The organism is Streptococcus sp. HMSC034B03, from assembly GCF_001838575.1.
GTDB lineage: Bacteria > Bacillota > Bacilli > Lactobacillales > Streptococcaceae > Streptococcus > Streptococcus anginosus.
The window spans coordinates 229,909-287,579 of the sequence record NZ_KV837632.1; the positions used below are offsets into that span (position 1 = coordinate 229,909).

Annotated in this window: 53 protein-coding genes and 3 tRNA genes (2 of these 56 only partly in view); 42 read left to right on the forward strand and 14 right to left on the reverse strand. The window is 39.2% G+C overall.

The window, feature by feature from the left end; all coding sequences use genetic code 11:
• Positions 1–363, forward strand: partial view of a cell surface ecto-5'-nucleotidase Nt5e gene (nt5e, locus tag HMPREF2634_RS05920; RefSeq protein WP_021001714.1) — the 3' end only. Its footprint begins 1,791 nt before the window's first position; 363 of the gene's 2,154 nt are visible here — the last part of the coding sequence; its start codon lies off the left edge, out of view; its stop codon occupies positions 361–363.
• Between the two features lie 37 nt (positions 364–400).
• Here the strand turns inward: nt5e and plsY are convergent, their stop codons facing one another.
• The gene (gene plsY, locus HMPREF2634_RS05925) at positions 401–1,048 is read right to left on the reverse strand and encodes a glycerol-3-phosphate 1-O-acyltransferase PlsY (RefSeq protein ID WP_021001713.1); all 648 of its coding nucleotides are present in this window, start codon (positions 1,046–1,048) and stop codon (positions 401–403) included.
• 182 nt (positions 1,049–1,230) lie between these two features.
• Between plsY and parE the strand changes: the two genes are divergently transcribed.
• The 12 genes from parE to HMPREF2634_RS05985 all read left to right on the forward strand — a co-directional run bounded on the left by parE (position 1,231) and on the right by HMPREF2634_RS05985 (position 12,183).
• Positions 1,231–3,174 carry a DNA topoisomerase IV subunit B gene (gene parE, locus HMPREF2634_RS05930; protein WP_070836393.1) on the forward strand — a complete coding sequence of 648 codons (1,944 nt, stop codon included), beginning with the start codon at positions 1,231–1,233 and terminating at the stop codon, positions 3,172–3,174.
• Positions 3,175–3,192: 18 nt separating this feature from the next.
• Positions 3,193–4,017, forward strand: a complete 825-nt coding sequence (locus tag HMPREF2634_RS05935) for a hypothetical protein (RefSeq protein WP_037596983.1) — start codon at positions 3,193–3,195, stop codon at positions 4,015–4,017.
• Positions 4,018–4,212: 195 nt separating this feature from the next.
• Positions 4,213–4,947, forward strand: a complete 735-nt coding sequence (locus HMPREF2634_RS05940) for a DUF6261 family protein (protein WP_070836395.1) — start codon at positions 4,213–4,215, stop codon at positions 4,945–4,947.
• Positions 4,948–4,966: 19 nt separating this feature from the next.
• Positions 4,967–5,788 carry an aminoglycoside 6-adenylyltransferase gene (locus HMPREF2634_RS05945; RefSeq protein ID WP_070836397.1) on the forward strand — a complete coding sequence of 274 codons (822 nt, stop codon included), beginning with the start codon at positions 4,967–4,969 and terminating at the stop codon, positions 5,786–5,788.
• A gap of 212 nt (positions 5,789–6,000) precedes the next feature.
• Complete coding sequence (gene parC / locus HMPREF2634_RS05950; RefSeq protein WP_070836401.1) at positions 6,001–8,457, forward strand: DNA topoisomerase IV subunit A; 2,457 nt, start codon at positions 6,001–6,003, stop codon at positions 8,455–8,457.
• 121 nt (positions 8,458–8,578) lie between these two features.
• Complete coding sequence (locus HMPREF2634_RS05955) at positions 8,579–9,616, forward strand: branched-chain amino acid aminotransferase (RefSeq protein ID WP_256381277.1); 1,038 nt, start codon at positions 8,579–8,581, stop codon at positions 9,614–9,616.
• 104 nt (positions 9,617–9,720) lie between these two features.
• Complete coding sequence (locus tag HMPREF2634_RS05960; RefSeq protein ID WP_003024423.1) at positions 9,721–9,951, forward strand: DUF2969 domain-containing protein; 231 nt, start codon at positions 9,721–9,723, stop codon at positions 9,949–9,951.
• Between the two features lie 52 nt (positions 9,952–10,003).
• Positions 10,004–10,084 (forward strand) — tRNA-Tyr (locus tag HMPREF2634_RS05965).
• A gap of 41 nt (positions 10,085–10,125) precedes the next feature.
• Positions 10,126–10,197: transfer RNA gene (locus tag HMPREF2634_RS05970), tRNA-Gln, on the forward strand.
• Positions 10,198–10,358: 161 nt separating this feature from the next.
• Positions 10,359–11,558, forward strand: coding sequence for a 30S ribosomal protein S1 (rpsA, locus tag HMPREF2634_RS05975; protein WP_003024424.1), 1,200 nt, complete (start codon positions 10,359–10,361; stop codon positions 11,556–11,558).
• Between the two features lie 82 nt (positions 11,559–11,640).
• Positions 11,641–11,712, forward strand: a tRNA-Arg gene (locus HMPREF2634_RS05980).
• Between the two features lie 66 nt (positions 11,713–11,778).
• On the forward strand, positions 11,779–12,183 hold the full coding sequence (locus tag HMPREF2634_RS05985) for an NUDIX hydrolase (protein WP_021001707.1): 405 nt from the start codon (positions 11,779–11,781) through the stop codon (positions 12,181–12,183).
• Positions 12,184–12,314: 131 nt separating this feature from the next.
• Here the strand turns inward: HMPREF2634_RS05985 and HMPREF2634_RS05990 are convergent, their stop codons facing one another.
• A complete protein-coding gene (locus HMPREF2634_RS05990; protein WP_003024429.1) occupies positions 12,315–13,298 on the reverse strand; it encodes an L-lactate dehydrogenase in 984 nt (327 codons plus the stop codon).
• 199 nt (positions 13,299–13,497) lie between these two features.
• On the opposite strand from HMPREF2634_RS05990, the gene gyrA reads away from it, so the two are divergent.
• On the forward strand, positions 13,498–15,945 hold the full coding sequence (gene gyrA / locus HMPREF2634_RS05995) for a DNA gyrase subunit A (RefSeq protein ID WP_021001706.1): 2,448 nt from the start codon (positions 13,498–13,500) through the stop codon (positions 15,943–15,945).
• Between the two features lie 20 nt (positions 15,946–15,965).
• Positions 15,966–16,709 (forward strand): class A sortase, encoded by a 744-nt coding sequence (locus tag HMPREF2634_RS06000; RefSeq protein WP_021001705.1) that lies wholly within the window; start codon positions 15,966–15,968, stop codon positions 16,707–16,709.
• A gap of 202 nt (positions 16,710–16,911) precedes the next feature.
• On the opposite strand, the gene HMPREF2634_RS06005 is transcribed toward HMPREF2634_RS06000, so the two are convergent.
• Positions 16,912–18,228 (reverse strand): FAD-containing oxidoreductase, encoded by a 1,317-nt coding sequence (locus tag HMPREF2634_RS06005; protein ID WP_021001704.1) that lies wholly within the window; start codon positions 18,226–18,228, stop codon positions 16,912–16,914.
• 360 nt (positions 18,229–18,588) lie between these two features.
• On the opposite strand from HMPREF2634_RS06005, the gene HMPREF2634_RS06010 reads away from it, so the two are divergent.
• From HMPREF2634_RS06010 to ucpA, 26 genes are all read left to right on the forward strand, one after another.
• On the forward strand, positions 18,589–19,797 hold the full coding sequence (locus HMPREF2634_RS06010) for an acyl-CoA dehydrogenase FadE (protein ID WP_003029666.1): 1,209 nt from the start codon (positions 18,589–18,591) through the stop codon (positions 19,795–19,797).
• Between the two features lie 96 nt (positions 19,798–19,893).
• Positions 19,894–20,742, forward strand: a complete 849-nt coding sequence (locus tag HMPREF2634_RS06015; RefSeq protein WP_022525129.1) for a 3-hydroxybutyryl-CoA dehydrogenase — start codon at positions 19,894–19,896, stop codon at positions 20,740–20,742.
• Between the two features lie 15 nt (positions 20,743–20,757).
• Positions 20,758–21,936, forward strand: a complete 1,179-nt coding sequence (locus tag HMPREF2634_RS06020) for an acetyl-CoA C-acetyltransferase (protein ID WP_021001702.1) — start codon at positions 20,758–20,760, stop codon at positions 21,934–21,936.
• A 300-nt stretch (positions 21,937–22,236) separates the two neighbouring features.
• Entirely contained in the window at positions 22,237–23,016 is a 780-nt protein-coding gene (locus HMPREF2634_RS06025; RefSeq protein ID WP_003024442.1) for an enoyl-CoA hydratase/isomerase family protein, read from the forward strand.
• 18 nt (positions 23,017–23,034) lie between these two features.
• Positions 23,035–23,757, forward strand: coding sequence for a CoA transferase subunit A (locus tag HMPREF2634_RS06030; protein WP_003024444.1), 723 nt, complete (start codon positions 23,035–23,037; stop codon positions 23,755–23,757).
• A 1-nt stretch (position 23,758) separates the two neighbouring features.
• A complete protein-coding gene (locus tag HMPREF2634_RS06035) occupies positions 23,759–24,412 on the forward strand; it encodes a 3-oxoacid CoA-transferase subunit B (RefSeq protein WP_021001701.1) in 654 nt (217 codons plus the stop codon).
• A 188-nt stretch (positions 24,413–24,600) separates the two neighbouring features.
• Complete coding sequence (locus HMPREF2634_RS06040; protein ID WP_003024449.1) at positions 24,601–25,515, forward strand: LysR family transcriptional regulator; 915 nt, start codon at positions 24,601–24,603, stop codon at positions 25,513–25,515.
• A gap of 15 nt (positions 25,516–25,530) precedes the next feature.
• Positions 25,531–26,643, forward strand: a complete 1,113-nt coding sequence (locus HMPREF2634_RS06045) for an acyl-CoA dehydrogenase family protein (protein ID WP_003024452.1) — start codon at positions 25,531–25,533, stop codon at positions 26,641–26,643.
• Positions 26,644–26,646: 3 nt separating this feature from the next.
• Positions 26,647–27,564 (forward strand): MBL fold metallo-hydrolase, encoded by a 918-nt coding sequence (locus HMPREF2634_RS06050; RefSeq protein ID WP_003024454.1) that lies wholly within the window; start codon positions 26,647–26,649, stop codon positions 27,562–27,564.
• A 119-nt stretch (positions 27,565–27,683) separates the two neighbouring features.
• Positions 27,684–28,535 (forward strand): ribosome biogenesis GTPase YlqF, encoded by an 852-nt coding sequence (gene ylqF, locus HMPREF2634_RS06055; RefSeq protein ID WP_003024457.1) that lies wholly within the window; start codon positions 27,684–27,686, stop codon positions 28,533–28,535.
• Complete coding sequence (locus HMPREF2634_RS06060) at positions 28,522–29,304, forward strand: ribonuclease HII (RefSeq protein WP_003024460.1); 783 nt, start codon at positions 28,522–28,524, stop codon at positions 29,302–29,304. The genes ylqF and HMPREF2634_RS06060 overlap by 14 nt, the downstream gene beginning before the upstream one ends.
• Positions 29,301–30,128 (forward strand): PRD domain-containing protein, encoded by an 828-nt coding sequence (locus HMPREF2634_RS06065; RefSeq protein WP_021001700.1) that lies wholly within the window; start codon positions 29,301–29,303, stop codon positions 30,126–30,128. The genes HMPREF2634_RS06060 and HMPREF2634_RS06065 overlap by 4 nt, the downstream gene beginning before the upstream one ends.
• Positions 30,118–30,675: a sugar O-acetyltransferase gene (locus HMPREF2634_RS06070; RefSeq protein ID WP_057489666.1), complete on the forward strand. Its 558-nt coding sequence runs from the start codon at positions 30,118–30,120 to the stop codon at positions 30,673–30,675. The genes HMPREF2634_RS06065 and HMPREF2634_RS06070 overlap by 11 nt, the downstream gene beginning before the upstream one ends.
• Before the next feature lie 83 nt (positions 30,676–30,758).
• Positions 30,759–31,601, forward strand: a complete 843-nt coding sequence (gene dprA / locus HMPREF2634_RS06075; protein WP_057489665.1) for a DNA-processing protein DprA — start codon at positions 30,759–30,761, stop codon at positions 31,599–31,601.
• An 85-nt stretch (positions 31,602–31,686) separates the two neighbouring features.
• Positions 31,687–33,780 carry a type I DNA topoisomerase gene (gene topA / locus HMPREF2634_RS06080; RefSeq protein ID WP_142350299.1) on the forward strand — a complete coding sequence of 698 codons (2,094 nt, stop codon included), beginning with the start codon at positions 31,687–31,689 and terminating at the stop codon, positions 33,778–33,780.
• Between the two features lie 63 nt (positions 33,781–33,843).
• Positions 33,844–34,341, forward strand: a complete 498-nt coding sequence (locus tag HMPREF2634_RS06085; protein ID WP_021001696.1) for a hypothetical protein — start codon at positions 33,844–33,846, stop codon at positions 34,339–34,341.
• A 173-nt stretch (positions 34,342–34,514) separates the two neighbouring features.
• Positions 34,515–35,849 (forward strand): methylenetetrahydrofolate--tRNA-(uracil(54)-C(5))-methyltransferase (FADH(2)-oxidizing) TrmFO, encoded by a 1,335-nt coding sequence (gene trmFO, locus HMPREF2634_RS06090; protein WP_021001695.1) that lies wholly within the window; start codon positions 34,515–34,517, stop codon positions 35,847–35,849.
• A 131-nt stretch (positions 35,850–35,980) separates the two neighbouring features.
• Entirely contained in the window at positions 35,981–36,805 is an 825-nt protein-coding gene (locus HMPREF2634_RS06095) for an alpha/beta hydrolase (protein WP_070836403.1), read from the forward strand.
• A 34-nt stretch (positions 36,806–36,839) separates the two neighbouring features.
• Positions 36,840–37,580, forward strand: coding sequence for an esterase family protein (locus HMPREF2634_RS06100; protein WP_021001693.1), 741 nt, complete (start codon positions 36,840–36,842; stop codon positions 37,578–37,580).
• 19 nt (positions 37,581–37,599) lie between these two features.
• Positions 37,600–38,760 (forward strand): ATP-grasp domain-containing protein, encoded by a 1,161-nt coding sequence (locus HMPREF2634_RS06105; protein ID WP_021001692.1) that lies wholly within the window; start codon positions 37,600–37,602, stop codon positions 38,758–38,760.
• A gap of 161 nt (positions 38,761–38,921) precedes the next feature.
• A complete protein-coding gene (locus tag HMPREF2634_RS06110) occupies positions 38,922–39,890 on the forward strand; it encodes a thiamine pyrophosphate-dependent dehydrogenase E1 component subunit alpha (RefSeq protein WP_021001691.1) in 969 nt (322 codons plus the stop codon).
• Between the two features lie 13 nt (positions 39,891–39,903).
• Complete coding sequence (locus HMPREF2634_RS06115) at positions 39,904–40,896, forward strand: alpha-ketoacid dehydrogenase subunit beta (protein ID WP_021001690.1); 993 nt, start codon at positions 39,904–39,906, stop codon at positions 40,894–40,896.
• Between the two features lie 165 nt (positions 40,897–41,061).
• Positions 41,062–42,105 (forward strand): dihydrolipoamide acetyltransferase, encoded by a 1,044-nt coding sequence (locus HMPREF2634_RS06120; protein WP_041784009.1) that lies wholly within the window; start codon positions 41,062–41,064, stop codon positions 42,103–42,105.
• Between the two features lie 29 nt (positions 42,106–42,134).
• Complete coding sequence (lpdA, locus tag HMPREF2634_RS06125; protein WP_021001688.1) at positions 42,135–43,838, forward strand: dihydrolipoyl dehydrogenase; 1,704 nt, start codon at positions 42,135–42,137, stop codon at positions 43,836–43,838.
• A 14-nt stretch (positions 43,839–43,852) separates the two neighbouring features.
• A complete protein-coding gene (locus HMPREF2634_RS06130) occupies positions 43,853–44,842 on the forward strand; it encodes a lipoate--protein ligase (RefSeq protein WP_021001687.1) in 990 nt (329 codons plus the stop codon).
• A gap of 351 nt (positions 44,843–45,193) precedes the next feature.
• Complete coding sequence (ucpA, locus tag HMPREF2634_RS06135; protein ID WP_021001686.1) at positions 45,194–45,991, forward strand: SDR family oxidoreductase UcpA; 798 nt, start codon at positions 45,194–45,196, stop codon at positions 45,989–45,991.
• A gap of 61 nt (positions 45,992–46,052) precedes the next feature.
• On the opposite strand, the gene xerS is transcribed toward ucpA, so the two are convergent.
• The 4 genes from xerS to HMPREF2634_RS06160 all read right to left on the reverse strand — a co-directional run bounded on the left by xerS (position 46,053) and on the right by HMPREF2634_RS06160 (position 50,258).
• Complete coding sequence (gene xerS, locus HMPREF2634_RS06140) at positions 46,053–47,123, reverse strand: tyrosine recombinase XerS (protein ID WP_021001685.1); 1,071 nt, start codon at positions 47,121–47,123, stop codon at positions 46,053–46,055.
• 365 nt (positions 47,124–47,488) lie between these two features.
• On the reverse strand, positions 47,489–49,039 hold the full coding sequence (gene ffh / locus HMPREF2634_RS06150; RefSeq protein ID WP_021001684.1) for a signal recognition particle protein: 1,551 nt from the start codon (positions 49,037–49,039) through the stop codon (positions 47,489–47,491).
• Between the two features lie 72 nt (positions 49,040–49,111).
• On the reverse strand, positions 49,112–49,444 hold the full coding sequence (locus HMPREF2634_RS06155) for a putative DNA-binding protein (protein WP_003034487.1): 333 nt from the start codon (positions 49,442–49,444) through the stop codon (positions 49,112–49,114).
• Between the two features lie 115 nt (positions 49,445–49,559).
• On the reverse strand, positions 49,560–50,258 hold the full coding sequence (locus HMPREF2634_RS06160; protein WP_021001683.1) for a GntR family transcriptional regulator: 699 nt from the start codon (positions 50,256–50,258) through the stop codon (positions 49,560–49,562).
• 141 nt (positions 50,259–50,399) lie between these two features.
• Between HMPREF2634_RS06160 and guaA the strand changes: the two genes are divergently transcribed.
• The gene (gene guaA / locus HMPREF2634_RS06165; protein WP_021001682.1) at positions 50,400–51,959 is read left to right on the forward strand and encodes a glutamine-hydrolyzing GMP synthase; all 1,560 of its coding nucleotides are present in this window, start codon (positions 50,400–50,402) and stop codon (positions 51,957–51,959) included.
• 56 nt (positions 51,960–52,015) lie between these two features.
• Here the strand turns inward: guaA and HMPREF2634_RS06170 are convergent, their stop codons facing one another.
• The 7 genes from HMPREF2634_RS06170 to prfA form a co-directional block, all read right to left on the reverse strand.
• Positions 52,016–52,861 carry an alpha/beta hydrolase gene (locus HMPREF2634_RS06170; protein WP_021001681.1) on the reverse strand — a complete coding sequence of 282 codons (846 nt, stop codon included), beginning with the start codon at positions 52,859–52,861 and terminating at the stop codon, positions 52,016–52,018.
• A gap of 113 nt (positions 52,862–52,974) precedes the next feature.
• Positions 52,975–53,577 carry a lysozyme family protein gene (locus tag HMPREF2634_RS06175; protein WP_021001680.1) on the reverse strand — a complete coding sequence of 201 codons (603 nt, stop codon included), beginning with the start codon at positions 53,575–53,577 and terminating at the stop codon, positions 52,975–52,977.
• Complete coding sequence (locus tag HMPREF2634_RS06180; RefSeq protein ID WP_021001679.1) at positions 53,577–54,551, reverse strand: nucleoid-associated protein; 975 nt, start codon at positions 54,549–54,551, stop codon at positions 53,577–53,579. Before HMPREF2634_RS06180 ends, HMPREF2634_RS06175 begins: the two co-directional genes overlap by 1 nt.
• A 1-nt stretch (position 54,552) precedes the next feature.
• The gene (glyA, locus tag HMPREF2634_RS06185; RefSeq protein WP_021001678.1) at positions 54,553–55,809 is read right to left on the reverse strand and encodes a serine hydroxymethyltransferase; all 1,257 of its coding nucleotides are present in this window, start codon (positions 55,807–55,809) and stop codon (positions 54,553–54,555) included.
• 49 nt (positions 55,810–55,858) lie between these two features.
• Complete coding sequence (locus HMPREF2634_RS06190; protein WP_003034403.1) at positions 55,859–56,449, reverse strand: L-threonylcarbamoyladenylate synthase; 591 nt, start codon at positions 56,447–56,449, stop codon at positions 55,859–55,861.
• On the reverse strand, positions 56,442–57,272 hold the full coding sequence (prmC, locus tag HMPREF2634_RS06195) for a peptide chain release factor N(5)-glutamine methyltransferase (protein ID WP_021001677.1): 831 nt from the start codon (positions 57,270–57,272) through the stop codon (positions 56,442–56,444). Before prmC ends, HMPREF2634_RS06190 begins: the two co-directional genes overlap by 8 nt.
• Positions 57,272–57,671, reverse strand: partial view of a peptide chain release factor 1 gene (gene prfA / locus HMPREF2634_RS06200; RefSeq protein ID WP_021001676.1) — the 3' portion only. The gene runs 680 nt beyond the window's last position; 400 of the gene's 1,080 nt are visible here — the last part of the coding sequence; its start codon lies off the right edge, out of view; its stop codon occupies positions 57,272–57,274. The genes prmC and prfA overlap by 1 nt, the downstream gene beginning before the upstream one ends.

Sequence of the window (57,671 nt, forward strand, 5' to 3'; positions counted from 1 at the left end):
CCTTCAATGGATGTGGCTTTTGCGGACTATTTAGCAAAAACAGACTTAACAGCTTATGCGGTTGTCAATCCTAATTCACGAACTATCTCAATCTCAACTGCACAATACAAGAAACTTCAGGATCAAGCTGCTAACCAAGTGAAGCCAAATGAAACTGGAGAAAAAGAACTTGTGCCAGCAGTTCAAACAAATACACATCAAAGAACGGCAACGATTCCAGTCAATGTACACAAACAATTTGTGACTTCAGGTCAAAAGAGCTTGCCAGAAACAGGTACAACAGATACCACCTTTATCAGTTTACTTGGCTTTGTCGTTGGACTTTTAGGATTATCCAGATTTAAAAAAGCTCACAAAGAATAAAATAAGAGGAAGCTAAGATTTTTTATCCTAGCTTCTTTTATTTCTGTTTAGGTTGTTGTTTTGTGATATTCAATCCGAAGGGAATGAGGTTTTCTTGTTTCATCCGAATTCGCTGGATATTATCTTTGTGTCGGACGATAATGATGAGCGCTAATGCGAGTACAATTACGGTAAAGAGTACATCATAACGTGGTAAAAGAAAGCCAAATAGTGGGAAAATTAAGACTCCCAGAATAGCGGAGACAGCAGCTGTCACACTTGAAAAGGAAATCATACTAGTCAGATACAAGCAGCTGAAAAAGATGACAGCTAAATAAGTGAAGAAAGTCGGTGAGAAGCCCAGAATGACACCTGCACTGGTTGCCACGGCTTTACCGCCTTTAAATTCAGCAAAAATGGGGAAGGTATGCCCAAGAACGGCTAAAAGTCCAAAAACGAGAGGAGAAATACCGTTGATATGAAGGAAAAATGGCAATAGTGTCGCAAATGTCCCTTTAAAAAAGTCAAAAATAAAGGTGATGATGCCTGCTTTTTTTCCAAGGACACGAAAGGTATTGGTCGTCCCTGTATTTCCGCTGCCGTATTCGCGGAGATTTTTCTTGTAAAATACTTGTCCAATCCAAAGCCCAGCAGGGATTGAACCAATCAAATAAGCCACTATCAATGTAAAAACTATCTTTATCATGTTTTTATTATACCATGAATTTTGATTTTGATAGTTGAACGACCAGAAATATTTTATAAAATTTGTCTAGGCTGAAAAAATAGCGGCGAGAAGCAGAAAGAATACACTATTTTCTAAAAATCTTTGCAAAATTTGCTAAAAACTTGTAAGATAGAAAGGATGAATGATTCAGGAGGTTCCTTGTGGCAAAAAAGGAAATCAATATTAACAATTACAATGATGATGCCATTCAAGTATTAGAAGGATTGGACGCGGTTCGTAAACGTCCTGGTATGTATATCGGATCAACGGATGCAACTGGGCTTCACCATTTGGTCTGGGAAATTGTTGACAATGCAGTCGATGAGGCTCTGTCTGGCTTTGGCGACAAGATTGACGTGACCATTCACAAAGACGGGAGTTTGACTGTAGCAGACCACGGTCGGGGAATGCCGGTCGGTATGCACGCTATGGGAATCCCGACAGTGGAAGTTATCTTTACGGTGCTCCACGCTGGGGGCAAGTTCGGTCAGGGCGGCTACAAGACCTCTGGGGGTCTCCACGGTGTTGGTTCTTCTGTTGTTAATGCGCTGTCTAGCTGGCTGGAAGTTGAAATCACACGTGACGGAACGGTTTATCGGCAACGATTTGAGAAGGGTGGGAAACCTGTTACCAGTCTGGAAAAGATTGGCAAAGCTCCTAAATCAAAAACAGGCACAAAAGTTACCTTTATGCCTGACGACACGATTTTTTCAACGATTGATTTTAAATATAATACAATCGCAGAGCGGCTTAATGAATCAGCCTTTTTGCTCAAAAACGTTCACCTTTCTCTGACAGATGAGCGAACGGGCGAGTCTGTTGATTTTCATTATGAAAATGGGGTGCAGGACTTTGTCAGCTATCTGAATGAAGACAAGGAAACTTTGACACCAGTTCTTTATTTTGAAGGAGAAGAGGGCGGTTTTCAAGTGGAAGTGGCCCTCCAGTACAATGACGGTTATTCAGATAATATCCTTTCTTTTGTCAATAACGTCCGCACCAAGGACGGTGGAACGCATGAGACGGGGCTTAAGTCAGCTATTACCAAGGTCATGAATGACTATGCGAGAAAGACTGGATTGCTGAAAGAAAAGGACAAAAATCTGGAAGGTTCTGACTACCGTGAGGGTTTGGCGGCTGTTCTTTCTATCTTAGTACCAGAAGAACATTTGCAATTTGAAGGACAGACCAAGGACAAGCTGGGCAGTCCGCTTGCTCGTCCTGCGGTGGATTCGATTGTGTCGGACAAGTTGACTTTCTTCCTCTTGGAAAATGGAGAATTGGCATCTAATCTCATCCGCAAGGCGATTAAGGCGAGAGATGCGCGCGAGGCAGCCCGCAAGGCGAGAGATGAAAGCCGAAGTGGCAAGAAAAACAAGAAAGACAAGGGGCTTTTATCTGGAAAGCTAACGCCAGCTCAATCCAAAAACCCAGCCAAAAACGAACTCTATCTGGTCGAAGGAGATTCAGCGGGTGGCTCTGCTAAGCAAGGACGCGACCGCAAGTTTCAGGCAATTCTGCCCCTGCGCGGTAAGGTTATCAATACCGCCAAGGCTAAAATGGCAGACATTCTCAAAAACGAAGAAATCAACACTATGATTTACACCATTGGTGCAGGTGTCGGTTCGGACTTCTCCCTCGAAGATGCCAACTACGACAAGATTATCATCATGACCGATGCAGATACGGACGGCGCCCATATCCAGACGCTCTTGCTGACTTTCTTTTACCGCTACATGCGTCCACTCGTAGAAGCAGGGCATGTCTATATCGCCCTCCCCCCGCTCTATAAAATGTCCAAAGGCAAAGGCAAGAACGAGGTTGTCGAGTACGCTTGGACGGACGGCGAACTAGAAGATTTGCGCAAGAAATTTGGCAAAGGTGCCATGCTGCAACGCTACAAAGGGCTTGGGGAAATGAACGCAGACCAGCTTTGGGAAACCACCATGAACCCTGAAAACCGCACCCTCATTCGCGTCACCATTGACGACTTGGCCCGTGCCGAGCGCCGCGTCAATGTCCTCATGGGCGACAAAGTCCCACCCCGCCGTAAATGGATTGAAGATAATGTTAAGTTTACGCTGGAAGAAACGACGGCGTTTTAAGATAGTATAGGAGATATTATGACACGACAAAATTATTTTGATATTTTGAACCAGATGGAGTTTAATCCACAGAGAGAACTGAAAAATTTAGTGGACTTACTTAAAATGGAGAATAATTTGGGCCGCGGCCATTATACAACGATAAATAGTGTCATTTCTGATAATTTCTTAGATTATCCTAATCGATCAACGTTCACCAGTTATTCACAAATGATAGAAGTTATTATTTCAAACATCTATGATACAACTGAACAACTATTTGTTTTCTCTGAGTTATTAGTCGATATATTTAATAATCTCGAGGGAAAATTTACAGAAAAAGAATGTCAGTTTATTCAAGTTATATTTGATAATATTACAAGATTCTTAGAATTATCAAATCATGAACTGATTACTTTAGAAAATGGTGACAAAATCATCGTTGAAAAGAATGTTTATGCTTCGGAAGTTTCTCAGATTTTATCTGAGACAAATATACAAGATGCAATAAAGGTTTTAGAATATAATCATTTTGCAAATAAGGGAAATATTCAGCGTAAGAAAGAAATACTTATTTCTTTAGCGAACTACCTTGAGCCATTAAGAAAAGAATTGAATAATTCTGAGGAATTAAAGGAGGTGTTCAAGGTTAATAATCAAAAGATTATTGCGTTTGAAAAGCTTTTTGAAATGTATAATAATTTTGGTTTAAGACATAACAATGCTAAACAATATCATCTTGATATGACTAATGATAAACTAGAACAATGGTACGATGATATCTACACTTCATCCTTGTTTGTTATTCTAAGTTTGGATGAAGCTAGAATTTTATCAGAATTAACGTTTTTAAGAGAAGGATAACTCAATCCCACATCTCAAATTACCTTCCCCACCCCTAAAACAAGAAATTTCACATGAAGAATTTCTTGTCTAGGAGTAAAAAACCAAATCACACATGTGTGATTTGAATTTTTAGAACAAAAGACGAACGTTTACATGTGTTCTGAGCGATTTTAAAGCAAAAAACGAAAAAAACACACGAAGAAAGAGGAGTTTATGACAAAAGAATACGGAGTCATTAGTTTAACGGTACGCAATTTGGAGAACAACGAATTTTCCCAGCTCATGACCGAGTCGAAAGAGGCGATTACTGCTTTTAACAAGGCGCACAAGGTTGAAAGTATTTATACGAGCAAGCTGGAAGAGATGAGCCAGCATTTGGCTAAGTTTCAGGAGGGGCTTCATCAGGCGAAAGCCAGTCGCTTGGTGACTAGTTTAGACCAAGCCGACCGCGAGCGAGACGATGCTTTGGGGACGCTGACTGCTTTGGTGCGGGCGTTTTCACGGGTCAAGGAGACTGCGACCAAAGAAGCCTACGACACCTTGGCGGGCCTGCTGAAAAATTACGCAGGTATTGCGACTGCCAACTATGAAAAAGAGACAGAGGGCATCAACCACCTGCTCCAAGAGTTGAAAAAATCAAGCTATCAAACGGCGCTGGCAAAACTGCACTTGGAAGCTCATGTGGAAAGTTTGATGACTGCGCAAAAGCGGTTTGAAGAAGCCTATAAGGAGCGCTTGACCGAGTTGAAAGGCAAAGTGCCTAGCCAAAGCAAGCAACTCCGCATTCAGTTACAAGAAATCTACGATTTCCTGTTGGATTTCACCGCTATCATGACCTATGCCTACCCAGAAAGAAGCCACTATGCAGATCTTCGCGACCACCTCAATACCATTCGCAGCCGTTACAAAAAACGCAAAGCGGTTAAGAGAGCGAAAGAAGTGATCTAACAAAAAGGTAGGGACTTCCATGAGAACTGAAAGTGAAATGTTGGATTTGATTTTGCAAATTGCAAAAGTCATACAAGCGGATGCAGTCGCTCTATCTGGCTCGCGGACAAATCCGAATGCTCCCAAGGATGAGTTTCAAGACTATGATGTGGTTTACATTGTGGATGATTTGGTTGCTATGGTAACCGACCTTGCTTGGTTAGAAGCGTTTGGCAAGCGCATCATCGAGCAACATAATATACTTGACCATCGCCGCCTCTATCTCATGCTCTTTGAAGATGGCAATCGGATAGATCTGACCCTTTGCCCCAAGGAGCATATCAAAGAATGGGTGGATAGCGAAGCAGATTTCACGGTGCTGGATGACCCCCAGGGACTCTTTCAGCCCTATACACCTAGTTCCAAACGTTATTGGACAAAACCAGCGAGTGCAGATGATTTTGCAAAATCGTGCAATGAATTCTGGTGGGTTTCAGCCTATGTTGTCAAGGGGATTCAGCGTCAGCAATTTGTGTATGCGGTGGATCATCTCTATGGTATCTGTCAGAAAGAATTGCTGAAGTTATTGGCTTGGCAAGTGGCAGAAGAAAAGGGAGTGATTGATGTCGGCAAAAACTACAAGTATCTGTTTCAGTATTTGCCCGCTGAGAATGAGGAAGAATTTGCCACTTTGCTTGATTTTTCTGATAAAGAAAGCCTCATCCAGTCTTTACTGTCTACGCAGCAATTTTTTCACAAAGAAGCTCAGGTTTTCTCTCTCAAGACTGGTTTTCCTTATGATAAAGAAGCTGCAGAAAAAATGATTCAGTACACTAAAGAAAAACTGAATCTAAGAAAGTGATAATCCATTTTGCTCATTCATAAGAGATGCCTCTTACATCAGGGAGCATTAAAAAAGAAAATTACAGAAAGGATAGTTTAGTTGTATAGCAACTGAACACGGGACTAAGACTTAGAAAAAAAGATAAATCGATTGGAGTTCATCGAACCCTGCATCGATTTCCTATTTTTCTACAGAAATTTTCGGCAAGCCGAAATGTCCCTTTGTATCTTATGAGTAACATTCAAAACATGTCCTTGGAGGACATCATGGGAGAGCGTTTTGGGCGCTACTCCAAATACATCATTCAAGAGCGGGCTTTGCCTGACATTCGTGACGGACTCAAGCCCGTGCAACGTCGGATTCTTTATTCGATGAATAAAGACGGCAACACCTTTGACAAGGGCTACCGCAAGTCGGCCAAGTCTGTCGGAAATATCATGGGGAATTTCCACCCGCATGGTGATAGCTCCATTTATGACGCCATGGTGCGTATGTCTCAGGACTGGAAGAACCGTGAGATTTTAGTGGAAATGCACGGAAATAACGGTTCTATGGACGGCGATCCGCCAGCCGCTATGCGATACACCGAGGCTCGTTTGTCTGAGATTGCGGGCTACTTGCTCCAAGACATCGAAAAGGACACCGTGCCTTTTGCTTGGAACTTTGATGATACGGAAAAAGAACCAACTGTATTGCCTGCTGCTTTTCCAAACCTTTTGGTGAATGGGGCAACGGGGATTTCTGCTGGGTATGCGACGGACATTCCGCCTCATAATCTGGCTGAAGTCATCGATGCGGTGGTGTATATGATTGATCACCCCAAAGCCAAGGTTGACAAACTCATGGAGTTTCTGCCGGGCCCTGACTTTCCAACGGGAGCTATTGTGCAAGGGCGAGATGAGATTAAGAAAGCCTATGAGACTGGAAAGGGGCGCGTTGTCGTGCGTTCTCGGACGGAGATTGAAAAGCTCAAAGGCTGCAAAGAGCAGATTGTTGTCACCGAGATTCCTTACGAGATTAACAAGGCTGTTCTGGTCAAGAAGATTGATGACGTTCGGGTCAATAATAAGGTAGCTGGCATTGCAGAAGTGCGAGATGAGTCTGACCGTTACGGGCTTCGTATTGCCATTGAGCTGAAAAAGGATGCCAATACCGAGCTGATTTTGAATTATCTCTTTAAATATACGGATTTGCAGGTCAATTACAATTTTAACATGGTGGCGATTGATCATTTTACACCGCGTTTGGTAGGAATTGTACCGATTCTGACTAGTTACATCGCCCACCGAAAAGAGATTATTCTGGCGCGTAGTCGTTTTGACAAAGCGAAAGCAGAGAAGCGCCTGCATATCGTGGAAGGCTTGATTCGAGTAATTTCTATCTTGGATGAAGTGATTGCGCTCATTCGTGCATCGGAAAATAAAGCTGACGCTAAGGAAAACCTCAAGGTCAGCTATGATTTCACCGAGGAGCAGGCAGAGGCTATCGTCACTCTCCAACTTTATCGTTTGACCAATACAGACGTGGCGATTCTAGAGGAAGAGCAGGCGGAATTACGCGAAAAAATTGCCATGTTTTCTGCCATTATCGGCGATGAGCGGACCATGTACAATCTCATGAAGCGTGAACTGCGTGAGGTCAAAAAGAAATTTGGCAATCCTCGTCTTAGTGAATTGCAAGATACGGCGAATGCCATTGAGATTGATACGGCTAGTCTGATTGTGGAAGAAGAAACCTTTGTCAGCGTCACTCGTGGCGGCTACCTCAAACGCACCAGTCCACGTTCTTTCAATTCATCAACGGTTGACGAGGTCGGCAAGCGCGAGGACGACCGTCTGATTTTTGTCAGCTCGGCGAAAACCACTCAGCACCTTTTGATTTTTACCAATCTTGGAAATGTCATCTATCGACCGGTACATGAACTGGCAGACATTCGCTGGAAAGAAATCGGGGAACACCTCAGCCAGACCATTACTAATTTTGAGACCAACGAAGAAGTCATCTACACTGAGTTAGTAGATAATTTTGACGAAGGCACTTATTTTGCGGTAACAAAACTAGGGCAAATCAAGCGTGTAGAGCGAAAAGAATTCAGTCCTTGGCGCACCTATAAGTCCAAGTCTGTCAAGTTTGCTAAATTAAAAAATGAAGACGACCAAATTATCACACTCTCTCCAATCAAGCTAGACGATGTTATGCTAGTGACCCAGAACGGCTATGCCTTGCGGTTCAATATTGAAGAAGTGCCAGTTGTGGGTGCTAAAGCAGCAGGTGTCAAAGCTATCAATCTCAAAAAAGATGATGTCTTAGCAGCGGCTTTTATTGCCAATACTGATTCACTTTATATCTTGACCCAGCGTGGAGCGCTCAAGCGCATGGCAGTTGCAGATATTCCCGTGACGAGTCGAGCTAATCGTGGTTTGCAAGTGTTGCGCGAGCTGAAGTCCAAGCCACATCGTATTTTCCAAGCAGGTCCTGTCTTTGGAGAGCAACCTGCAGAATTAGATCTCTTCAGTTCAGATCATCCAACAGCAGAAGAAGAGCAGATTCTCTCAATCATTTCTAACAAAGGAACGACTTACCAAGTGAATCTAGCAGACCTCAGTTTGTCTGAAAGAACCAGCAACGGTAGCTTTATCTCTGATACTATTTCTGATGAAGAAGTGTTCTCTGCGAATATTAAATAATTGAAAATCAGTCCAAGCGGCTGATTTTTTGTTCAGGTATAAACTGAAATTAAAAAATTTTCAGAATTTTGCAAAAAACTATTGAAAATATCTAAAAATAGTGTAAAATAAAAATCATAAAATTAAAAAGGAGAATGTTATGTCAGTAAATCTTGATTGGGAAAATCTTGGCTTTTCCTATATGAAATTGCCTTATCGTTATCTTGCTTATTATAAAAATGGTCAGTGGGAAAAAGGAGAATTGACCGAAGATGCTACTTTGCATATGTCCGAATCTTCTCCTTGCCTTCATTATGGGCAACAAGCCTTTGAGGGAATGAAAGCCTATCGCACGAAAGACGGCAGTGTACAACTATTTCGTCCAGATCAAAATGCAAAACGTCTGCAACGCACCTCAGACCGTCTCTTGATGCCGCAAGTTCCGACTGATATGTTTGTAGATGCTGTGAAGCAAGTGGTTCGTGCAAATGAAGAATACGTTCCGCCGTACGGAACGGGAGGAACCCTTTATATTCGTCCGCTATTGTTAGGTGTTGGTGACATCATCGGTGTTAAACCAGCAGATGAATACATTTTCACCGTATTTGCCATGCCGGTTGGAAATTACTTTAAAGGAGGCTTGACTCCGACAAACTTTATCGTTTCCGACAAGTACGACCGCGCTGCTCCTTATGGAACAGGCGCTGCTAAAGTCGGCGGTAACTACGCAGCAAGCTTACTTCCAGGGCAAATGGCTCATGAAAAGAAATTTTCTGATGTCATTTATCTAGATCCTGCCACTCATACGAAGATTGAAGAAGTGGGGTCTGCAAACTTTTTTGGAATTACCAAAGACAACGAATTTGTAACACCATATAGCCCATCTATCCTGCCTTCTATCACAAAATATTCTCTTCTATATTTAGCAGAACATCGTTTGGGCTTGAAAGCTATCGAAGGAGATGTACCAATTGATGATTTGGATCGTTTTGCTGAAGCAGGGGCTTGCGGTACAGCAGCGGTCATCTCTCCAATCGGTGGTATTCAGCATGGTGAAGATTTCCATGTCTTTTACAGTGAAACAGAAGTTGGACCTGTGACTCGAAAACTCTATAATGAATTAACCGGTATTCAATTTGGTGATGTTGAAGCACCAGAAGGCTGGATTGTCAAAGTTTAGAAATTTTTTAAAGCTATCTCACCGTTGAGGTAGCTTTAAATTTCGCATATTGCTTGCTAGTTTTTCTATTTTTTTGTAAAATAGAGACTTGAAAGAGGTATATGATGAGTAAAAAAGACAAAAAGATTGAAATCCAATTGGCAGATAGCCAAGTCAAAGTAGGAACTGACCAGTACGAAGGTTATGTTCTATCAATTGGAAAAAAAGTCATTGGTCAAATTGCTGAGTTTAACGGGCAATTTGCTATCATAAAAAATGAAAATGTTGATAGTTTTTATAAAAAACTTGAAAATGCTGTGGAAAAATTGATTGAAACCTATAATTTGAGTAAATAAATGCTTGTATTTTCTTTTCATCAATGGTATAATGAATACTGTTGATTATACAGGAGAGGTAGCGAAGAGGCTAAACGCGGCGGACTGTAAATCCGCTCCTTCGGGTTCGGGGGTTCGAATCCCTCCCTCTCCATGAGCGTACTTAATTTTTAATGGTATGACCACGTTCTTTTTTGGGGTATAGCCAAGCGGTAAGGCAAGGGACTTTGACTCCCTCATGCGTTGGTTCGAATCCAGCTACCCCAGTTCTTAGGTAATATATCAGATAAATGGTAAAATATCTTAGGGTATTTTATTTCTTTATAGGGTGGGAAACGTTAAAGATAGTTCATGTCATTGCGGTGCTTAGGAAAAATATTATAAGTATGTCAAGCAATAAATGCTTGATTGTTGGAGGATTTTTTTAGATGAATGAATTTGAAGATTTGCTAAATAGTGTTAGCCAAGTTGAGCCAGGCGATGTCGTTACTGCTGAAGTATTGACTGTTGATGCGAACCAAGCTAATGTTGCAATCGCTGGAACTGGTGTAGAAGGTGTGTTGACCCTTCGTGAATTGACAAATGATCGTGAAGCTGACATTAACGACCTTGTAAAACCAGGTGAAACACTTGAATTGCTTGTTCTTCGTCAAGTAGTTGGTAAAGATACTGATACAGTTACTTACCTTGTATCTAAAAAACGTTTAGAAGCTCGCAAGGCATGGGACAAGTTGGTTGGACGTGAAGAAGAAGTTGTTACTGTAAAAGGTACTCGTGCAGTTAAAGGCGGTCTTTCAGTAGAATTTGAAGGACTTCGTGGATTTATTCCTGCTTCAATGCTAGATACTCGTTTCGTTCGTAACACTGAACGTTTTGTTGGCCAAGAATTTGAAGCAAAAATTAAAGAAGTGGATCCAAAAGAAAATCGTTTCATTCTTTCACGCCGTGAAGTAGTAGAAGAAAAAGCTGCAGCAGCACGTGCTGAAGTATTTAGCAAATTAGCTGTTGGTGACATCGTGACTGGTAAAGTTGCACGTATCACAAGCTTTGGTGCTTTTATTGACCTTGGTGGTGTTGACGGACTTGTTCACTTAACTGAATTGTCACACGAACGCAACGTTTCACCAAAATCTGTTGTATCAGTTGGCGATGAAATTGAAGTAAAAGTTCTTGATTTGAACGAAGAAGAAGGACGCGTATCACTTTCTCTTAAAGCTACAACACCTGGACCATGGGACGGTGTTGAACAAAAATTAGCTGCTGGTGATGTGATTGAAGGTACAGTTAAACGTTTGACAGATTTCGGTGCTTTTGTTGAAGTATTGCCAGGTATTGACGGACTTGTCCATATTTCACAGATTTCACACAAGCGTGTTGAAAATCCAAAAGATGTGCTTAAAGTTGGTCAAGAAGTAACCGTAAAAGTTCTTGATGTAAATGCTGATGCAGAACGCGTATCACTTTCTATCAAAGCTCTTGAAGAACGTCCGGCTCAAGAAGACAGCCAAAAAGAAAAACGTCAATCACGTCCTCGTCGTCAAAAACGCCAAGAAAAACGTGACTTTGAACTTCCAGAAACTCAAACTGGATTCTCAATGGCTGACTTGTTTGGTGACATTGAATTATAAGCAAAATAAAGGGATTGGAATTATGTTTTCAGTCCTTTTTTACTTGTTATTTTTTCATTTTTTGTGTATACTATAATAGTTGCCACCCTTAGTGTAATGGATATCACGTAAGATTCCGGTTCTTGAGATGGGGGTTCGATTCCCTCAGGGTGGATAATTGTTATCTGCTTATAAATCTTGTTATATGCAAGATTTTTTATTTTTACAAGGGAGATTACCAATGCCTGTGAAATTGATTGCTCATACTCTAATTGAAAAAGATGGAAAATATTTGCTTATTAAACGAAGTAAAATAAAACGTGGTTCTCCAAACATGTATCCCGAATATTGGGATATTCCAGGAGGTAGCGTGGAAGAAGACGAATTGCCAAGAGAAGGAGCTGTGCGTGAAGCAATGGAAGAAGTTAACCAAAAGGTACAATTAAGTTCGATTCTTCATGAGGATAGCTGTTATGATGATACAAAGGGCGTCGTTTTTACGCGTCTAGTGTATAAGGTAAATTTGCTGGAATATAGAGAGATTAAACTTGATTTGGAAGAGCATACAGCGTTTCGCTGGATTCGGGCGCTGTCAGATATGAAGGGTGAGAAGACTGTTCCTTATTTAAAAGATATATTGAAATAAATTGATAAAGTGAGATTATATAAAATAAATGGGTACGATAAAACTGATTTGCACGGCATTATGACTTTATCGTATCCATTTTAGATATGAAAAAACTCCTTGATAAAACAAGGAGTAAGAAAGGAAATTCTTTAGTTTTTAGCTGCTGAAGCAAATTCTTCTTTGGAGAAGGCATCATTGATGATGTCTTTTAATTGTTTAGCAGAAGCTTGCATTTTTTGTTTTTCAGCGTCATTCAACGGGATATTTACTGGACGTACGATACCATGTGCGCCAACAATAGCTGGTTGTCCAATGTAGCAGTCTGTAACGCCAGGATATTGGCCTTCTTGGAATACTGAAAGTGGAAGAACTGAATTTTCGTCATCAAGGATAGCTTTTGTGATACGAGCTAAGGCAACTGCGATACCATAGAAAGTTGCACCTTTTTTATTGATGATTGAGTATGCAGCATCACGGACACCTTCAAACAGGTCAACTAATTCAGCAGCATTGAAGTTTTCTACGTCTTGAAGATAATTTTCAAGGTTGACACCTGCAACGTTGGCATGTGACCAAACAGCGAATTCTGAATCACCATGTTCTCCCATGATGTAAGCATGGACAGAGCGAGCATCTACATCTAATTTTTCAGCAAGTGCTTGACGGAAACGTGCTGAGTCAAGAGAAGTACCTGAACCAATGACACGTTCTTTAGGGAATCCAGAGAATTTCCAAGTTGAGTAAGTCAAAATGTCAACAGGGTTAGCAGCTACGAGGAAGATACCGTTGAATCCTGAAGCAACAATTTTAGTAACAACATCTTTGTTGATACGAAGGTTTTTTTCAACCAATTGAAGACGAGTTTCACCTGGTTTTTGTGGTGCACCAGCAGTCAAAACGACAAGATCTGCATCGTGTGCATCAGCATATTCTGCTGAATAAATTTTCTTAGGTGAAGTGAAAGCCAAGGCATGGCTAAGGTCTTCAGCATCCCCTTCTGTTTTTTCTTTGAAAATATCAACAATACCAAGTTCTTGGGCGATTCCTTGGTTGACAAGAGCAAATGCGTAAGAAGAACCTACAGCACCGTCACCAACAAGGATGACTTTTTTATGTTGTTTAGTAAGAGTCATTTTGCTAAACATCTCCTTTATTTTATTGGGGAACGTTTTCCCTTTACACATCTATTCTATCACTTTTGTAACATTTTGTCACGAATATAATACATATCATCTTATGTAAACGTTTTTACAATAGAAGGTGTTTACTGAAAAAAATCCCAATTTATGTTATAATGATATGGTCATATAAATTGAAGAGAGGCATTTTTTAATGCAGGATAATAATTTAGTAAATGTGAATTTAACGAGCGAAATGAAGACGAGTTTCATCGATTATGCCATGAGTGTCATTGTTGCTCGTGCTCTTCCGGATGTTCGAGACGGTTTAAAGCCTGTTCATCGTAGAATATTGTATGGGATGAATGAGCTGGGGGTTACTCCTGACAAACCACATAAGAAATCTGCTCGTATCACGGGTGATGTTATGGGTAAATATCACCCGCACGGAGATTCCTCTATCTATGAAGCTATGGTGCGGATGGCGCAATGGTGGTCTTACCGCCACATGTTAGTAGATGGTCACGGAAACTTTGGTTCTATGGACGGAGACGGTCCTGCGGCACAACGGTATACAGAAGCTCGGATGAGCAAAATATCGCTTGAAATGTTACGCGATATCAACAAAAATACAGTTGATTTTGCAGATAACTATGATAGCAGTGAGCGTGAGCCATTAGTTTTACCGTCACGTTTTCCTAATTTGCTGGTCAATGGGGCGACAGGTATTGCTGTGGGAATGGCAACAAACATTCCTCCTCACAATCTTAGTGAGACCATTGATGCTGTAAAATTAGTCATGGACAATCCAGATGTAACAACACATGACCTTATGGAAGTGTTGCCTGGTCCAGACTTCCCGACAGGCGCTTTGGTTATGGGGAAATCAGGCATTCATCGCGCTTATGAAACTGGGAAGGGTTCCATTGTTCTACGTGCTCGGACGGAAATCGAAGAAACTAAATCTGGTCGTGAACGAATTGTGGTTACTGAATTTCCGTATATGGTCAATAAAACCAAAGTTCACGAACATATTGTGCGGTTAGTCCAAGAAAAACGTATTGACGGAATTACAGCGGTTCGTGACGAATCTAACCGTGAAGGGGTTCGTTTTATCATTGAAGTGAAGCGGGATGCAAGTGCGCATGTTATCTTGAACAATTTATTCAAATTAACGCAAATGCAGACGAATTTTAGCTTCAATATGCTGGCGATTCAAAATGGAGTGCCAAAGATTCTGTCTTTACGCGAGATTTTGCTTGCTTATATTGAACACCAAAAAGAAGTGGTTACACGCCGGACAGTTTTTGATAAGGAAAAGGCGGAAGCTCGTGCACATATTTTAGCTGGTTTGCTGATTGCACTAGATCACATTGATGAAGTGATTCGCATCATCCGAAACAGCGAGACAGATGCAGAAGCGCAAGCAGAATTGATGGCACGCTATAAATTGTCCGAACGTCAAAGTCAGGCGATTCTGGATATGCGTTTGCGTCGTTTAACGGGATTGGAACGGGATAAGATTCAATCTGAATATGACGACTTGATGAAATTGATAGCTGATTTAGCAGATATTTTGGCAAAACCAGAACGAGTTGTTGCGATTATCAAGGAAGAATTAGAAGAGATTAAACGTAAGTTTTCTGATGAACGTCGTACAGAGCTAATAGTTGGTGAAGTACTGTCTCTGGAAGATGAGGATCTCATTGAGGAAGCAGATGTTTTGATTACACTTTCCAATAAAGGTTACATCAAACGGTTGAACCAAGATGAATTCACTGCGCAAAGACGTGGTGGTCGTGGTATTCAAGGAACAGGTGTAAAAGATGACGATTTTGTCCGTGAACTAGTTTCTACCAGCACACATGATCATTTGCTCTTCTTTACCAATAAAGGTCGCGTTTATCGCTTGAAAGGTTATGAAATTCCTGAATACGGTCGTACAGCGAAAGGTTTGCCGATTGTTAATTTGTTGAAATTGGACGAAGGTGAAACAATTCAAACGATTATCAACGTTCAAGCCGAGCATGACGATGATTCCTACCTTTTCTTTACAACGCGCTATGGTGTTGTGAAGCGGACAAGCGTAACAGAGTTTGCTAATATTCGTCAAAACGGTCTGAAAGCTCTGAATTTAAAAGATGAGGATGAACTCATCAATGTCTTTTTGACAAATGGTCAAGCAGATATCATTATTGGAACAAAAATGGGTTATGCTGTACGTTTTAACGAAAGCCAAGTCCGAAACATGGGACGGGCTGCGACCGGCGTGCGCGGAGTGAATTTGCGTGCGGGTGACCATGTTGTAGGAGCAAGTGTCATTTCAGATGATCAAGAGGTGTTAGTCATCACTGAAAAAGGCTATGGTAAGCGTACTTTAGCTAGTGAATACGCTACGAAAAGTCGTGGTGGAAAAGGAATGAAAACAGCTAATATTACTGAGAAAAATGGTCCATTAGCGGGGCTTATGGCTGTGAATGGTGATGAAGATTTGATGATTATCACAAATACAGGGGTTATTATTCGGACAAATGTTGCTAATATTTCTCAAACAGGACGTGCAACTTTGGGTGTTAAAGTAATGCGACTAGATAAGGGAGCGCAGATTGTTACTTTTACAAGCGTTGCAGCAGAGAATGAAAAAGAAGTGGATGAAGGATAAACTAAATAAAAGGAAATGTTATGTCATCAACAAGAACAAAACATAATAAAAGAAAAAATATTCTGATTAACATTATTGCGACATTGTTAATCATTGTTGCACTTGCACTTATTTTCAACTCTTCTATTCGGAATATGATCATGGTTTGGCATACCAATCGATATCAAGTGAGCAATGTTTCAAAAGATAAAATCACTCAAAATAAAAAAGCCAAAACTAGCTTTAATTTCGATAAAGTTAAATCGCTGTCTACCGAAGATGTGATTAACGCGCAATGGAAAGCACAGCAATTACCAGTTATTGGTGGAATTGCTATTCCTGAACTTTCGATGAATTTGCCGATTTTCAAGGGCTTAGACAATGTGGGTCTTTATTATGGCGCAGGTACGATGAAAGAAACGCAGCAAATGGGGAAAGGGAATTACGCATTGGCTAGCCACCATGTATTTGGGATTACAGGTGCAAGCAATATGCTCTTTTCTCCTTTAGATCGTGCTAAAACCGGAATGAAAATTTATCTGACAGATAAGGAAAAAATTTATACTTACTCCATTACTTCAGTTGAGAATGTAGCACCTGATAGAGTGGATGTGATTAATGACCGCGAAGGTGTCAATGAAGTGACTTTGGTGACTTGTGAAGATGCTGCAGCTACGTCACGAACGATTGTTAAAGGAACGCTAGAAGGAGAGACTTCTTATAAAGACGCACCAAAAGAAATTTTGAATGCATTTAGTAAAACGTATAATCAAATGCAGCTATAATAAAAACGAGGTGGGGACGATAATATCCCAGCCTCGTTTTTATGATGGAAATAAATAGTCACGCGATACTTGAGCAAGCTTTGCAAGAGTGAGAGAACGGGCTAAAAATTTTTAGTTTTCAGTCCTATCCCACTTTTATTTTTTGCTGAATGAAATTAAAATGGTTTATGACAATATTTTTGTCAAAGTGCAGAAGTCGTGATTAAATCGCAAATAAATCATTAAGATTTTCAGCCAAAGTTGGATGAGTAAAGATTTGTTTTGTGAAATAAGTATAAGGAATCTTATTGTCCATAGCTACAGTTAGAATGTTAATGATTTCTTGAGCACCTTGTGAAAAGATAGTGGCACCTAAAATTTCCTTGGTTTCGGTATTAACAACTGCTTTAAACGCTCCTCTAAGATCCGCATTGACATGTCCACGTGGCATGGCTGCAACTGGAATTTCTTTGGTTGCATAAGGCAGGCCTTGTTCTTTAGCTTGAGCTTCTGTCAAACCAATTTGTGCCAGTGGAGGAGTGATGAACATAGTAGTCGGTACATGTTTGCGATTTTCAAGTGTGTAGGAGCCATCACCAGCTAAGTAATTGAAAACGACACGAAAATCATCTAGCGAAACATAAGTAAATTGTAGTCCACCGTTGACATCACCAACAGCAAAAACGCCAGGAACAGTTGTTTGGCAATGCTTATCCACTTGGATAGCACCGCGGTCTGTAACTTGGATATCTGTATTTTCAAGTTTTAATGGTTCGATATTTGGTTTACGACCGGTAGCATAAAGCAAAGCGTCAAAGCGAAATGTTTCGTTTTTAGCAATGACAAGCACCTCTTCACCATCATTTTTCACTTCTTGAGTGTAAATATTTTGAAGAATTTCAATACCGTCTTCCGTCATATATTGTTTAGCCAAAGTGGCAATTGAGGGCTCTACACGTGGCAAAAAAGTATCAGCAGCGTCAAGGACAGTAACCTTACTTCCTAGCTTATTGAAAAGTCCTGCAAATTCAAGACCGATATTTCCACCACCAAGGATACCAAGACGTTTAGGTAATGTAGCAAGATTTTGAATGCCTGTTGAGTCATAAACATTTTTTGTTGTAGTAAGTCCTGGAATTGGTAAAACATTTGAGACAGCGCCCGTATTGATGACGATATTTTCAGCTGTTATCTCTTGCTTTTCGTCGCCTGCTACAATTTCAATTATTTTGTTAGACAGAAAATGAGCTTCTGCATCAATAATATCCACTCCAGCACTACTAATGGTTGCGTAATTTTTCCCATTAAGTCTGCTAGTAACCGCATTTTTCTCAGCCATTACTTCTTCAAATGATAGTTCTTTTTCTGCGGCGACTAATAAAGTTTTGGTTGGAATACAAGCAATATTGATACAAGTTCCACCGTACATAGCTTTGCTACGTTCAATTAAGGCAACCTTTTTGCCTTGGGTTGCTATTTTTGCTGCCAATGTTTTACCAGCTTTACCAAAACCAATAACAATTAAATCGTATGTTAACATGATTTTTCCTCCGTTTTTATAAGCATTGTAACATATTCATTTTGCAAATGCTTGCATTTTGCTCTGGAGGATTGGTAAAGGATTGGGGAAAAGGATTTCTTTGAAATTAGAGAAAATATTTTTAGAAATTCAATCATTTTACAAATAAATTTTTAGATTTTGCAAAAATTTTATTTGTAAAATCTTGTCTTTATCCTTTGAAAAGTCAGTAAAATCAATATGTATAATAGAAACTTATGGGACGATTAATTTTTCTTAAGTAGACACAAGATCATATCTGATATAAAATGTAAGCGTCAACAAATACTGAGCCCTGAAATGAAAGCGCTCTTATAACATTATTATAAAGGAGTCCATACTATGGCAACTAAAGAAGAAATTTTACGTGAATTATATCCTGAAGATCTTTTTCACTATGCAGACGGTTTGACACTAGGAGAAGCAGAAGTCTTACAAGAAACTCGTCGTTTGATTGAAAAACATCTTCGTCCTGTGATCAATGAACATTGGGAAAAACCTGATTTTCCATTTGAACAATTTTACGCAGTTGCCAAAGGCGCTCAAATTATGAACAATCCTAAATTGTTTGAGGGACGTGAAGGCAGCTACAAACCATCAGAACTTTATATCGCATTCCTTTACTTGGAATTGGCTCGCTTTGATACATCAATGGCTACATTCTATACTGTGCATGGTGGACTTTGCTATAACACAATTTTACTCGGTGGTGATGAACGCCAACAAAAGGAATTTCTTCCTAAATTAGCAGCATTTGATTGGCAAGGATGTTTTGCTTTGACAGAACCACTTTCTGGTTCAGACATTGCAGGTGGGCTTGCAACAACTGCTGAACGTGTAGGAGACAAGTGGATTATTAACGGTGAAAAACGTTGGATTGGTGGTTCAGATACAGCTGATGTTATTCCAGTATTTGCTCGTGACGTTGCAGATGGCAAAATTAAATGCTTTATCGTTCGCAAAGGAGCTCCTGGTTACGATGTAGAAGTTATTCAACATAAAATTGCACTTCGTTGTGTTCGAAATGGTCATATCACAATGACAAATGTTGAAGTTCCAGACTCAGACCGTTTGGTAAACATCAATGGTTTTGAAGATGTAGCTCGTATTCTTACATTTACTCGCGCAGATGTTGCTCATATTGCCATGGGTATAACTTGCGGTTCGTTTGTTGCAGCATTGAAATATACTACAAACCGTCAACAATTTAAACGTCCAGTTGCTAAATTCCAAATCATTCAAGAAAAATTGGCTAGAATGCAAGCGAACGCTGTGGCAGCTATTGCTTACTCAGTTCGTCTTGCTGAAATGCAAGAAGCTGGCAATGAATTAATGTTAAATTCTGCCCTTGCTAAAATGCATAATTCACTCGTTATGCGCGAAACTGTTGCCCTTGCTCGTGAAGTAGGCGGAGGGGATGGAATTACTCTTGAAACCGATGTTGCACGTTTCTTTGCAGACGCTGAGGCTGTTTACACTTATGAAGGTTCTCATGAAGTCAACGCTTTGATTGTTGGTCGTGAAATTACTGGCTTAGGTGCATTTGTATAATGACAAAGCAGGAACGGTTGAAGAGTATTCATCATTCAATCGTTCCTATTCTTTCATTTTAAACTTTATAATGTTAATATTAGATAGGAGAGAAAATTGAATATTTCAAAAGTGATGATCATTGGATCAGGTCAGATGGGAAGCGGTATTGCACAAGTCTTTGCCCAATCAGGCTTTACGGTGTATTTGAATGATATTAAAGACGAATTTGTTGAAAGAGGGATTGGAAATATCACCAAGCAATTAACACGTTCTGTAGAGAAAGGGCGTCTGTCAGAAGCTGATAAAAATAGTATTTTGAGTAAGTTGATTCCCTCAACCTCATACGAAGATGCAAAAAATGTTCAGTTAGTTATTGAAGCAGCTACTGAAAACCGAGACATTAAGTTGAGTATTTTTAAACAATTAGATGAATTAACAACACCAGAAACAATTTTAGCGTCCAATACATCATCTTTGTCAATTACTGACATTGCAGCAGCAACAGTGCATCAAGAACGAGTTATTGGTATGCATTTCTTTAATCCTGCTCCTGTCATGAAATTGGTCGAAGTGATCAAAGCACTTCAAACATCAGAAGAAGTAGTCAAAACTGTTCGTGAATTGACTGAAAAAATCGGTAAAACAGCAGTTGATGTTAGAGATTCTTATGGTTTTGTTGTAAATCGAGTGTTGATTCCGATGATAAATGAAGCTATTTTCATTCTTGGAGAAGGAGTAGCATCGGCTGAAGAAATTGATGAAGCGATGAAACTCGGAGCCAACCATCCGATTGGACCATTAGCATTAGCTGATTTGATTGGTTTGGATGTTTGCTTAGCTATTATGGGAGTGTTGAATAATGGATTTGGTGATCCGAAATATCGTCCTGCTCCATTGTTGAAAAAAATGGTTGAAGCTAATAAACTTGGACGTAAGACCAAGGAAGGTTTCTTTAAATACTAAGATGAGGAGCAAGAAATGAAAGAAGCAGTTATTGTATCAGCAGTTCGTACACCATTAGGTTCTTTTGGTGGAAGTTTGAAAAATATTTCAGCTGTTGATTTGGGAAGTTTGGTTATCAAAAGCGCGCTGGAACGAGCAAATTTGAAGGCTGAACAAGTTGATGAAGTGATTATGGGAAATGTTTTAGGGGCAGGACTTGGTCAGAATGTGGCACGTCAAATGAGTGTCAATGCAGGTATCCCTGTATCTTCTCCAGCATTCACAGTCAATAAAGTATGTGGTTCAGGGCTTAAAACTGTTCAGTTGGCTGCACAAGCTATCCTTTGTGGAGATGCTGATATCATCGTAGCGGGTGGTGCAGAAAATATGAGCCAAGCACCATATGTGCTGCAAAATCAACGTTGGGGCTCTCGTATGGGAGACTCTAAAGTTGTTGATACTATGTTGCGCGACGGTCTGACTGACGCCTTTAATGATTTCCACATGGGAATCACAGCTGAAAATGTTGCTGCACAGTATGGTATTTCTCGTGAAGTTCAAGATGCTTTTGCTGTGCAATCTCAACAACGTGCCGTGGCAGCTATTGAAGCTGGACGTTTCAAAGAAGAAATCGTTCCAGTGATTATTCCACAGAGAAAAGGTGAGCCAATTGTTTTTGATACGGATGAATTTCCAAGAAAAGATGCCTCGTTAGAAGGTTTGGCTAAATTGCGTCCTGTCTTTAAAGAAGGTGGAACTGTCACGGCTGGTAATGCTTCTGGTATCAATGACGGAGCAGCAGCAGTTGTTGTCATGAGTTCAGAAAAAGCAAAAGAGCTAGGCATTCCTGTTTTAGCAACCATAAAATCCTATGCAAGTGCAGGATTAGATCCGAAAATCATGGGTTGCGGACCAATTTATGCTTCTCGTAAGGCACTTGAAAAAGGTGGTTTTACAGTTGAAGACCTTGATTTGATTGAATCCAATGAAGCCTTTGCAGCTCAAGCGTGTGCTGTCGGAAAAGAGCTGAATTTTGACCCAGAAAAAGTAAACGTCAATGGCGGAGCCATTGCACTTGGTCATCCAATTGGAGCATCAGGCTGCCGTATTCTGGTTACTTTGTTGCATGAAATGGAAAAACGCGATGCTAAACGTGGTCTTGCAACTCTTTGTATCGGAGGAGGAATGGGCACAGCAGTCATTGTAGAACGTTAAAAATAATTACCTACTAAATTTAATTTACCATTTGATTTTTTTTACTCTGTCAAACAAATTCTATCTAAGACGTTTATCTTAAATGATTCTTAGTAGAATTTGTTTTTTTATTTTGAAAATCAAAAAGTCTTAGTATTTTTTATAACTCTATAAGTTAAACTTATAGAGTTATAAATTAAGATTAAGTAGACGAGAGTAGAAAAATGAGATATCATAGCATTGTAAGCTCTTACATTTTGGGTTCAAGTATTTGTTGACATTATACTTAATAATTCAAATTTTATAAGTAGGAGCATTAAAATGAGTAAAACTGTTTTACTAGAAGTAAAAAACAGCATCGGCTACATTACGATCAATCGTCCTGAAGCATTAAACGCTTTGAGTTCTCAGGTATTAACTGATTTTAATGATGTTCTTGATCAAGTTGAACAAAGTGAAGAAATTCGTGTTGTGATTGTAACAGGGGCAGGAGAAAAGGCATTTGTAGCTGGGGCTGATATTAAAGAAATGGACTTGATGTCGCCAATTCAAGCTTTTGAATATATGACATTTGCAAACAATACCTTTACTCGCCTTTCAGATTTACGTCAACCAACAATTGCAGTGCTCAATGGGTATGCACTTGGCGGAGGAATGGAATTAGCACTTTCGACAGATATCCGTATTGGATTTGAAAAGACAGTTGTTGGCTTTCCAGAAGTTGGCTTGGGCATTATTCCGGGATTCGCTGGTACTCAACGTATGTCTCGTTTGATTGGAACAAGCCGTACGAAAGAATTGATTTTCACTGCTCGTACAGTGAAAGGTCAAGAAGCCTACGAACTGGGAATTCTTAACAAGTTGGTTTCAGCTGAAGAACTGTTAACTTCAGCTGAAGAATTGGCTGCTGCAATTATGAAAAATGCACCGTTAGCAGTAGAGAAAGCTAAACATGTTATTCAGGTTGGTTCTGAACTTCCACTTAAAAATGCTATCAGGCTCGAAACTGAAGCAGAAGCATTATTATTCTCTACAGAGGACAAAGTAGAAGGGATGCGTGCTTTTGTAGAAAAGCGCAAGCCTGTTTTCAATCGTAAGTAAATAAGTGGAGATATTGGTATGCAAATTGTAACATTATCAGAAGCAATTTCTAACATTAAATCTGAAGATATTGTAGGTATCTCAGGTTTTCTTGGAGTGGGTGAGCCATTTGAACTCATTGAAGAATTGGTTCGACAGAATCAACAGAACTTAACAATAGTATCTGTTGTTACCTCACAACCGGGTAAAGAGATTGGCGTTGGTCGCTTGTGTGAAAATCACCAAGTTAAAAAATATATCGCAGCTCATGTGGGAACTTCCGCTGCCGTACAACATGAATATTTTAGTGGCGATATGGAAGTTGAATTCACACCAATGGGAACCGTGGTTGAACGACTTCATGCTGCGGGTGCTGGTTTGGGAGCTGTTTTGACTCCGACTGGCGTTGGGACTATTTTGGAAAAAGATTATGAAAAAGTAGCTCGCAACGGCAGAGAATATCTTGTTTATGACCCTTTGAAAATTGATGTTGCTTTGATTAAGGCTACCAAGTCAGATAAATATGGCAATTTATACATTGATGGGACAACTAAAAATATTTCATTGCAGCTGGCTCTTGCAGCTGATACAGTCATTGTTGAAGCCAATGAAATTGTTGAAGTTGGGGAAATTGATCCTAACGATGTATATATTCCCGGAATTCTTGTAGACTATGTTGTTAAAAGCTTGACTTCTAAAGAACATCATAAAATGATGGGCGACCTCTGGATAGAGACTAAAAAATTAGCAGGGGTAAATTAATATGAAATCAAAAGAAATTATAGCAAGACGTGTAGCTCTTGAATTTAAAGATGGAGATGTCATCAACCTTGGATTTGGTATTCCGAATGCCTCTGCTGATTATATTCCTGAAGGCGTGAATGTTATCCTTCAAGCAGAAAATGGTGCTCTTCGTTTTGGTGAGACACCAACAAAAGAAAACTACAATGCGAATCTGGCCAACTCTGGTGGAGCCCCCATTACTCTTTTACCGGGAGCATCTTTATTTGACCTTCAAACGTCGTTTGCCATTATTCGTGGAGGCCACGTTGATGCTACAGTTTTAGGAGCGTTAGAAGTTAGCCAAGATGGTAGTATTGCAAACTGGATTATCCCCGATAAGTTTGCTCCAGGAATGGGGGGAGCTATGGATCTTCTAGTTGGTGCCAAAAGGGTTATCGCGGCCATTCAACATACTACCGTTGACGGCAAATCAAAACTGCTGAAAGAATGCACACTGCCCTTATCAGCTAAAGGAGTTTTGGATTTGGTCATTACAGAATTAGCAGTATTTGGTTTTCAAGACGGGAAATTCCTTTTGAAAGAATTAGCTCCCGGTGTCTCTTTGGAAGAAGTTCTTGAAAAGACAGAAGGCGAAGTAATCGTATCAGATGACTTAAAAACAATGTCTATCTAGTTAAATTATCAAGCAAATATAGCTACTGTTTGTCATAAAGTGTGTTAGTATATGCTTATAACGAACTTTATCGATGATAAGTTTTTAATCAACCTATTAGCAACTGATCATCTATATTAAAAAGATCAGTTGCTATTTTATTCCTGACAAATTATATTACAAATATTGAAAGATAGGAGACGATGAACATGGATATTATTCAAATGACTTACTTTATCAATATCGTCGAATGTGGATGTAATCTTTCGATTGCTGCTAAAAAAATTCATATTAGTCAATCTGCTTTGAGTCAATTTGTCACAAATTTTGAAGCGACTGAAGGACTGCAGCTTTTTAATCGTAGAAATGGAAGATTAGAAAGTCTGACAGAAGCTGGTGGGAAAATTTATCGTTTTGCTACGGAAATTGTCAATCGTCATGAAGAAATGCAATCCATGATTCATATAGAAGCGCAAAAACAAAAAGGAACCATTAACTTAGGCATTCCTTCTCTGATTTTGCGTGTTTATTTTGCAAGTGCTCTCCCTAAATTTTTAAAGGATAATCCACACATTAATATTCAAGTTGTGGAGGGAGGAAGCAAGGATTTACGTCAAAAATTTCTTGAAGGTGATTTAAATTTTGTTTTATTGATTGAGCCGACTAATTTAGATGCTAAAAAGTACGAGCAATATATAATACAAGCCGATGAATATGCAGCTTATATGGATAAAAATCATCCTTTAGCAGATAAAGAACTTCTTGAATGGAAAGACATCGCCGCTTACGATTTAGCAACATTTAATAAATCATTTACCACTTATGAATTAGTAGCTGAAAAATTAAAAAATAAGAAGATAGAGACAAATTTTACATATTTATCATCAGCATGGGATTTTTTAACAGAGTCTACGTATAAGAATGATATGATTGCTATTTTACCTCGTCCAGTAGAATATTTTGTGGATAAAAATAAGTTTAAAGCTGTTCGTTTTAAAGATCCGGTTCCATTTAATATCTGGTTCTGCAGACCGTATAAAGCAAATTATAATGAAGTTGAAGCATACGTTTATGAAGAACTTTTGAAAGGTTACTATCAGCCTATTTCGAGCTTTGATACCTAATAAAGGAGCAAATTGATGTCAAAAATTAGCACTACAGCAGCTATGATTGATTCATATACGAATACAGCAATCAAAAACTATGTAAAATCACATGATGAATCAACTTATTTTCCAAAGGAAATGTGGGATGAATTGACGAACGAAATGGATATATTTTTGCCCATTTTATCTGAAGAGAATCACACGTTAAGTTCTGATTTCATCACATTTATCCGAAAAATTGCTAATGAATTTGCTGCTCTTTCAGCTATTTTATTAACACAAGGTTGCTATGGAATTTATTCTATTTTGAATTTTGGGACAGCAGAGCAAAAGGAATTATATCTTGAAAAGTTACTAAAAGGTCAGTACATAGGAGGATTAGGATTTTGCGAGTATAAACATCTAAAGGGGCTAGAAGATCTTGAAACGTATGCAACAAAGACTGAGCAGGGATGGTGTCTCTCAGGGAAAAAGGCGATGATTTCCAATAGTAGCGTTGCAGATATACTACTGGTTTTGGCAAAAGTAAAAGAACAAGGTAAGGTGGAGAAGTACGGACTCTTTATTGTTGATCCAAAAGATTCGGATGTGCTAATTGGTGAACAGATTGAAAAACCGGGCTTGATAGGTCTTCCTTTGAGTTCAGTCACGCTGAAAAATGTCTTGCTCCCGGAAAACGCCTTATTGGGAGACGAATTAGCTGGGGATGTCCAATTTGCTAACATCATTAAAAATATGCAACTTGGCTTAAGTGCTATTGCATTAGGTGTTGCTGAGGGGGCTTTCAATAAAGGTATTGAATTTGCAAAGGTGAAGAGAGGATTTGGAAAGCGTTTGATTGATGTGGAAATTCATCAAAATAAATTTGCTGATTTATACAATAAATTATGCTCTGCAGAAGCTTATTTTGATTCTTATCCTAGTCAAATTGAAGAAGATGCGAAATTTGTTTCTCGAATAAAACTGTACACGACGAAAGTTGCTATTGAGATATCCGATGAAATCCTTCGACTAATTGGTCCTTTACAAAAATTCGACAAGGTTAATATCAAACGTTATTTAAAGGATGCAGAAACTATTGAAAACTATGGAAGATCTGGAAATTCTATCAGAAGAGAAATTGCCGAAAGGTGGCTAAAGGAGTAAGAAATGACAGAACTCGCTCTACAAGAGTATCAATTTGGAGACATGAAATTAATTTGGTTACGTGGAGTTGACAAAATGACAGATGCAGGCACTTTATTTGGTCCTGTACCAAAAGTTGTTTGGTCACGCTATTATCCAACAACTGAAGAAAATATGATGGTTGAATTAACCGATCCAATATTGATTCAATACAAAAATAAAAATTATTTAATTGATGCAAGTTTTAACACTGCGAAACTATCTGATAAACAAAGACGAAATTTAGGGATTTTATCTGAAAGCAGAATTGAAGAGAGCTTGGAACTTTTAGGTTTGACTCCTGAAGATATTTCTTATGTGTTGATGACTCACATGCATCACGATCACTCTGGTGGATTGACAAAATTAAATGAAAATCATCAGTTGGTTTCAACTTTTCCTAATGCTAAGATTTTTGTAAATGATATTGAATGGTACGAGATGATGAACCCAAATAATCGGACTAAAGGGACTTATCTCAGAGAAAATTGGGAACCTATTCAACATCAAGTGGAGACATTTACGGAATACTTAAATGTTATACCGGAAATTCAAATGGTTCATACTGGTGGTCATAGCAATGGTCATAGTATCATTTTGTTGAAACAAGGAAATGAAACCATGATTCATATGGCGGACTTGCTTTTAACTCACGCGCATCGCAAGCCTGTATGGGTCGCTGCTGTAGATGATTACCCCATGCGTTCCATTATTGCAAAAGAAAAATGGCTCAAGGAAGCATTTGAAAATCATTATAAATTTTTCTTTTATCATGATCAATTTTTTGCTGTTGTAGAATTTGACAACGAAGGGAAAGAAATTGTTGACTATGTAAAACGGATTCGCGAACCAAGACTTCCGTTTACCGATAAACAGGATAGAAAGCCTGTTTTGTATCATTAAGATTCAAAAATCACCTTTTGTTTTTGAAAGGTGATTTTTTGTTGCATGATTTATCAATGCGAATTAGCTAAAATTTTGGTATAATTAAGATGTTAAACTAGTGTAAGAAAGAGGTTTTCATGGCTACTATTCAATGGTTTCCGGGACACATGTCCAAGGCTCGGAGACAAGTACAAGAAAATATCAAATTTGTGGATTTTGTGACAATTTTAGTAGATGCGCGTTTGCCATTATCTAGTCAAAATCCTATGCTAACTAAAATCGTGGGAGAGAAACCCAAGCTTCTTATTTTAAATAAGGGGGATTTAGCTGATTCTGATCTGACGAAAGAGTGGCGAAAATATTTTGAAAGTCAAGGTATCAAGACCTTGGCAATCAATTCTAAAGAACAATCAACTGTTAAAAAAGTCACAGAAGCAGCTAAGTCATTGATGAAAGAAAAAATTGCTCGGCAAAAAGAACGTGGGATCCAAATTGAAACATTGCGGACTATGATTATCGGTATCCCGAACGCTGGTAAATCAACCCTGATGAACCGTTTAGCTGGGAAAAAAATCGCTGTGACTGGAAATAAACCGGGTGTTACCAAGGGGCAGCAGTGGCTCAAATCTAATAGGAACTTGGAAATTTTAGATACTCCAGGAATTCTCTGGCCTAAGTTTGAAGATGAAAAAGTTGCTTTGAAACTCGCTTTAACAGGAGCGATTAAAGACGATTTGCTTCCAATGGATGAGGTTACTATTTTTGGAATCAATTATTTCAAAGAACATTATCCAAAGGAACTTCAAGAACGGTTCAAGCAAATGGACTTGGAAGAAGAAGCACCGGAAATCATTATGGATATGACACAAAAATTGGGTTTTCGAGATGATTATGATCGTTTTTATCGTCTTTTTATCAAAGACATTCGTGACGGTAAATTGGGACGTTATACTTTAGATACTTTAGGTGAGATACATGGCAACGATTAAAGAGATTCAAGAAATCTTATCTGAAATAACAGACATAGAGAGTCCTGTTTTTGAGCAATTTCGAGATGATAGTCGAGCTGGTGTCCACAAGCTCATTGTGAAACGTAAAAAACAAATTCAAGCTGAATTGGACGAATACCGTCGTTTGGAGCAAATGTTACGATATGAAAAGGAGCTTTATGCTACTGGTTGCCAATATATCGCTGGGATTGATGAGGTTGGGCGTGGCCCCTTAGCAGGTCCTGTTGTGGCAGCGGCAGTTATTTTACCTAAAAACTATAAAATCAAAGGTCTCAACGATAGCAAGAAAGTTCCCAAGAAAAAGCACAAAGAAATCTATCAAGAAGTGCTCAAACAAGCAATTTCAGTTGGTATTGGTATCAAGGATAATCAAGTTATTGATGAAGTGAATATCTATGAAGCGACGAAATTAGCTATGCTAGAGGCGGTGGGAAATCTTGAAGTTGCTCCGCAACATCTCTTGATTGATGCTATGCAGTTAGATGTTCAAGTTCCGCAAACGTCTATTATCAAAGGAGACGCCAATTCGCTGTCTATTGCGGCCGCTTCAATCGTAGCCAAGGTGACTAGAGATCGCATGATGACAAATTATGAGCTAACTTATCCAGGTTATGACTTTGCACACAATGTTGGTTATGGAACCCAGCATCATTTAGAAGGATTGAAACGAAAGGGAATCACTCCTATTCATCGGACAACCTTTGAACCAATTAAATCCATGCTTGAAGAAGTCGAGGACAAGAGATGATTGTTACTAAAGTTTTAAATAATAATGTGGTCATTTCTGAAGAAAACCACCAAGAAGTAGTGTTGATGGGACGTGGACTGGCTTTTGGATGTAAAGCAGGAGATGATATTCGGGATAATCTGATTGAGAAAAAGTATGTCTTGTCAGAAAACAAGCGTGAATTATTGTTGGAATTACCTGCTGACATCATAGAAATGGCTGATAAAATTATCACTTACGCACATGCAAAAATAAATAAAAAATTGCAAGATGGTGCTTTTTTAGCAATGGCTGACCATATGTATGGTGTTGTTCTGCGGACAAAAGATCAATTTTTCATGAAAAATTTTCTGATGTGGGACATTAAGCGATTTTTCCCTGACGAATTTGAAGTTGGCAAGTATGCCAATCAATTGTTGGGTGACTATTTAGGGCAAGATTTACCTTTGGATGAAGCAGGCTTTATGGCTTTGACAATTGTCAATGCTGAATTAGATAGCGGAAATGTAGCCGCTCAAGATTTAACGCAACTAATGGAAGAAATCATGACAATCGTCAAATACAGCTTAGAGATCTCGTTAGATGACGAGGATATTTATGTTCAACGCTTTATTACGCATCTGAAATTTTTTTGCGAACGCGTTTTAACGGACACCGGACATCAGGAGTTAGACGACAACGATATGTTTGATTTACTGAAAATTAAGTATCTATTAGCTTATGAAACGACAACAAAGATTACCCAATATCTCAAGCAGACGCGCAATTATCAGACGTCTGATGATGAACAAATGTATCTAACCATTCACTTATCAAGAATGAAAAGGAACGTCAATGAAAACTGAATATGAAAAAATGATTGCAGGAGAATTATACAATCCGCAAGATCCCGAATTACGAAAATTGGTAACACGTTCTCGTCAATTTCAATACGCATTTAATGCAGAACAGGACGGTAAAAAAAGAAGTAAACTCGTAAAAGAATGGTTCGGCTCAACTGGTGAGAACATTTCGATGAAACCAAACTTTGTCTGCGATTATGGTATCAACATTCATTTAGGAGAAAATTTCTATTCTAATTGGAATTTGACCATGCTTGATGTTTGTCCGATTATTATTGGAAAAAATGCATTGTTTGGACCAAATTGTCAACTTCTGACTCCTCTTCATCCTTTAGATGCACAAGAGCGCATATCAGGCGTAGAGTACGGTGCACCAATTACCATTGGCGATAATTTCTGGGCGGGTGGCGGCGTAACGATTTTGCCTGGAGTAACATTAGGAGACAATGTCGTCGTTGGAGCAGGCTCGGTTGTTACCAAATCTTATGGTGATAATGTTGTTTTGGCTGGAAACCCGGCTCGAATTATTAAAGAATTAGATAAAATGTGAAAAGCGAGAAATTCTCGTTTTTTTAATCCCTTTTACGAATAATATAAGTGAAGTGTAATTAAAAAAGTAAAAGGAATGATAAAATGGATAATTTTGATATTTATAAATTAAAAGAAGCTGGCTTGACTAATCAGCAGGTCATCAATGTTCTCTCGTATGCTGAGATACAAGAAAAAGAATTATCGGTAAAAGATATGGCAGTTGTTTCGGAATGCCGCAATCCTGCTCTTTTCATTGAAAAATATCTGCAGCTAGATGATGATTTATTACGTCAAGAATTTGAAAAGTTCTCATCCTTTTCTATCTTGGATGATGTGTATCCTTGGGATTTGAGCGAAATTTACAATCCGCCCGTTCTTCTTTTTTATAAAGGTAATTTGGATTTGCTAAAATTACCTAAAGTAGCTGTTGTAGGAAGTCGGAATAGTAGCCGAGTAGGCAGTCAATCCGTTCAAAAGATTATTAAAGAGCTAAACAATGAATTGGTTATCGTGAGTGGTTTAGCACGCGGAATTGATACCTCGGCTCACATGGCAGCATTGCAAAATGGTGGTCGAACAATTGCAGTTATCGGAACGGGTCTAGACGTTTTTTATCCAAGGGCGAATAAAAAACTCCAATCGTATTTGGGAGAACATCATCTAGTACTTAGTGAATATGGTTCTGAAGCAGAGCCATTAAAATTTCATTTTCCAGAGCGTAATCGGATTATAGCAGGATTGTGCAGAGGGGTTATTGTTGCTGAAGCCAAAATGCGCTCAGGCAGTTTAATTACTTGTGAGCGCGCGATGGAAGAAGGACGAGATGTGTTTGCTATTCCAGGGTCAATTTTAGACGGCAGAAGTGATGGCTGTCATCATTTGATTCAAGAGGGTGCAAAGTGTGTCACATCAGGCGCTGACGTACTTTCTGAATTCCAATTTTAAAACAAGTTCTCCTATAAGAGAATGCTGCTAGTTGACATCTTGAAAAAAATAGTTTAAACTCTATGAGGTTTATTACTTTTAGAAGGTGTTTAGATTGGCAACAAAAACAAAGAAAAAAACAGCAATGAAAAAAAATCTGGTGATTGTAGAGTCGCCAGCTAAAGCAAAAACAATTGAAAAATATTTAGGGCGGAACTACAAAGTTCTAGCCAGCGTTGGACATATTCGCGATTTGAAAAAGTCTACCATGTCCATCGATTTTGAAAACAACTATGAGCCAGAATATATCAATATTCGAGGGAAAGGGCCTCTTATCAATGATTTGAAAAAAGAAGCTAAAAAAGCGAAACAAGTCTATCTTGCAAGTGACCCGGACCGTGAAGGAGAAGCTATTTCTTGGCATTTGGCTCATATCTTAAATCTGGACGAGACAGATAAAAATCGTGTTGTTTTCAACGAAATCACGAAAGATGCAGTAAAAAATGCTTTTAAAGAACCGCGCCAGATTGACATGGATTTGGTAGATGCTCAACAAGCGCGTCGTGTCCTTGACCGTATTGTGGGGTACTCTATCTCTCCAATTCTCTGGAAAAAAGTCAAAAAGGGATTGTCAGCTGGACGTGTGCAATCTGTTGCCTTGAAACTCATCATTGACCGTGAAAATGAAATCAATGCTTTTAAACCAGAAGAGTATTGGACGATTGACGGAACTTTCAAAAAAGGGGCTCGTCAATTTCAAGCAAGCTTTTACGGCATGAATGGCAAGAAGATGAAGCTTGCTACCAACGATAATGTAAAAAACGTTCTTTCTCATATTGAAGGTGATGAATTTACTGTCGAAAGCGTTGAGAAAAAGGAACGCAAGCGCAATGCTCCGCTGCCTTATACCACATCATCTATGCAGCAGGACGCTGCCAATAAAATTAATTTCCGAACTCGTAAGACCATGATGGTTGCTCAGCAACTTTATGAAGGAATTAATATCGGATCTGGTGTGCAAGGTTTGATTACCTATATGCGTACAGACTCCACTCGTATTAGTCCAGTGGCTCAAAACGAAGCTGCAACCTTTATTACAGACCGTTTTGGTGAGAAATATTCTAAACACGGGAGTAGAGTCCGAAATGCTTCTGGCGCACAAGACGCCCATGAAGCGATTCGTCCGTCAAGCGTGTTCAACACACCTGAAAATATCGCGAAATATCTAGATAAAGATCAATTAAAGCTATACACGCTGATTTGGAATCGTTTTGTAGCTAGTCAAATGACAGCAGCAGTATTTGACACTATGAGTGTGAAGTTGGAGCAAAACGGTGTTCAATTTGCTGCAAATGGTAGTCAAGTTAAATTTGACGGTTATCTAGCTATTTACAATGATTCTGATAAGAATAAAATGTTGCCTGATATGGAAAAGGGTGATACAGTGAAACGGGTCAACACCAATCCTGAACAGCATTTCACACAACCACCTGCTCGTTATTCTGAAGCGACCTTGATTAAGACATTGGAAGAAAATGGTGTCGGTCGTCCGTCAACTTATGCACCAACAATCGAAACTGTTCAAAAGCGCTACTATGTCAAATTAGTTTCTAAGCGCTTTGAGCCAACTGAATTGGGAGAAATCGTGAATTCTCTGATTGTTGAATTTTTCCCCGATATTGTCAACGTGAAATTTACCGCTGATATGGAAGCTAAGCTAGATGATGTAGAAGTAGGAAAAGAGCAATGGCAAAAGGTCATTGATGAATTTTATAAGCCATTTGAAAAAGAAGTTGCAAAAGCAGAAACTGAAATGGAAAAAATTCAAATCAAAGATGAACCTGCTGGATTTGACTGTGAAGTCTGTGGAAGTCCTATGGTTATCAAATTGGGCCGCTATGGTAAATTCTATGCATGTAGCAATTTTCCTGACTGTCGTCATACTCAAGCGATTGTCAAAGAAATCGGTGTAGAGTGTCCTAAGTGTCACAAAGGGCAAATCATTGAGCGCAAAACCAAACGCAATCGCCTTTTCTATTGCTGCAATCGCTACCCAGATTGTGACTTTACTTCTTGGGATAAACCGATTGGTCGCTCTTGTCCGAAATGCGGTCAGTATCTTGTAGAAAAGAAAGTTCGTGGTGGGGGCAAGCAAGTTGTCTGCAGCAATGGGGATTACGAAGAAGAAAAAGTAAAATAAGTTAAAGATGTTTACGTAATTTATTTTATGTAAACTTTCTTTATATATAGCAAAGGAAACTGTATGAAAGAGAAATTTGATGAATTTTTAAAGATTGCAAAGGAATTGAACGGAATTGGAATCACTCCTTTGCTTATGGGTTCACTAGGGCTTGAACAGGTAACTGGCCACGACTGGCAAGCACGAGATATTGATATCCATGTTCCAGGAGATCCTAGGGGATGGGACGCACCTGATGAGGTACGAATTTATGATTTTAAAAAGATTGAAACGATTATGAACCGGCTTGGCTACCAATTAGTAGATTTGCACGAGCACGAATTTCAAAAAGGAAATCTATCGGTTGAGTTTGGTAGCATGAATACTTTGGAAAACTTTGCTGGGATTCCTTTAGATGAATTGGTAAAACATGAAACAGCAGGGGTAATTTATTTTCTTCCTGATGCTGAACAATATCTTAAGATTTACACAGCATCTTCGCAAGATTCCTATCGAAATGACCAAAATAATGATAAGGATTTTGTTAAAATTGCTTATCTGGAAAAAATGTTAAAGAAATAGATACATGACCAATCATTATATTCTTTACACCAATGTTTGAGGATGGATACTAATAAGTTAGTGTATTTGCATTCTAGAAAGTCTCACTCGTCAGTAGGGGCTTTTTCTGTTATAATGGTTAAGAATAATTAGAAAGATTTGTGGGAGTCTCCTCCCAAAGAGGTATTTGTTTCATGTCTCAATCTTACATCAATGTCATAGGAGCTGGTCTTGCAGGTAGCGAAGCAGCTTATCAAATTGCTAAACGCGGTATTCCTGTTAAGCTGTATGAAATGCGAGGAGTGAAATCTACTCCGCAACATAAGACTAGTGATTTTGCAGAGCTAGTCTGTTCTAACTCTCTACGGGGGGATTCGCTAACGAATGCGGTTGGTCTCTTAAAAGAAGAAATGCGACGTTTGGATTCTATCATTATGAGAGCAGCAGAAGCTACGCGTATTCCTGCTGGAGGAGCATTAGCAGTTGACCGTGACGGTTTTTCACAAATGGTGACTGATGAGGTGACAAACCATCCTTTAATCGAAGTTATTCGTGAGGAAATCACCAAAATTCCTGATGATACGATTACTGTTATTGCGACGGGACCTTTGACAAGTGATACACTTGCTGAAAAGATTCACGCGCTAAATGGTGGAGCTGGATTTTACTTTTATGATGCAGCAGCACCGATTGTAGATGTCAATACAATTGACATGGAGAAAGTTTACCTCAAATCTCGCTATGACAAGGGAGAGGCTGCTTATCTCAATGCTCCTATGACTAAGAATGAGTTTATGGCTTTTCATGACGCTTTGGTAAATGCCGAGGAAGCACCGTTAAATAGCTTTGAAAAAGAAAAATACTTTGAAGGCTGTATGCCGATTGAGGTGATGGCAAAAAGAGGAATAAAAACCATGCTCTACGGTCCTATGAAGCCAGTTGGTTTGGAATACCCGGATGACTATAAAGGACCCCGTGACGGTGAATTTAAGACACCCTATGCAGTTGTGCAGCTTCGTCAGGACAATGCAGCTGGAAGCCTTTATAATATTGTTGGTTTCCAAACACACCTAAAATGGGGAGAACAGAAGCGCGTTTTTCGGATGATTCCGGGATTGGAAAATGCAGAATTTGTCCGCTATGGCGTGATGCACCGCAATTCTTACATGGATTCACCAAATCTCCTGACACAGACGTTCCAGTCTAAAAAACAAGAGAATATCTTTTTTGCAGGTCAGATGACCGGTGTAGAAGGGTATGTAGAATCTGCCGCGTCCGGGCTGGTAGCCGGTATCAATGCAGCCAGACTTTTCAATGGAGAAGAAGCCCTGGTCTTTCCAGAAACAACTGCTATTGGAAGCTTACCTCATTATATCACGCATGCTGATAGCAAACATTTCCAGCCAATGAATGTCAATTTTGGAATTATCAAGGAGTTGGACGGTCCACGTATTCGAGACAAAAAAGAACGCTATGAAAAAATAGCAAAACGAGCGCTACAAGCTATCAAAAATTATCAAAATCTCTAGTTTTCTTTTGGAAAAGATAGAAATAATGATGATTTGTTATAAAAGTATTAAAAAGTTAGGAATTCCCTAACTTTTTTGTATATTTTATGATATAATAGATAAAAATTTTGAAAATAGAAAGTTTTCTGACAATGAATCAATCCTATTTTTACCTTGAAGTAAGGGAACATGCATTAGAAGTGCCTTATAGCAAACAAAAGCGTCGTGTTCGAGTGCTACTTCCTAGAAATTATGAGCAAGATACTCAGAAATCCTATCCTGTAGTTTATTTTCACGACGGTCAAAATGTCCTTTATAGTAAAGAGTCTTTTAGTGGACATTCTTGGAAAATCATTCCAACGATTAAGAGAAATCCCGACATTGAAAAAATGATTGTGGTGGCGATTGACAATGACGGTTTTAATCGAATGAATGAGTATTCTGCATGGAAATATCAAGAATCAACTATTCCAGGTATGCAATTTGGCGGTAAGGGGACAGAGTATGCGGAGTTTGTCATGGAAGTTGTTAAACCCTTTGTTGACGAGCATTATCGTACCAAGTCAGACCGAGCGCACACGGCTATGGTTGGTTCTTCTTTAGGCGGAAACATTACACAGTTTATGGGAATTGAATACCAAGAGCAAATTGGATGCTTGGGTATTTTCTCATCTGCAAACTGGCTGCATCAGGAAGCATTCAATCGTTATATAGAACGCCATAACTTATTAGCAGATCAGCGGATTTATATTTATGTTGGAACAGAAGAAGCAGATGACACCGATAAAACCTTAATGGCTAGTAATATCAAGCAAGCTTATATTGATTCGTCATTAACCTACTTTCGTCAGTTAATTGCGGGCGGTTTAGATTTGGAAAATCTATTGTTTTATATCCAAGCCGGTGCAGAACACAATGAAATGGCTTGGGCTGAGCATTTACCTGATTGTCTTCGCTTCTTTAGCGAAAAATGGTAAATAAATTAATTAAGAATATGAGGAGAGAATTTATATGCACGTTGAATTTTTAAGTCATTGGAGTGGTCATTTAAATCGTGAAATGTATGTGAATCGTTACGGGCACGCTGGAATGCCTGTAGTCGTTTTTGCTTCATCAGGAGGCAGTCACAATGAATATGCAGATTTTGGTATGATTGAGGCTTGTTCATGGTTTATCGAAACAGGAAAAATTCAATTCTTCACTTTGAGTAGTGTAGATAGTGAAAGCTGGCTGGCTGATTGGAAAGCTCCTCACGACCGCGCGGAAATGCACCGAGCTTATGAGCGCTATGTCATTGAGGAAGCCATTCCTTTTATCAAGCATAAAACAGGTTGGTTTGATCCAATGATGACGACAGGTTGTTCTATGGGAGCCTATCACGCTGTTAATTTCTTTCTCCAGCACCCCGATGTCTTTAACAAGGTCATCGCCCTCAGCGGAGTTTACGATGCCCGCTTCTTTGTCGGTGATTGTTTAGATGATGAAGCAATTTATCAAAATTCACCAGCAGATTACATTTGGAATCAAAACGATGGTTGGTTTATTGACCGCTATCGCAATGCTGATATCATTGTCTGTACAGGACTTGGTGCATGGGAACAGGACGGACTACCTTCTCTCTACACCTTAAAAGAAGCCTTTGAACATAAGAACATTCCGGCATGGTTTGCTGAATGGGGATATGATGTTTCGCATGACTGGATTTGGTGGCGTAAGCAAATGCCTTATTTTCTAAGTCAATTAAATCTATGATTAGAAAGGAAACAACATTATGAACTATATCGTTATTTCACCTTATTATCCACAAAATTTTCAACAATTTACCGTTGAACTTGCTAACAAAGGAATTACTGTTTTAGGAATTGGGCAAGAACCTTATGATCAACTAGATCAACCTTTGAAAAATGCTTTAACAGAATATTTTCGTGTGGAAAATTTAGAAAATCTTGATGAAGTGAAACGTGCTGTAGCCTTCCTTTTTTACAAGCACGGACCAATTGACCGCATTGAGTCACACAATGAATATTGGTTGGACCAAGACGCAAAATTGCGTGAACAATTTAATGTTGTAGGACCAAAGCCAAAAGACTTGAAAAAGACAAAATTTAAGTCTGAAATGAAGAAACTCTTTAAAAAGGCTGGAGTTCCTGTCGTTCCTGGTCAAATTGTAAAAACCTTGCAGGCAGTTGACATGGCTGTCAGTAAAATTAGACTTCCGATGATTGCGAAGCCAGACAATGGAGTTGGCGCAGCAGGAACTTATAAACTTGAAACTACTGAAGATGTTGAACAATTTAAACAAGAGTGGGATAAGCAAACCGTTTATTTCTTTGAAAAATTCGTTGACTCTGGACAAATTTGTACGTTTGACGGATTACTGGATTCAAAAGGAAATATTGTGTTTTCAACAACTTTTGATTATGCTTATACCCCTTTAGACTTAGTTTTGAATCATTATGAAAACTCATATTATATTATAAAAGACATGGATCCCAAGTTACGTCAATATGGGGAAGCTATCATTAAAGCGTTTGGCATGAAAGAACGCTTCTTTCATATTGAATTTTTCCGTGACGGAGATGATTATATTGCCATAGAATACAATAATCGTCCAGCAGGTGCTTTTACGATTGATTTGTATAACTTTGCTCACTCCATTGACCTTTATCGTGGATATGCAGATATTGTGAATGGCGAACCTTTCCCACAACCTCAAGTCGAAGCACAATATGGCTTGGTTACTTCACGCCGTTCAACCTCAAATTATGTGTATTCAGAAGAAGAATTGCGTGCAAAGTACGGCGATAAATTAAAAGCAGTCAAAATCATGCCAAAGGCATTTGCAGACTTACAAGGAGATGTTCATTATATTTTGACAACACCAAGTCGTTCGGAAATCGATCAAATGATAGAGGATTTTGGGAAAAAGTAGAAAAATCTATTTGTGAAATTTTTATTTAGTCAATTCAAATCAGCTTGCCAGCAAGGTTCGCTGATTTTTCTTTGTGAAATTGTTCAAGCATAAATTTTGACAGTATTTTTTAGTTTGGATAGAATGAAATTATAGAATTACACTCATAGAAAGGCTCGACTATGTCAACTTTAGATAAAAATCTTTTGCTAGAGATGTTTCGTAAGATGGAAGAGATCCGTCGGATGGACTTAAAAATTGCCCAACTCGTAAAAAAGGGGAAAGTTCCAGGAATGACTCACTTTTCTGTTGGAGAAGAAGCAGCTAGCGTTGGAGCTATGCTGGCCCTCAATCCTGATGATTTGATTACTTCTAACCACCGTGGTCATGGTCAGGCGATTGCCAAAGGAATTGATCTGAACGGCATGATGGCAGAAATCATGGGCAAATATAACGGAACCTGCAAAGGAAAAGGTGGCTCCATGCACATTGCTGATTTGGATGCCGGAAACTTAGGAGCAAATGGTATTGTTGGCGGAGGTATGGGAATTGCAGTCGGTGCCGCCCTCACTCAGCAAATGCACCAAACAGATAAAATCGTGGTTTGCTTCTTTGGTGACGGAGCAACGAACGAAGGTATTTTTCATGAAGCAGTCAACATGGCTTCTATCTGGAATCTACCAGTAATTTTCTATTGTATCAATAACGGCTATGGTATTTCTGCAGACATTAAGAAAATGACCAATATAGAGCACATTTATGAGCGGAGTGCTGCCTATGGCATTCCTGGCATGTTTATTCCAGACGGGAACAACGTCATTGAGGTCTATGAAGGTTTTCAAAAAGCTGTTAAATATGTTCGAAGTGGTAAAGGACCTGTCTTAATCGAGAGTGTGACCTATCGCTGGTTGGGGCATTCTTCATCTGACCCTGGTAAATATCGAACACGTGAAGAAGTTGAGGAGTGGAAAAAGAAGGACCCAATTGAAAATCTTCGTAAATACTTGCTAGAAAGTCAGATTGCAAGCAATGAAGAGTTAGAAGCTATCCAAGCAGAGGTTAAAGAAGCAGTAGAAGCATCTGTAAAATTTGCAGAAGAAAGTCCATTTCCACCGCTTGAATCAGCTTTTGAAGATATTTACGCAGACTAAGAGAGGAGATAAAATGGAAACAAAAACAATGTCTTTTCGTGACACCATTATTCTTGCTATGTCTGAGGAAATGCGTCACGATGAAAATGTGCTGTTAATGGGAGAAGATGTCGGTATTTTCGGAGGAGATTTCGGAACATCCGTCGGAATGTTAGAAGAATTCGGTCCAAAGCGAGTACGTGATTGTCCAATTTCTGAAGCAGCTATTTCAGGAGCTGCAGCAGGAGCAGCCATGACTGGGCTACGCTCAATTGTAGATATAACTTTTATGGATTTTTCTGTCATTGCCATGGATGCAATTGTCAACCAAGCCGCTAAGACTCGCTATATGTTTGGTGGTAAAGGTCAGGTTCCGATGACAATTCGCTGCGCAGCTGGAAATGGTGTCGGCTCAGCTGCTCAACACTCACAATCTTTGGAATCTTGGTTTACCCACATTCCGGGTTTAAAGGTCGTGGCACCTGGCACTCCTGCGGATATGAAAGGGTTGCTAAAATCTTCTATCCGCGACAACAATCCTGTTATTATTCTTGAGTACAAGTCAGAATTCAACCAAAAAGGCGAAGTTCCGCTTGATCCTGATTATACAATCCCTCTTGGTGTTGGTGACATCAAAAAAGAGGGAACAGACGTGACAGTTGTGACCTATGGAAAAATGCTCCGTAGGGTTATGCAAGCAGCTGAAGAATTGGCAGAAGAAGGCATTTCAGTAGAAGTGGTTGATCCTCGTACCTTGGTGCCTCTGGACAAGGATATCATTATCAACTCAGTCAAAAAAACAGGAAAAGTCGTTCTAGTCAATGATGCCCACAAAACTAGTGGTTATATCGGTGAAATTTCTGCTATCATTTCCGAATCAGAAGCATTTGACTATTTGGATGCACCAATTCGCCGCTGTGCTGGCGAAGATGTTCCCATGCCCTATGCTCAGAATCTTGAAAATGCTATGATTCCGACAGTTGAAAGTATCAAAGAGGCTATCCGTAAGACTTATCATAAAGAGTAAACTGGAAATAAACGGCAAATTTAGATTTGCATAACTTTAATTATGTAAAGTAATTTAAAGTTTATCCCCGATTTTTGCTAATATTAACAGTAGAAACTTTGTGAAAACAAAGAAATAGGGCAAATATTGCCTCAACCAATGAATTATTTAAGAATGAGAGAGAACATGGATGACAAAAAATTAAGAGCGACCCCTGCTGCTAGAAAATTAGCAGATGATTTGGGTATCAATCTCTATGACGTATCTGGTACTGGCGCAAAGGGACGCATTCACAAAGAAGATATTGAAAGTTATCGAGAATTCAATATTGTGAAAATTACGCCCCTTGCAAAACGTATTGCAGAAGAAAATAACATCGCTTGGCAGGAAATCCAAGGGACAGGCGTGCACGGCAGGATTATGAAAAAGGATATTCTGGCTTTGCTGCCTGAAAATGTTGACTCAGACAGTATCAAGTCTCCGGCTCAAATTGAGAAAGCGGAAGAAATACCTGACAACACCACTCCTTATGGAGAAATTAAGCGCCTTCCAATGACGCCAATGCGGAAGGTCATTGCTAAACGAATGGTGGATTCTTATCTGACAGCACCAACTTTCACTCTCAATTATGATGTAGATATGACAGAGTTGCTGGCGCTGCGCAAGAGGGTTTTAGAGACAATTATGGAAGCGACAGGAAAGAAAATGACGGTTACGGATTTACTTTCTATGGCAGTTGTCAAAACTTTGATGAAGCACCCTTATCTTAATTCGTCTCTGACAGAGGACGGGCAAACCATTATCATGCACAATTATGTCAATCTGGCTATGGCTGTTGGGATGGACAATGGGCTTATGACACCAGTGGTTTACAATGCCGAAAAAATGAGTCTGTCTGAGTTAGTCGTTGCCTTTAAGGATGTGATTGAACGGACTTTAAATGGAAAATTAGCACCAAGCGAATTGCAAAACTCAACTTTTACGATTAGTAATCTAGGAATGTTTGGTGTTCAATCGTTCGGCCCAATTATCAATCAACCCAATTCAGCGATTTTGGGAGTTAGCTCAACCGTTGAAAAACCAGTCGTAGTGAACGGAGAGATTGTTATTCGACCAATCATGAGTCTTGGATTAACTATTGACCACCGAGTTGTGGACGGTATGGCAGGTGCTAAATTCATGAAAGATCTAAAAGCACTGATTGAAGATCCGATTTCAATGTTGGTGTAAAAAAGTTAAAATGAGAGGAAAATAAAAACATGACCTTAGAAGTAATTATGCCAAAAGCCGGCGTTGATATGACAGAAGGACAGATTGTTCAATGGAATAAAAAAGTTGGCGAATTTGTAAAAGAAGGAGAAATCCTTCTGGAAATCATGACAGATAAAGTCAGCATGGAGTTAGAAGCAGAGGAAGATGGCTATCTGATTGCTATCTTGAAAGGAGACGGTGAGACTGTTCCTGTAACGGAAGTTATCGGTTATCTGGGCGAAGAAGGAGAAAATATTCCGACTACTGTGGCTGTTTCAGATGCTAGTTCAACACCAACTGCAACCACAACTTCTAACGACGATAATAAGAGTGATGACGCTTATGATATTGTGGTTATTGGTGGCGGACCAGCTGGCTATGTGGCAGCGATTAAAGCAGCTCAATTAGGAGGCAAGATTGCCCTTGTTGAAAAATCTGAACTAGGTGGAACCTGCCTCAACCGTGGCTGTATCCCGACTAAGACCTATCTTCACAATGCAGAAATTATTGAAAGCCTAGACCATGCAGCAAACCGCGGAATTATCATTGAAAATCCAAGCTTTACCGTCAATATGGATAAAGTTCTGGAAACCAAAAACAAGGTTGTCAACACACTTGTCGGAGGTGTTGCAGGTCTGCTTCGCAGCTATGATGTTGATGTTCACAAAGGAATTGGTACCATTACCAAAGATAAGAATGTCTTAGTGAACGGTTCTGAACTTCTTGAAACCAAGAAAATTATCTTAGCTGGTGGCTCAAAAGTCAGCAAGATTAACGTTCCAGGCATAGAATCACCACTTGTTATGACTAGCGATGATATTCTAGATATGAAGGAAGTTCCAGAAAGTTTAGTAATCATTGGTGGTGGCGTTGTTGGTATTGAGCTAGGACAGGCTTTCATGACCTTTGGCAGTAAGGTGACGGTTGTCGAAATGATGAATCGGATTGTTCCAGCTATGGATGCAGAAGTCTCTAAGAACCTACGGCTCATTCTTGAACGCAAGGGCATGACCATTTTGACAGAGACCAAGTTGGAAGAAATTATCGAAGAAAATGGCAAGCTCCGCATCAAAGTTGCAGGAAAAGAAGATATCATAGCTGATAAAGCTTTGCTTTCTATTGGACGCGTACCTGATTTGGAGGGAATTGGCGAGGTTGACTTTGAACTAGACCGTGGTCGCATCAAGGTCAATGAATATATGGAAACTTCTGTTTCAGGAATTTACGCACCCGGAGACATTAACGGTACCAAGATGTTGGCGCATGCAGCTTTTCGTATGGGAGAAGTAGCTGCAGAGAATGCTCTCAAAGGCAATCATGTAGTTGCTAAATTAAATCTAACTCCAGCAGCCATCTACACTTTACCAGAAGTTGCGGCAGTCGGTCTGACAGAAGAACAAGCTCGCGAAAAATACGATGTAGCTATCGGCAAATTCAACTTTGCAGCAAACGGACGAGCAATTGCATCTGATGCTGCTCAAGGATTTGTCAAAGTGATTGCTGATAAGAAATACGGAGAAGTTCTCGGTGTTCACATTATCGGCCCTGCAGCAGCTGAGTTAATCAATGAAGCTTCTACTATCATCGAAATGGAAATCACGGTGGAAGAAATGCTCAAAACCATTCACGGTCATCCGACATTCTCAGAAGTTATGTACGAAGCATTTGCAGACGTACTCGGCATGGCTATTCATGCTCCAAAGAAAAGATAAGAGGCACGATTGAGATGAAATACATTATTAACAACAGTAATGATACAGCTTTTAATATCGCTCTTGAGGAGTATGCCTTCAAGCATCTTCTTGACGAAGATATGATTTTCTTGCTTTGGATCAATAAACCTTCTATCATTGTCGGACGTCATCAGAATACTATTGAAGAAATCAATCGTGACTATGTCCGAGAGCATGGCATTGAGGTTGTTCGTCGTATCAGTGGAGGTGGAGCCGTCTATCACGACTATAACAATCTCAACTACACCATCATTTCCAAAGAATCTGAGAACAAAGCCTTTGATTTTAAGAGCTTCTCTATTCCGGTCATCAAGACCTTGGAAGCATTAGGTGTAAAAGCCGAATTTACAGGGCGCAACGATTTGGAAATTGACAGTAAAAAGTTCTGTGGCAATGCTCAGGCCTACATCAATGGCCGAATCATGCATCACGGTTGCTTGCTGTTTGACGTAGAATTATCCGTCTTAGCGAATGCCTTAAAAGTTTCCAAGGACAAGTTCGAGTCCAAAGGTGTTAAGTCTGTTCGAGCTCGTGTAACCAATATCATTGATGAATTGCCTGAAAAGATTACTGTCGAGCAATTTCGCGACCTCCTGCTAGACTATATGAAGAAAGAATATCCAGAAATGACAGAATATGTCTTCTCCGATGATGAACTAGCTGAAATCAACCATATCAAGGAAACTAAATTTGCTACTTGGGATTGGAACTATGGCAAATCGCCAGAGTACAATGTTCATCGTAGTACCAAATTTACTAGCGGTAAAGTGGAAATCTTTGCCAATGTTGTTCAGTCAAAAATCGAAAACATCAAAATTTACGGAGATTTCTTTGGAATCGAAGATGTAGCAGCAGTAGAAGAAGTCCTCAAGGGTGTTAAATATGAAAGAGAAGATGTTTTAAATGCTCTTGAAAACCTGGATATTTCTCGCTATTTCGCTGGAATTAGCCAAGAAGAAATTGCAGAAGCAGTGGTTGGCTAAATCACAAGACTATAACAAAATAAAAACATTCTTACATTTATTTAACTAAGGATGTTTTTTCTATTGTTTGAAGAAGCTGGTTATCAGGATGTTCAGATGCTTATGGGATACACCACAGCCAATAATCGTTTGGAGAATATCTGCTTTGGAGCAAGTTCCTTATTATCGAACCCTACAGAAATTATTGGATAGATTTTTTATAAAGAGGACGAAACATCATAGCAAATGCGAGGTTTTCCTTCATTATTATATTGACAAGCAACTAGAAAAGTACTAGACTAAAGTTATAAATACATCATAAAATGTCACAAAAATCTGTCAAACTTCTTCGTTTTAGAAAGGATGGTTACTATGGCTAAATTAGATGGAAAAGTTGCTTTGATTACTGGAGCTGCTGTCGGTCTGGGTCAGGGCATTGCCTCAGTCTATGCCAAATATGGCGCCAAGCTCTGCCTTTTCGATCGAGACCCTCAAGTAGAAGCAACTGCTCAAGAACTTCGTGACAGCTACCAAATAGATATTATCAGCTATATCGGTGATGTCAGTCGTCTAGAAGATTTGGAAGTGGCTGTCTCTCAGACTATCCAAGCCTTTGGGCATCTTGATATTGCCTGCTGTAATGCTGGTATCTGCAAGCTGGCGCCCTTTGAAGAAATGACAGACCAGATACGGGATCAACATATTAATGTCAATATCAAGGGAGTTTGGAACACTTGTCAGGCAACCATCAAGCCCATGTTGAAACAGAGAGCAGGCGCTATCGTCATCGCATCATCTGTAACAGGCGATTTGGTTGCTGATGCTGGAGAAACAGCTTACGCGATGACCAAGGCAGCTCTGGTCGGCTTAACCAAGGCCTTGGCAGTAGAATATGCCGATCGCAATATCCGAGTTAACTGCAGCCAGCTAGGCTATGCTCGGACACCGATGGTCGAAAAAATGGCCCTGGAATCCAACCCAGAACATCCAGAAGTTCCTATTCAAGATATTGCGGCCGCTGTTCCAATGAAAAGATTAGCTAAACCGCAAGAAGTAGGGGAACTCTTTGCCTTTTTAGGTAGTGATGAATCCTCCTATCTTACAGGATCTCAAATTGTCATTGACGGCGGTAGTACCCTACCAGAAACTATGAGCATGGGCACAAACTAGCAGCATTTAGCTCAATTCAAATAAAAAGTTTGCATACCTTAAATTATGCAAACTTTTTATTTTATAAATTATCCAATGCATTTTTTTGTTCGTCATTAACAATATGGGTGTAGAGATCTGTAACTTGAGTACTGGCATGTCCTAGCTGATGACTGACCAAAACTTGAGATTTAGTAGCATCATAAAGTCGAGTAGCCAGCGTATGGCGGAGTTTGTGAGGTGTCACTCGAACTTTGAAATCTTCAGAATACTTAGCAACCATCTTTTCTACACTAGAAGCATCAATCCGGTTAGGAACACCTCTATATTCTGTCAAAAAGAGGGCAGTGTCTGATTTTTCAGCTTTATAACGTTTAGAGCGAACCTCCAGGTACCTTTCCAAATAAGCTTTGGCAAAAGCTGCAACATTGACAGAATCTCTTTTCCCGCCCTTACGAGTAACTTCAATGACCATCATTTTGAGATTTAGGTCTTTCAAATCAAGATTTACTGCCTCGGATAGACGAACACCAGACGCAAGAAGCAGTGCTATGATTGCCAAATCTCGCTCTTTATTTTTTTCAAAAGAGGAGAGAGCCCGATTTGATAAATTTTTAGGGTATTCTTCATCAATATAATTCAAAAATTGTTCAGTTTCTTCGCCCAAAAAGAGTTTTTGTTTGATGTTTTCAGCGCGCGCAGCTAAAGTTTCTCTCTTTTTCTTAGTAGACACTTTTTTCATGACATTACGATAGAAATAAGGCTCCCCATTCTCATTTTCCACCTCTTCAGTTAAATATTTATAAAGGCTAGAGAGAGCAGAAAGAGTGCGATTAATGGTGGTTTGCGATACCCCGTTCTGTGTAGTATTGGCATTCAGCAATGGACGCTCCCGTAAGTAAAGAATAAACGCTTCCATATCTTTTTTAGTCATATTTTCCAATACTGACAGAGGAATTTCTGCAATCTGTGACCCATCAGCAATTCCAGAGTCTAAAATCCAATGAAAAAAGCGATCATATTCTTTGAGATATTCATATAAGGTTGTAAAACTGTATGGAACAGTCAATTTAGACTGATAGTATTCCAAAACATACCAAGGCATGATAGCTTTTAGTTTTTCAATTCTTTCTAACAGTATTTCACGTTTCATTAAGATATTCTCCATCATTTCTATATTAATAGAAGTATAGCACACTCCTGTGTTTTTTTCAAGAAAATTATAGTTTTTCGGAAAGATGTATGTAAGAGTCTATTGAAAGATTCGTTTCTTTACTTTGTAATAGATAATACACAATACAAAATAAGATCAGTTGGAATCTAGGTTCATCAGCAAATAAAAGTTCCGGTTGATTTATCATAGCACGACGCACGACAGATACCTGCGCGTTGTAATTGTCCTCCTGAAATTTCTCGAATACACGTTTATCATCAAATGTCAATAGTTTTTCAAAAAAAATAAAACAGCCCACCAAATTGAACTGCTTTATTCCAATCATCATTTACTACAAAATATGTTTATTTTCGTTTTTTCTTAGCTTTTTTCATTTTATTTGCCATACGTTTCATAGCTTGTTTGGTTGCAAATTCGCCGATTTTTCCTTTAAGTCCGCCACCAAACATCTGGCTCATATCAGGATTACCAGCTCCCCCTAAAGCGGACATATCCATGTTTTGAAGTGCTGACATATCCATCCCGTTCATATTTGGCATATTTTTTGGTAAATTGTTAGGGTTGAGCCCCATCTGCTTCATCATTTTATTCATATCACCAGACATGACACCTTGCATGACTTGCTTTGCTTGGTTAAAGTCTTTGATAAATTTGTTGACTTCGACAAAGCTATTACCAGAACCTGCAGCAATCCGACGGCGACGACTTGGATTAAGAAGGTCGGGATTTTCCCGTTCGGTAGGTGTCATAGATGACACAATGGCACGTTTGCGGGCGATTTCGTTTTCATCTACCTTAAAATTCTTCATAGCAGGATTGTTAGCCATGCCAGGAATCATCTTTAACAAATCTTCCATTGGCCCCATATTTTGTACTTGATCTAGCTGGTCAATGAAATCGTTGAAATCAAAGGTATTTTCTCTCATTTTTTCAGCCATCTCAAGTGATTTTTGCTCATCGTACTCCTGAGAGGCTTTTTCAATTAGGGTCAGCATGTCTCCCATGCCCAAAATCCGACTAGACATCCGATCTGGGTGGAAAGTTTCAATATCGGTAATCTTTTCTCCAGTACCAGTGAACTTAATTGGCTTGCCAGTGATTTGCCGGACAGATAAGGCTGCACCACCACGTGTATCGCCGTCAATCTTGGTCAGAATAACCCCAGTCACTTCCAACTGAGCGTTGAATTCGCGAGCTACATTGGCAGCTTCTTGACCAATCATAGCATCTACGACCAAGAGGATTTCATTTGGTTGAGCTAGTGCTTTGACATCGCGCAGCTCATTCATGAGCTTTTCATCAATTTGTAAACGACCTGCCGTATCAATCAAGACATAGTCATTGTGATTAGCCTTGGCTTGCTCTAGACCTTGACGAACAATCTCTACTGCTGGTACTTCTGTACCCAGTGAAAAGACTGGTACATCAATTTGCTGACCTAGAGTTTTAAGCTGGTCAATGGCTGCCGGACGGTAAATATCAGCAGCTATCATCAAAGGACGAGCGTTTTCTTCTTTCTTGAGTTTATTGGCCAACTTTCCGGCAAACGTAGTCTTACCAGCACCTTGAAGACCGACCATCATGATAATAGTCGGAATTTTTGGAGATTTGATAACTTCTGCCGTATCAGAACCCAGTACAGTAGTCAATTCCTCATCAACAATCTTGATGATTTGTTGAGCAGGATTTAACGTATCAATAACTTCGTATCCGACAGCACGTTCGCGAACTTTCTTGATGAAATCTTTGACAACGGGTAAAGCTACATCGGCCTCCAAGAGCGCCAGACGAATTTCTTTGGTTGCTTCCTGGACATCACTCTCGGAAATTTTGCCCTTGCGACGCAGATTTTTAAAGACGTTCTGCAAACGTTCGGTTAAACTTTCAAATGCCATAAATTTTATTTCTCCTAGTTAATTTCTATGTTATTGGTTATTGATTTTTGCGTTTTTTGAGCTGACAATTCACTATTCTCGATTGTCAATACTAGATAAAATTGCGATTTGCTCTTGTAAATAGGCATCATTAGCATATTTTTCCGTTATTTGATCGAAAATCTGACTTCTGACGATATAGTCTGAATACATGTGGAGCTTCTTTTCATAGTCTTCGAGAATCTTTTCTGTTCGTTTGATATTGTCATAAACAGCCTGACGACTAACTTGAAATTCTTCAGCAATCTCAGCTAAACTATAATCATCTGCATAATAAAGCTCGATATAATTCATTTGCTTATCTGTTAAAAGTGCTGCATAAAACTCAAAAAGAGCATTCATTCGATTGGTTTTTTCAATTTCCATAAAGATTATTATATCAAAAAATACAGATAAACTCTACTAGTGAAGAGCTTTACTCACTAAAAAACACTCTTAAATCACTAAGGGTGTTTACGTATATTAAATTATGTAATTTAAATCAGTTATTTTCCAGATAAAATTCAAATCGTTCGCCGACATACTGACTTTTAACATATTCAAAAGCGGTGCAGTCGTCAAAATAAGAAATCTGTGTCAAAGCAAGAATGGCATGTCCTTTAGGAATTTCTAGATGATGTGCAATCTTTTCTTTGGCAAGACGAGCATAAATGGTCTGTTGAGATTTTCCGATTTTATAGCCATGTTCTTGTAAGGTTTGAAAAAAATGTTTCGTAATTTCTTCTTTATTAAAATTTTTGATGAATTTCTCTGGAATGGAAGCGACTTCGTAAACTACGGGGATATTATCCGCATACCGCACCCGCTCCATTCGGACAACGTTTTCCGTCTTCTCAATTCCTAATTTTTCGACCTCTTCTTTACTTGGCAGTGTTCGACGGTAAGAAATCAATTGACTTGAAGGTGTCTTGCCTTGGGATTTGATGATTTCTGTAAAGCTGGTTGTGCCGCGCATCTTTTCCTGAACCCGTGTACTGGCTACAAATGTACCGCTACCCATACGGCGCTCTAGCACTCCTTCTTCGACTAAAAGAGTGATTGCCTGACGAAGTGTCATGCGGCTAACCTCAAATTGTTCAGCTAAATCGCGCTCACTTGGCAGACGTTGCCCGATTTTCCAGATTTCCTCGTCAATTTCTTTTTTTATTTGATCGTGAATTTTAATATAAGCTGGAAGCATAGTAACCCCTTTCAAGAATGGTTTCCTCTCTTCATTGTATTATCAATTGAAATAAAAGTCAATCGCTACTTAATGTTATTGGAAAAAGTCTTTATTTTGTGTTAGAATAAACAAAGAAAAGTCTTTTAAGAAAGGGAAGAAATGACAACTACAACTGAATTGCAAGATGTCGAAAGAATTATTGTACTGGATTATGGGAGCCAATACAATCAGCTTATTTCACGCAGAATCCGCGAGATTGGTGTTTTTTCTGAGCTGAAAAGCAATAAAATCACAGCTGCTGAGGTTCGTGAGATAAATCCAGTCGGAATCATTTTGTCAGGTGGACCAAAGTCTGTATATGAAGCAGGAGCATTTGACATTGATCCTGAAATTTTAGAATTGGGTATTCCAATTTTGGGAATTTGCTATGGAATGCAGCTTTTGACTCACAAATTAGGTGGGAAAGTTGTACCTGCTGGAAATGCCGGAAACCGTGAGTACGGTCAATCCGAGCTCACTCATACTGTCTCTAAACTGTTTGCAGGAACTCCTGAAAAACAAATCGTTCTCATGAGTCACGGAGATGCTGTCACCGAAATTCCTCAAGGATTTGTACGTACTGGTACTTCTGCCGACTGTCCATTTGCAGCTATTGAGCAACCTGAAAAGCAGATTTATGGCATTCAATTTCACCCTGAAGTACGCCACTCTGTTTATGGGTATGATATTCTACGCAATTTTGCTTTGAATATTTGTGGCGCCAAAGGCGACTGGTCAATGGATAACTTTATTGAAATGCAAATTAAGCGAATTCGAGAAACGGTTGGCGATAAACGTGTTCTTCTCGGGCTTTCAGGCGGTGTTGATTCATCCGTTGTTGGCGTTCTCCTTCAAAAAGCTATCGGAGACCAGCTTATCTGCATCTTTGTAGATCATGGATTGCTCCGTAAGGGCGAAGCAGATCAAGTCATGGATTCCCTTGGAGGAAAATTCGGTCTGAATATCATCAAAGCAGACGCTGCCAAACGTTTCCTTGATAAATTAGCTGGTGTTTCTGATCCAGAGCAAAAGCGTAAAATCATCGGCAATGAATTTGTCTACGTCTTTGATGATGAAGCAAGTAAGCTGAAAGATGTAAAATTCCTCGCACAAGGAACACTTTACACAGATGTCATTGAGTCTGGTACAGATACTGCCCAAACAATCAAATCACACCATAACGTTGGTGGACTTCCTGAAGACATGCAGTTCAAGCTGATTGAACCTCTGAACACCCTCTACAAAGATGAAGTTCGCGCGCTTGGTACAGAACTTGGTATGCCAGATGAAATTGTTTGGCGTCAGCCATTCCCGGGTCCAGGACTTGCTATACGTGTCATGGGGGAAATTACAGAAGAAAAACTAACCACTGTACGTGAATCCGACGCCATTCTCCGCGAAGAAATTGTGAAAGCTGGACTCGATCGTGATATCTGGCAATACTTCACTGTAAATACTGGTGTTCGTTCAGTAGGTGTTATGGGTGATGGTCGAACTTATGATTATACCATTGCTATTCGTGCTATTACTTCTATTGATGGAATGACAGCAGATTTTGCTAAAGTCCCTTGGGAAGTACTACAAAAAATCTCTGTTCGTATCGTCAATGAAGTAGATCACGTCAACCGTATTGTCTACGATATCACCAGCAAACCACCAGCAACGGTTGAATGGGAATAAAAACAGAAAAAGCTAAACTTCTTATTTCTTGAAGTTTGGCTTTTAAATTTGTCAGTTTATTTTCCCCACAAAAATTGAATCAGTAGTTTATCTACTTCTGGGTTTTCATGTAATTGGCTATGTTGTGCTAGTTTGCCGGTAATTTTCTTTTCTTGATAAGATTTGGCATTGTCTGCAACTAAGTATTTCAAACTGCGAGATGAAGAATTTAAAACAGAACCGTCTGATCCATTTTTATAATCACCATAGATATTCAAAACGTCAATTTGATTTTGTGGGAATACTTCACGTAATGGTAATAATCTTTGGAAAGTTTGCGTGACTTGGTTTGGTTGACCTGTTGTTTTGTCAACTTTCACATCAGATGATAAGCCCATAGCTTCTAAACCGGCAGCGAAATTTGCGATATTCACTTGTTTTTGCAGCTGTGGCAAGTTCTCATCTTGAGCATGTTCTAAAAGATAATACAAAATCGACATATTCCCTAAAGAATGACCTACCATATTCATTTTTGTAAAGCCATACTTTTCCTGTAGATTGCTGACGACAGCTTTTGCATACCGTCCAACATCAATGGGATTGCGATTGTCTTCGTAATTCACTTCTACGATTGGATTGATAGCATCTTTGGGAATGTCTCCCCTTAACGTAACTGCACCATTTCTATCAACATTTGCTCGAATAACTGTTTTTGTTACTCCTTCTTTTTTTGCTGCATTCGTCATGTGTCGCTCAGCATTGGCACTACTTCCATAACCATGAAAGAATAGGGTTGGAGTAGTTGATTGCACATACTTCTTTTTGTCTAATTTACCGTCTGCTTCAACGTTGTAAAATAAAAAAGCAGAAATAGCAATCAGAACTGTTAAAAGTCCTGTAGTTAGGACCGCTTTTTTCGTCATTTTTATCGCTTCTTTCTGTGAGATATATTTTTAAGTATAACATGTAACGATATAAATAACAATTGATTTGTTTGAAAACCCCTAGTAGAAATAAGCTACTAGGGGTGATGTTATTAAAACCAATTCATCACTTTCATGATGTGCATATTCATCTGAACTTGTCGGGAGTAATAATAATTCCCACCATTGATATAGAGCTTAGAGCCATGAAGGAGGGCGATGGGGTGGTAATAAGAATAGGTTTTGCCGGTCACGTTTCCTAAACTTGGTGCGACAACATTTTTAGAGTATTTTTTTGCCAAATCAAGGGTATTTTCGCCACCGTGTTTTGCAATATAATCGATGTAAGCTCGACCAAAGTTATAGGCTTGTACAGCGGTCCAAACATCTACTTTCTTTTCTTGAGCTACATTTAGATTCGCAGATAAGGTCTGAACACCTTGACGAATGCTTTTTTTATTATCTAAAATAGAGTTTTTCTGACCCGTCGCACTTTCACTAGATTGCATGACATCAGAAACTTTTCCTTTTGTTTCTGTGTAAATCATAGCAAGGACTAGTTCCTCATTGGCTGCAGTATCTTGTTCGTCTAGCACTTCTCTCACTAAGCTACGGTAGTTCATCACTTGCTTGACATCATGATGAACTTGAACAAGCTTGTAACCAACAAAGATTAAAAGAATGAGAAGGATCAATTTTCTAAGAATTTTAAACATTATTTACTTTGGATATCTTCTATGTTTTTGATGAGAATGGAATAGGTTCCATTCTCGTTTTGTATGAACTCTACGGATTCCGCATCTTGATAGATGTTATTGGGGACAATGAGTTCAATCCCATTTGAAAGAGAGAGCTTTTGATTTTCAAATTTTTTCTTCTGACGACTACTATCAATTTCATCAAATTTAACAGTTTCTGGAATTGTTTCCTTAACCTGATCAATAAAAGTCAAACGAGCTGTCAGATTGTTATCGAACAAGTCATCTGCTAATTTTTCTGGTGATAATTCATCATTTTCTTCTAAATTTTTGAAAATAGATGATTTAACCTTGGATTGAAATTGAAAATCATCCTGATTAAAACTTTCTGCAACTTTTTGAGCCGTTTTTTCTAAGGCTTTAATAGATTTCTTGGGAGAAATTTCAGGATGGACTTGTAATAGATTATCAGAAAAATAATTGAGAAAAGCACCATTGTATTTAATCCGCTTTTCAATCAAATGGTATTTACGTGATTGAAGATTGATGACCAAGGCTTCATCAGCGCCTGTACCAAATCCCGGCAAGTTGTTCTGGGTAATCTTGATAGGATTATCTACTTCTCCACCTAAGTGGGTGAGGGTTTCCCGCAGAGCAATGCGCAAAAAAGCAAGATGCTCTACTCCTTCCTTGTCAAATTGAACAAAAATCAAATCATTGGTTTTCTGATTTTCGCTCACCGAAAACTCCTCTTTCCAGAGATTGGCAATCGTTATAGAAGTTTCTAAAAGGTCTTTTGTCATATGTGATAAAAAGACATTATCTTCGGTAAAAATACCTGTTTTGGCCTCATCTGAATAGACACGTTCAATCTTCTTGCGAAGATATTCTTCAATTTTTGGAGTAATATTAAGATATTTATCTGCTAAAAGAAGGTCGGTGTCTGATGGACTAAATTGATGAATAATAGCTTTTTTTACGTAAATGTCCATTTCAGTCCTCATATAGTGGAAAGGCATCGGTCAATTCTTTAACTTCTGCACAAACCTGCTGTAAAACAGCTTCATTCTCTGCATTTTCTAAAGTTTTGATGATCAATTCTGCTACTTTAGTACTTTCAGCTACCCCAAAGCCACGAGCTGCAATAGCTGCAGTTCCGATCCGAATGCCACTTGTTTTAAATGGAGATAAGGTTTCATAAGGGATAGAGTTTTTGTTGAGAGTGATATGGACATCATCCAAAAGGTTCTGAGCGACTTTTCCATTTTCAACGACTTTGGTCACATCCACAAGGAAAAGATGATTCTCCGTACCGCCTGAAATGACACGGAAATTACCATGTTGTTGGAATACTTGAACCATTGCCTTAGCATTATCTAAAATCTGCTGAGCATAAACTTTGAAATCTGAATCCAATACTTCTTTGAAAGCAGCTGCTTTAGCTGCTACGACATGCTCTAGCGGTCCTCCTTGAATTCCTGGGAAGATTGCGGAATTAATCTTTTTCGCCAATTCTTCATCGTTGGTCAAAATTAAGCCGCCACGAGGTCCTCGAAGGGTTTTATGAGTGGTAGTTGTCGTAATATGTGCATACGGTACTGGACTTGGATGCAAACCAGCAGCAACTAAACCGGCAATATGAGCCATGTCTACCATGAGTTTGGCTCCGACAGTATCTGCAATTTCACGGAATTTAGCAAAATCAATAATATGTGAATAGGCAGAAGCACCTGCAACAATCAATTTAGGTTTGACTTCTTTAGCCTGCGCCAAAATAGCATCAAAATCTAAAAGTTCCGTTTCAGGATCGACATTATAAGGCACAAAGTTATAGGTTTTCCCAGAGAAGCTAACAGCTGCGCCATGTGTCAAATGTCCGCCTGCTGCAAGATCCATTCCCATTACTGTATCACCTGGCTCAATTAAGGCCATATAAGCCGCACAATTCGCCTGACTGCCTGAGTGGGGTTGAACATTGGCAAATTTTGCTCCAAAAATTTCTTTAGCACGTTCAATTGCTAATGTCTCAATCACATCCACAACGTCCGTACCACCATAATAGCGACGACCTGGATAACCTTCGGCATATTTATTGGTTAAAATAGAACCTTGTGCTGCCATAACAGCTTTTGAAACAACGTTTTCTGAAGCAATCAATTCAATATTGTTTTGCTGACGTTTTTCTTCTGCAGCAATGGCTTCCCAAAGCTCAGCGTCATATTCTTTATAGTTTTTATGGTCAAAAATCATAAGAGTCTCCCTTCTCTTAAAGCGGGGCTAAAACCTATTTAGTCAAGGTTTAGAAGTGAATTTCTGGAATTTTAGCGAGAATTTCTTCGCAAGTGACAGCACCTTGGCGTAGAATATATGCTGTTTCACCAGATAAATCCAAAATAGTTGAATCCTGTCCTGTTAGAAAAGCATCATCTTCTATACCAAGAACTTCGTGATTGAAATCGGTCATAATTTGCTGGAAGTTTACTCCGCTACTCTTTCCAGATAAATTTGCGGACGGACCAATGAGAGGTCCAAATTTTCTAATCAAGTCCAATGTTTTAGGATGACTAGGGACACGAAAACCAATTGTTTTCATACCTGAATTTACCCAAATCGGAACTTGTTCATTAGCTTGTAAAATAATGGTCAAAGGACCGGGTAGAAAGGCTTGATAGAGCTTTTTTAAATACTGAGGCTGATGTTTGGAAAATTGATAAATTTCTTCTAAGCTTGAAACATTTAAATTCAAGGCCTTTTCGCGAGGTCTGCCTTTTAAGTCATAGACATGACTGACGGCCTGCTCATCCAGTGCTTTACAAAATAAACCATATACAGTCTCTGTTGGCAGCACGACCGCTCCTCCGCTGCTCAGTATTTCCTCAATTTTATCCATTATCTACCATTACCATTCTATCTTTTCCGAATTGATCTTGCAAGACGCGAATTCTCATTTTTGGAAATGCAGACTCAAATAATTTTTTTACATGTTCCCCTTGCTTGTAGCCAATTTCGAGATAGATTTTTCCTTTTTCTGTCAAATGTTTTTGGGCGTTCTCAGCAATTTTTCGATAAACAGCATACCCGTCTTCTTCAGCAAAAAGAGCAAGATGAGGTTCTGAAGCAAGTACATTTAGTCCTACTTCTTCTCTGTCCGTCTCTGAAATATAGGGCGGATTGGATACAATAATATCATACTTTCCTGTAATTACCTGAAAACAATCAGACTGAACAAAATCAATTGCTACATCAATTGCTTCCGCATTTTCTTGCGCCAAATCCAGAGCATCTTGGGAAATGTCGGAAGCCGTGACCTGCCAATTCGCACGCTCAGCAGCCAAAGATAGAGCAATTGCTCCACTTCCAGTGCCAATATCCAAAACTTTCAGACTGCTATTTTGATTTTCAGACAAGATAAGGTTGACCAATTCCTCAGTTTCTGGTCGGGGAATTAGCACTCGTTCATCTACTTTGAACGAATGTCCATGAAATGCTGCGTTCCCAATAATGTATTGGGCAGGTTTATGAACCAATAATTGAGATTGAATCTTTTTCAGTAATTCTATATCATCTGCTGTTGCTTCTGCTTGCATTTTCAGCACAAATTGGGTGAAGGATAAGTTTCTCAAAGACCGAAAGGTAAAGGAGAGGCTTTCAGCTTCTTCGCCAACTGCTTCAAGCTGTTTTTCCATTTCAGCAAGAATTTGAGCTAATTTCATTATTTATTCAATTCTTCTAGTTTTTGTGTTTGGTCATACAATACCAAGGCGTCCACGATTTCATCTAATTTTCCAGCTAAAATCGTATCTAGCTTTTGCAGCGTTAAACCAATACGGTGATCTGTCACACGATTTTGTGGAAAATTATAGGTACGAATCCGCTCCGATCGGTCTCCAGTACCAATAGTTGATTTCCGCTCGGCATCTTGCTCGTCTTGCGCAATTTGCGCAAAATGATCCGCTACACGCGCACGGATGATCTTCATAGCTTTGTCGCGATTCTTTTGTTGGGTTCGTTCTTCCTGCATTTCAACCTTAATATTTGTAGGCAAATGAACGATCCGAACGGCTGTTGCAACTTTGTTGACATTCTGACCGCCAGCACCAGAAGCGTGATAA

Coding starts and splice junctions, on each gene's coding strand:
- ucpA (WP_021001686.1), top strand. CDS start 45,194: ATGGCTAAATTAGATGGAAAAGTTGCTTTGATTACTGGAGCTGCTGTC.
- HMPREF2634_RS05940 (WP_070836395.1), top strand. CDS start 4,213: ATGACAAAAGAATACGGAGTCATTAGTTTAACGGTACGCAATTTGGAG.
- HMPREF2634_RS06070 (WP_057489666.1), top strand. CDS start 30,118: ATGAAAACTGAATATGAAAAAATGATTGCAGGAGAATTATACAATCCG.
- ylqF (WP_003024457.1), top strand. CDS start 27,684: ATGGCTACTATTCAATGGTTTCCGGGACACATGTCCAAGGCTCGGAGA.
- gyrA (WP_021001706.1), top strand. CDS start 13,498: ATGCAGGATAATAATTTAGTAAATGTGAATTTAACGAGCGAAATGAAG.
- trmFO (WP_021001695.1), top strand. CDS start 34,515: ATGTCTCAATCTTACATCAATGTCATAGGAGCTGGTCTTGCAGGTAGC.
- prmC (WP_021001677.1), bottom strand. CDS start 57,272: ATGAAATTAGCTCAAATTCTTGCTGAAATGGAAAAACAGCTTGAAGCA.
- HMPREF2634_RS05945 (WP_070836397.1), top strand. CDS start 4,967: ATGAGAACTGAAAGTGAAATGTTGGATTTGATTTTGCAAATTGCAAAA.
- parC (WP_070836401.1), top strand. CDS start 6,001: ATGAGTAACATTCAAAACATGTCCTTGGAGGACATCATGGGAGAGCGT.
- dprA (WP_057489665.1), top strand. CDS start 30,759: ATGGATAATTTTGATATTTATAAATTAAAAGAAGCTGGCTTGACTAAT.
- HMPREF2634_RS06040 (WP_003024449.1), top strand. CDS start 24,601: ATGGATATTATTCAAATGACTTACTTTATCAATATCGTCGAATGTGGA.
- HMPREF2634_RS06035 (WP_021001701.1), top strand. CDS start 23,759: ATGAAATCAAAAGAAATTATAGCAAGACGTGTAGCTCTTGAATTTAAA.
- HMPREF2634_RS06115 (WP_021001690.1), top strand. CDS start 39,904: ATGGAAACAAAAACAATGTCTTTTCGTGACACCATTATTCTTGCTATG.
- HMPREF2634_RS06085 (WP_021001696.1), top strand. CDS start 33,844: ATGAAAGAGAAATTTGATGAATTTTTAAAGATTGCAAAGGAATTGAAC.
- HMPREF2634_RS06095 (WP_070836403.1), top strand. CDS start 35,981: ATGAATCAATCCTATTTTTACCTTGAAGTAAGGGAACATGCATTAGAA.
- rpsA (WP_003024424.1), top strand. CDS start 10,359: ATGAATGAATTTGAAGATTTGCTAAATAGTGTTAGCCAAGTTGAGCCA.
- glyA (WP_021001678.1), bottom strand. CDS start 55,809: ATGATTTTTGACCATAAAAACTATAAAGAATATGACGCTGAGCTTTGG.
- HMPREF2634_RS06065 (WP_021001700.1), top strand. CDS start 29,301: ATGATTGTTACTAAAGTTTTAAATAATAATGTGGTCATTTCTGAAGAA.
- plsY (WP_021001713.1), bottom strand. CDS start 1,048: ATGATAAAGATAGTTTTTACATTGATAGTGGCTTATTTGATTGGTTCA.
- HMPREF2634_RS06155 (WP_003034487.1), bottom strand. CDS start 49,444: ATGGAAATTGAAAAAACCAATCGAATGAATGCTCTTTTTGAGTTTTAT.
- HMPREF2634_RS06190 (WP_003034403.1), bottom strand. CDS start 56,449: ATGGATAAAATTGAGGAAATACTGAGCAGCGGAGGAGCGGTCGTGCTG.
- guaA (WP_021001682.1), top strand. CDS start 50,400: ATGACAACTACAACTGAATTGCAAGATGTCGAAAGAATTATTGTACTG.
- HMPREF2634_RS06050 (WP_003024454.1), top strand. CDS start 26,647: ATGACAGAACTCGCTCTACAAGAGTATCAATTTGGAGACATGAAATTA.
- HMPREF2634_RS06060 (WP_003024460.1), top strand. CDS start 28,522: ATGGCAACGATTAAAGAGATTCAAGAAATCTTATCTGAAATAACAGAC.
- HMPREF2634_RS06175 (WP_021001680.1), bottom strand. CDS start 53,577: ATGTTTAAAATTCTTAGAAAATTGATCCTTCTCATTCTTTTAATCTTT.
- HMPREF2634_RS05990 (WP_003024429.1), bottom strand. CDS start 13,298: ATGACTCTTACTAAACAACATAAAAAAGTCATCCTTGTTGGTGACGGT.
- HMPREF2634_RS06000 (WP_021001705.1), top strand. CDS start 15,966: ATGTCATCAACAAGAACAAAACATAATAAAAGAAAAAATATTCTGATT.
- HMPREF2634_RS06020 (WP_021001702.1), top strand. CDS start 20,758: ATGAAAGAAGCAGTTATTGTATCAGCAGTTCGTACACCATTAGGTTCT.
- HMPREF2634_RS06130 (WP_021001687.1), top strand. CDS start 43,853: ATGAAATACATTATTAACAACAGTAATGATACAGCTTTTAATATCGCT.
- ffh (WP_021001684.1), bottom strand. CDS start 49,039: ATGGCATTTGAAAGTTTAACCGAACGTTTGCAGAACGTCTTTAAAAAT.
- HMPREF2634_RS06170 (WP_021001681.1), bottom strand. CDS start 52,861: ATGACGAAAAAAGCGGTCCTAACTACAGGACTTTTAACAGTTCTGATT.
- HMPREF2634_RS05935 (WP_037596983.1), top strand. CDS start 3,193: ATGACACGACAAAATTATTTTGATATTTTGAACCAGATGGAGTTTAAT.
- HMPREF2634_RS06045 (WP_003024452.1), top strand. CDS start 25,531: ATGTCAAAAATTAGCACTACAGCAGCTATGATTGATTCATATACGAAT.
- HMPREF2634_RS05960 (WP_003024423.1), top strand. CDS start 9,721: ATGAGTAAAAAAGACAAAAAGATTGAAATCCAATTGGCAGATAGCCAA.
- HMPREF2634_RS06100 (WP_021001693.1), top strand. CDS start 36,840: ATGCACGTTGAATTTTTAAGTCATTGGAGTGGTCATTTAAATCGTGAA.
- xerS (WP_021001685.1), bottom strand. CDS start 47,123: ATGAAACGTGAAATACTGTTAGAAAGAATTGAAAAACTAAAAGCTATC.
- HMPREF2634_RS06010 (WP_003029666.1), top strand. CDS start 18,589: ATGGCAACTAAAGAAGAAATTTTACGTGAATTATATCCTGAAGATCTT.
- HMPREF2634_RS06005 (WP_021001704.1), bottom strand. CDS start 18,228: ATGTTAACATACGATTTAATTGTTATTGGTTTTGGTAAAGCTGGTAAA.
- lpdA (WP_021001688.1), top strand. CDS start 42,135: ATGACCTTAGAAGTAATTATGCCAAAAGCCGGCGTTGATATGACAGAA.
- HMPREF2634_RS06160 (WP_021001683.1), bottom strand. CDS start 50,258: ATGCTTCCAGCTTATATTAAAATTCACGATCAAATAAAAAAAGAAATT.
- HMPREF2634_RS06030 (WP_003024444.1), top strand. CDS start 23,035: ATGCAAATTGTAACATTATCAGAAGCAATTTCTAACATTAAATCTGAA.
- HMPREF2634_RS06180 (WP_021001679.1), bottom strand. CDS start 54,551: ATGGACATTTACGTAAAAAAAGCTATTATTCATCAATTTAGTCCATCA.
- HMPREF2634_RS06120 (WP_041784009.1), top strand. CDS start 41,062: ATGGATGACAAAAAATTAAGAGCGACCCCTGCTGCTAGAAAATTAGCA.
- HMPREF2634_RS06105 (WP_021001692.1), top strand. CDS start 37,600: ATGAACTATATCGTTATTTCACCTTATTATCCACAAAATTTTCAACAA.
- HMPREF2634_RS05985 (WP_021001707.1), top strand. CDS start 11,779: ATGCCTGTGAAATTGATTGCTCATACTCTAATTGAAAAAGATGGAAAA.
- HMPREF2634_RS06025 (WP_003024442.1), top strand. CDS start 22,237: ATGAGTAAAACTGTTTTACTAGAAGTAAAAAACAGCATCGGCTACATT.
- HMPREF2634_RS06110 (WP_021001691.1), top strand. CDS start 38,922: ATGTCAACTTTAGATAAAAATCTTTTGCTAGAGATGTTTCGTAAGATG.